The 57,443-nt window shown below is 52.5% G+C and carries 56 protein-coding genes (1 of these 56 running past the window's edge); 33 read left to right on the top strand and 23 right to left on the bottom strand.

Features of this window, described 5'->3' with window-relative positions; genetic code table 11:
• Nucleotides 1-50, bottom strand: the 5' portion of a protein-coding gene (gene ddlA, locus NNO03_RS17650) for a D-alanine--D-alanine ligase (RefSeq protein ID WP_271450123.1). 1,045 nt of this gene lie to the left of the window's left edge; the window shows 50 of its 1,095 coding nt (coding positions 1-50); it begins with the start codon at nucleotides 48-50; its stop codon lies off the left edge, out of view.
• Between the two features lie 301 nt (nucleotides 51-351).
• Here ddlA and NNO03_RS17645 point away from each other — a divergent pair, with 301 nt between their 5' ends.
• The 5 genes from NNO03_RS17645 (at nucleotide 352) to adrA (ending at nucleotide 5,234) form a co-directional block, all read left to right on the top strand.
• The gene (locus NNO03_RS17645; protein WP_202039330.1) at nucleotides 352-1,548 is read left to right on the top strand and encodes a multidrug efflux MFS transporter; all 1,197 of its coding nucleotides are present in this window, start codon (nucleotides 352-354) and stop codon (nucleotides 1,546-1,548) included.
• Nucleotides 1,549-1,796: 248 nt separating this feature from the next.
• Nucleotides 1,797-2,039: a sigma-S stabilization anti-adapter protein IraP gene (locus tag NNO03_RS17640; RefSeq protein WP_271441109.1), complete on the top strand. Its 243-nt coding sequence runs from the start codon at nucleotides 1,797-1,799 to the stop codon at nucleotides 2,037-2,039.
• A gap of 104 nt (nucleotides 2,040-2,143) precedes the next feature.
• A complete protein-coding gene (gene phoA, locus NNO03_RS17635) occupies nucleotides 2,144-3,559 on the top strand; it encodes an alkaline phosphatase (RefSeq protein ID WP_271450122.1) in 1,416 nt (471 codons plus the stop codon).
• 147 nt (nucleotides 3,560-3,706) lie between these two features.
• Complete coding sequence (gene psiF / locus NNO03_RS17630; RefSeq protein ID WP_048212462.1) at nucleotides 3,707-4,027, top strand: phosphate starvation-inducible protein PsiF; 321 nt, start codon at nucleotides 3,707-3,709, stop codon at nucleotides 4,025-4,027.
• Nucleotides 4,028-4,118: 91 nt separating this feature from the next.
• On the top strand, nucleotides 4,119-5,234 hold the full coding sequence (gene adrA / locus NNO03_RS17625) for a diguanylate cyclase AdrA (protein ID WP_271450126.1): 1,116 nt from the start codon (nucleotides 4,119-4,121) through the stop codon (nucleotides 5,232-5,234).
• 14 nt (nucleotides 5,235-5,248) lie between these two features.
• Here adrA and proC read toward each other — a convergent pair whose 3' ends face one another.
• Nucleotides 5,249-6,058, bottom strand: a complete 810-nt coding sequence (gene proC / locus NNO03_RS17620) for a pyrroline-5-carboxylate reductase (protein ID WP_048212460.1) — start codon at nucleotides 6,056-6,058, stop codon at nucleotides 5,249-5,251.
• 189 nt (nucleotides 6,059-6,247) lie between these two features.
• Here proC and NNO03_RS17615 point away from each other — a divergent pair, with 189 nt between their 5' ends.
• The 4 genes from NNO03_RS17615 (at nucleotide 6,248) to ppnP (ending at nucleotide 8,745) form a co-directional block, all read left to right on the top strand.
• Nucleotides 6,248-6,703: a YaiI/YqxD family protein gene (locus NNO03_RS17615; RefSeq protein WP_101741820.1), complete on the top strand. Its 456-nt coding sequence runs from the start codon at nucleotides 6,248-6,250 to the stop codon at nucleotides 6,701-6,703.
• A gap of 184 nt (nucleotides 6,704-6,887) precedes the next feature.
• A complete protein-coding gene (gene aroL, locus NNO03_RS17610; RefSeq protein WP_202039326.1) occupies nucleotides 6,888-7,433 on the top strand; it encodes a shikimate kinase AroL in 546 nt (181 codons plus the stop codon).
• Nucleotides 7,434-7,711: 278 nt separating this feature from the next.
• Nucleotides 7,712-8,389 carry an AroM family protein gene (locus NNO03_RS17605; RefSeq protein WP_137384659.1) on the top strand — a complete coding sequence of 226 codons (678 nt, stop codon included), beginning with the start codon at nucleotides 7,712-7,714 and terminating at the stop codon, nucleotides 8,387-8,389.
• Between the two features lie 71 nt (nucleotides 8,390-8,460).
• Entirely contained in the window at nucleotides 8,461-8,745 is a 285-nt protein-coding gene (gene ppnP, locus NNO03_RS17600) for a pyrimidine/purine nucleoside phosphorylase (protein WP_003021477.1), read from the top strand.
• Between the two features lie 93 nt (nucleotides 8,746-8,838).
• On the opposite strand, the gene rdgC is transcribed toward ppnP, so the two are convergent.
• Nucleotides 8,839-9,750, bottom strand: a complete 912-nt coding sequence (rdgC, locus tag NNO03_RS17595; RefSeq protein WP_137384658.1) for a recombination-associated protein RdgC — start codon at nucleotides 9,748-9,750, stop codon at nucleotides 8,839-8,841.
• A gap of 91 nt (nucleotides 9,751-9,841) precedes the next feature.
• Here rdgC and mak point away from each other — a divergent pair, with 91 nt between their 5' ends.
• Nucleotides 9,842-10,750 (top strand): fructokinase, encoded by a 909-nt coding sequence (gene mak, locus NNO03_RS17590; RefSeq protein ID WP_271450121.1) that lies wholly within the window; start codon nucleotides 9,842-9,844, stop codon nucleotides 10,748-10,750.
• A gap of 4 nt (nucleotides 10,751-10,754) precedes the next feature.
• On the opposite strand, the gene araJ is transcribed toward mak, so the two are convergent.
• The 3 genes from araJ to sbcD form a co-directional block, all read right to left on the bottom strand.
• The gene (araJ, locus tag NNO03_RS17585; RefSeq protein WP_137384707.1) at nucleotides 10,755-11,924 is read right to left on the bottom strand and encodes an MFS transporter AraJ; all 1,170 of its coding nucleotides are present in this window, start codon (nucleotides 11,922-11,924) and stop codon (nucleotides 10,755-10,757) included.
• 194 nt (nucleotides 11,925-12,118) lie between these two features.
• Nucleotides 12,119-15,262, bottom strand: a complete 3,144-nt coding sequence (gene sbcC, locus NNO03_RS17580) for an exonuclease subunit SbcC (protein WP_271450120.1) — start codon at nucleotides 15,260-15,262, stop codon at nucleotides 12,119-12,121.
• Entirely contained in the window at nucleotides 15,259-16,461 is a 1,203-nt protein-coding gene (sbcD, locus tag NNO03_RS17575; RefSeq protein ID WP_271450119.1) for an exonuclease subunit SbcD, read from the bottom strand. The genes sbcC and sbcD overlap by 4 nt, the downstream gene beginning before the upstream one ends.
• Nucleotides 16,462-16,651: 190 nt before the next feature.
• Here sbcD and phoB point away from each other — a divergent pair, with 190 nt between their 5' ends.
• From phoB to malZ, 5 genes are all read left to right on the top strand, one after another.
• A complete protein-coding gene (gene phoB / locus NNO03_RS17570) occupies nucleotides 16,652-17,341 on the top strand; it encodes a phosphate response regulator transcription factor PhoB (RefSeq protein WP_003021496.1) in 690 nt (229 codons plus the stop codon).
• A gap of 50 nt (nucleotides 17,342-17,391) precedes the next feature.
• Nucleotides 17,392-18,687, top strand: coding sequence for a phosphate regulon sensor histidine kinase PhoR (gene phoR / locus NNO03_RS17565; RefSeq protein ID WP_137384654.1), 1,296 nt, complete (start codon nucleotides 17,392-17,394; stop codon nucleotides 18,685-18,687).
• Nucleotides 18,688-19,094: 407 nt separating this feature from the next.
• On the top strand, nucleotides 19,095-20,414 hold the full coding sequence (brnQ, locus tag NNO03_RS17560; RefSeq protein ID WP_040232748.1) for a branched-chain amino acid transporter carrier protein BrnQ: 1,320 nt from the start codon (nucleotides 19,095-19,097) through the stop codon (nucleotides 20,412-20,414).
• A gap of 81 nt (nucleotides 20,415-20,495) precedes the next feature.
• Entirely contained in the window at nucleotides 20,496-21,869 is a 1,374-nt protein-coding gene (gene proY, locus NNO03_RS17555) for a proline-specific permease ProY (RefSeq protein WP_271441101.1), read from the top strand.
• Nucleotides 21,870-22,009: 140 nt separating this feature from the next.
• On the top strand, nucleotides 22,010-23,827 hold the full coding sequence (gene malZ, locus NNO03_RS17550; RefSeq protein ID WP_271450118.1) for a maltodextrin glucosidase: 1,818 nt from the start codon (nucleotides 22,010-22,012) through the stop codon (nucleotides 23,825-23,827).
• Here malZ and NNO03_RS17545 read toward each other — a convergent pair.
• Nucleotides 23,821-24,723, bottom strand: a complete 903-nt coding sequence (locus tag NNO03_RS17545; RefSeq protein WP_271441099.1) for a LysR family transcriptional regulator — start codon at nucleotides 24,721-24,723, stop codon at nucleotides 23,821-23,823. The two genes, malZ and NNO03_RS17545, sit on opposite strands and share 7 nt — an antisense overlap.
• 273 nt (nucleotides 24,724-24,996) lie before the next feature.
• Here NNO03_RS17545 and NNO03_RS17540 point away from each other — a divergent pair, with 273 nt between their 5' ends.
• The 3 genes from NNO03_RS17540 (at nucleotide 24,997) to NNO03_RS17530 (ending at nucleotide 28,246) form a co-directional block, all read left to right on the top strand.
• Nucleotides 24,997-25,638, top strand: coding sequence for a hydrolase (locus NNO03_RS17540; protein WP_101700611.1), 642 nt, complete (start codon nucleotides 24,997-24,999; stop codon nucleotides 25,636-25,638).
• A gap of 172 nt (nucleotides 25,639-25,810) precedes the next feature.
• Nucleotides 25,811-26,356: an antibiotic biosynthesis monooxygenase gene (locus NNO03_RS17535; RefSeq protein ID WP_271450117.1), complete on the top strand. Its 546-nt coding sequence runs from the start codon at nucleotides 25,811-25,813 to the stop codon at nucleotides 26,354-26,356.
• A gap of 21 nt (nucleotides 26,357-26,377) precedes the next feature.
• On the top strand, nucleotides 26,378-28,246 hold the full coding sequence (locus tag NNO03_RS17530) for an amidohydrolase (protein WP_271450116.1): 1,869 nt from the start codon (nucleotides 26,378-26,380) through the stop codon (nucleotides 28,244-28,246).
• A gap of 60 nt (nucleotides 28,247-28,306) precedes the next feature.
• Here NNO03_RS17530 and NNO03_RS17525 read toward each other — a convergent pair whose 3' ends face one another.
• On the bottom strand, nucleotides 28,307-28,909 hold the full coding sequence (locus tag NNO03_RS17525) for a peroxiredoxin (protein ID WP_003021524.1): 603 nt from the start codon (nucleotides 28,907-28,909) through the stop codon (nucleotides 28,307-28,309).
• A gap of 169 nt (nucleotides 28,910-29,078) precedes the next feature.
• On the bottom strand, nucleotides 29,079-29,660 hold the full coding sequence (gene acpH / locus NNO03_RS17520; protein ID WP_271450115.1) for an ACP phosphodiesterase: 582 nt from the start codon (nucleotides 29,658-29,660) through the stop codon (nucleotides 29,079-29,081).
• Between the two features lie 217 nt (nucleotides 29,661-29,877).
• On the opposite strand from acpH, the gene queA reads away from it, so the two are divergent.
• From queA to NNO03_RS17485, 7 genes are all read left to right on the top strand, one after another.
• Complete coding sequence (queA, locus tag NNO03_RS17515) at nucleotides 29,878-30,942, top strand: tRNA preQ1(34) S-adenosylmethionine ribosyltransferase-isomerase QueA (RefSeq protein ID WP_271441096.1); 1,065 nt, start codon at nucleotides 29,878-29,880, stop codon at nucleotides 30,940-30,942.
• A 208-nt stretch (nucleotides 30,943-31,150) separates the two neighbouring features.
• Entirely contained in the window at nucleotides 31,151-32,278 is a 1,128-nt protein-coding gene (tgt, locus tag NNO03_RS17510; RefSeq protein ID WP_045440480.1) for a tRNA guanosine(34) transglycosylase Tgt, read from the top strand.
• A 22-nt stretch (nucleotides 32,279-32,300) separates the two neighbouring features.
• The gene (gene yajC / locus NNO03_RS17505; RefSeq protein WP_061155582.1) at nucleotides 32,301-32,633 is read left to right on the top strand and encodes a preprotein translocase subunit YajC; all 333 of its coding nucleotides are present in this window, start codon (nucleotides 32,301-32,303) and stop codon (nucleotides 32,631-32,633) included.
• Nucleotides 32,634-32,660: 27 nt separating this feature from the next.
• Nucleotides 32,661-34,508, top strand: a complete 1,848-nt coding sequence (secD, locus tag NNO03_RS17500; RefSeq protein ID WP_271441095.1) for a protein translocase subunit SecD — start codon at nucleotides 32,661-32,663, stop codon at nucleotides 34,506-34,508.
• Nucleotides 34,509-34,518: 10 nt separating this feature from the next.
• A complete protein-coding gene (gene secF, locus NNO03_RS17495) occupies nucleotides 34,519-35,490 on the top strand; it encodes a protein translocase subunit SecF (RefSeq protein ID WP_202039313.1) in 972 nt (323 codons plus the stop codon).
• A gap of 167 nt (nucleotides 35,491-35,657) precedes the next feature.
• The gene (locus tag NNO03_RS17490; protein WP_271450114.1) at nucleotides 35,658-36,023 is read left to right on the top strand and encodes a VOC family protein; all 366 of its coding nucleotides are present in this window, start codon (nucleotides 35,658-35,660) and stop codon (nucleotides 36,021-36,023) included.
• A gap of 23 nt (nucleotides 36,024-36,046) precedes the next feature.
• Complete coding sequence (locus NNO03_RS17485; RefSeq protein ID WP_271441093.1) at nucleotides 36,047-36,739, top strand: YafY family protein; 693 nt, start codon at nucleotides 36,047-36,049, stop codon at nucleotides 36,737-36,739.
• Nucleotides 36,740-36,784: 45 nt separating this feature from the next.
• Here NNO03_RS17485 and NNO03_RS17480 read toward each other — a convergent pair whose 3' ends face one another.
• Complete coding sequence (locus NNO03_RS17480) at nucleotides 36,785-37,666, bottom strand: nucleoside-specific channel-forming protein Tsx (protein ID WP_271450113.1); 882 nt, start codon at nucleotides 37,664-37,666, stop codon at nucleotides 36,785-36,787.
• A gap of 298 nt (nucleotides 37,667-37,964) precedes the next feature.
• A complete protein-coding gene (locus NNO03_RS17475; RefSeq protein WP_137384643.1) occupies nucleotides 37,965-38,504 on the bottom strand; it encodes a DUF3251 domain-containing protein in 540 nt (179 codons plus the stop codon).
• 154 nt (nucleotides 38,505-38,658) lie between these two features.
• Here NNO03_RS17475 and nrdR point away from each other — a divergent pair, with 154 nt between their 5' ends.
• The 6 genes from nrdR (at nucleotide 38,659) to pgpA (ending at nucleotide 42,761) form a co-directional block, all read left to right on the top strand.
• Nucleotides 38,659-39,108 carry a transcriptional regulator NrdR gene (gene nrdR, locus NNO03_RS17470; RefSeq protein ID WP_003021571.1) on the top strand — a complete coding sequence of 150 codons (450 nt, stop codon included), beginning with the start codon at nucleotides 38,659-38,661 and terminating at the stop codon, nucleotides 39,106-39,108.
• A gap of 3 nt (nucleotides 39,109-39,111) precedes the next feature.
• Nucleotides 39,112-40,215: a bifunctional diaminohydroxyphosphoribosylaminopyrimidine deaminase/5-amino-6-(5-phosphoribosylamino)uracil reductase RibD gene (gene ribD, locus NNO03_RS17465; RefSeq protein ID WP_271450112.1), complete on the top strand. Its 1,104-nt coding sequence runs from the start codon at nucleotides 39,112-39,114 to the stop codon at nucleotides 40,213-40,215.
• Nucleotides 40,216-40,301: 86 nt separating this feature from the next.
• A complete protein-coding gene (gene ribE / locus NNO03_RS17460) occupies nucleotides 40,302-40,772 on the top strand; it encodes a 6,7-dimethyl-8-ribityllumazine synthase (protein WP_003021575.1) in 471 nt (156 codons plus the stop codon).
• A gap of 19 nt (nucleotides 40,773-40,791) precedes the next feature.
• The gene (gene nusB / locus NNO03_RS17455) at nucleotides 40,792-41,211 is read left to right on the top strand and encodes a transcription antitermination factor NusB (RefSeq protein ID WP_000801129.1); all 420 of its coding nucleotides are present in this window, start codon (nucleotides 40,792-40,794) and stop codon (nucleotides 41,209-41,211) included.
• 76 nt (nucleotides 41,212-41,287) lie between these two features.
• Nucleotides 41,288-42,265, top strand: coding sequence for a thiamine-phosphate kinase (gene thiL / locus NNO03_RS17450; RefSeq protein WP_271450111.1), 978 nt, complete (start codon nucleotides 41,288-41,290; stop codon nucleotides 42,263-42,265).
• Nucleotides 42,243-42,761: a phosphatidylglycerophosphatase A gene (gene pgpA / locus NNO03_RS17445; protein ID WP_003021578.1), complete on the top strand. Its 519-nt coding sequence runs from the start codon at nucleotides 42,243-42,245 to the stop codon at nucleotides 42,759-42,761. Before thiL ends, pgpA begins: the two co-directional genes overlap by 23 nt.
• A gap of 99 nt (nucleotides 42,762-42,860) precedes the next feature.
• On the opposite strand, the gene yajO is transcribed toward pgpA, so the two are convergent.
• The 4 genes from yajO to xseB are packed head-to-tail and all read right to left on the bottom strand — an operon-like array spanning nucleotide 42,861 to nucleotide 46,921.
• A complete protein-coding gene (gene yajO, locus NNO03_RS17440) occupies nucleotides 42,861-43,835 on the bottom strand; it encodes a 1-deoxyxylulose-5-phosphate synthase YajO (RefSeq protein ID WP_271450110.1) in 975 nt (324 codons plus the stop codon).
• A gap of 56 nt (nucleotides 43,836-43,891) precedes the next feature.
• Nucleotides 43,892-45,754, bottom strand: coding sequence for a 1-deoxy-D-xylulose-5-phosphate synthase (dxs, locus tag NNO03_RS17435; RefSeq protein ID WP_271450109.1), 1,863 nt, complete (start codon nucleotides 45,752-45,754; stop codon nucleotides 43,892-43,894).
• A 24-nt stretch (nucleotides 45,755-45,778) separates the two neighbouring features.
• On the bottom strand, nucleotides 45,779-46,678 hold the full coding sequence (gene ispA, locus NNO03_RS17430) for a (2E,6E)-farnesyl diphosphate synthase (RefSeq protein ID WP_271441087.1): 900 nt from the start codon (nucleotides 46,676-46,678) through the stop codon (nucleotides 45,779-45,781).
• On the bottom strand, nucleotides 46,679-46,921 hold the full coding sequence (xseB, locus tag NNO03_RS17425; RefSeq protein WP_096759458.1) for an exodeoxyribonuclease VII small subunit: 243 nt from the start codon (nucleotides 46,919-46,921) through the stop codon (nucleotides 46,679-46,681).
• A gap of 196 nt (nucleotides 46,922-47,117) precedes the next feature.
• Between xseB and thiI the strand changes: the two genes are divergently transcribed.
• Entirely contained in the window at nucleotides 47,118-48,566 is a 1,449-nt protein-coding gene (thiI, locus tag NNO03_RS17420; protein WP_137384637.1) for a tRNA uracil 4-sulfurtransferase ThiI, read from the top strand.
• A 61-nt stretch (nucleotides 48,567-48,627) separates the two neighbouring features.
• On the opposite strand, the gene yajL is transcribed toward thiI, so the two are convergent.
• Both yajL and panE read right to left on the bottom strand, forming a co-directional pair.
• Nucleotides 48,628-49,218: a protein deglycase YajL gene (yajL, locus tag NNO03_RS17415; RefSeq protein WP_271450108.1), complete on the bottom strand. Its 591-nt coding sequence runs from the start codon at nucleotides 49,216-49,218 to the stop codon at nucleotides 48,628-48,630.
• Complete coding sequence (panE, locus tag NNO03_RS17410) at nucleotides 49,181-50,092, bottom strand: 2-dehydropantoate 2-reductase (RefSeq protein WP_271450107.1); 912 nt, start codon at nucleotides 50,090-50,092, stop codon at nucleotides 49,181-49,183. The genes yajL and panE overlap by 38 nt, the downstream gene beginning before the upstream one ends.
• Nucleotides 50,093-50,266: 174 nt before the next feature.
• On the opposite strand from panE, the gene NNO03_RS17405 reads away from it, so the two are divergent.
• A complete protein-coding gene (locus NNO03_RS17405; RefSeq protein WP_003831002.1) occupies nucleotides 50,267-50,758 on the top strand; it encodes a YajQ family cyclic di-GMP-binding protein in 492 nt (163 codons plus the stop codon).
• A 46-nt stretch (nucleotides 50,759-50,804) separates the two neighbouring features.
• Here the strand turns inward: NNO03_RS17405 and NNO03_RS17400 are convergent, their stop codons facing one another.
• From NNO03_RS17400 to cyoA, 6 genes are all read right to left on the bottom strand, one after another.
• Complete coding sequence (locus NNO03_RS17400) at nucleotides 50,805-52,169, bottom strand: MFS transporter (RefSeq protein WP_271450106.1); 1,365 nt, start codon at nucleotides 52,167-52,169, stop codon at nucleotides 50,805-50,807.
• Nucleotides 52,170-52,390: 221 nt separating this feature from the next.
• Nucleotides 52,391-53,281 carry a heme o synthase gene (cyoE, locus tag NNO03_RS17395; protein ID WP_100194043.1) on the bottom strand — a complete coding sequence of 297 codons (891 nt, stop codon included), beginning with the start codon at nucleotides 53,279-53,281 and terminating at the stop codon, nucleotides 52,391-52,393.
• Nucleotides 53,282-53,292: 11 nt separating this feature from the next.
• A complete protein-coding gene (locus tag NNO03_RS17390; RefSeq protein WP_003831006.1) occupies nucleotides 53,293-53,622 on the bottom strand; it encodes a cytochrome o ubiquinol oxidase subunit IV in 330 nt (109 codons plus the stop codon).
• Complete coding sequence (locus NNO03_RS17385; protein WP_271441080.1) at nucleotides 53,622-54,236, bottom strand: cytochrome o ubiquinol oxidase subunit III; 615 nt, start codon at nucleotides 54,234-54,236, stop codon at nucleotides 53,622-53,624. The genes NNO03_RS17390 and NNO03_RS17385 overlap by 1 nt, the downstream gene beginning before the upstream one ends.
• Nucleotides 54,226-56,217: a cytochrome o ubiquinol oxidase subunit I gene (gene cyoB / locus NNO03_RS17380; protein ID WP_271450105.1), complete on the bottom strand. Its 1,992-nt coding sequence runs from the start codon at nucleotides 56,215-56,217 to the stop codon at nucleotides 54,226-54,228. The genes NNO03_RS17385 and cyoB overlap by 11 nt, the downstream gene beginning before the upstream one ends.
• Before the next feature lie 19 nt (nucleotides 56,218-56,236).
• On the bottom strand, nucleotides 56,237-57,184 hold the full coding sequence (gene cyoA, locus NNO03_RS17375) for a cytochrome o ubiquinol oxidase subunit II (protein ID WP_271441079.1): 948 nt from the start codon (nucleotides 57,182-57,184) through the stop codon (nucleotides 56,237-56,239).
• Nucleotides 57,185-57,443 lie beyond the last annotated feature (259 nt).

The raw sequence follows: 57,443 nt of genomic DNA, 5'->3' as shown, positions 1-57,443 counted from the left end.
TGTTCCGCTGATTTACCACCAAATACGATTCCTACTCGCAACTTTGCCATCTTAAAAACCCATTCCTTGAATGCAAAGCACATACATTACCACGACAAAACGCAGGATTCCTCGGCTTCTGGCAGATTGTTTTGGTGGATTCCACGGGAATGAATACGCACAAACCCACAGGGCATGTTCGAAGCATAATCCCCTGCGTGTAATGTGGGTTTGATGTGATGAATATCACAAATATGATGAGCGGGGAGATAAAATACTAAACTGTGAAACATCGCACCTCTGGACCCTCGTTTGCAGGCGTAATTTGTTAAGCTGCTCGCAGTTTTCAGCTACTTACCGTTATGAGTCCTTATGGAATCCTGGAGAGTTAACCTTATTTCCGTGTGGTTCGGTTGCTTTTTCACCGGACTGGCGATCAGCCAAATCCTGCCTTTTCTACCGCTCTATATCTCCCAACTGGGAGTCACCTCGCACGAAGCGCTCTCAATGTGGTCCGGATTAACGTTTAGCGTCACGTTCCTTATTTCTGCCATTGTTTCACCGATGTGGGGCAGTTTGGCTGACCGTAAAGGGCGTAAGCTGATGCTGTTACGGGCCTCGCTGGGCATGGCCATTGCCATTTTGCTGCAGGCATTTGCAACGAACGTCTGGCAGCTTTTTCTGCTGCGAGGAGTGATGGGGTTAACGTCGGGATATATTCCTAATGCGATGGCGTTGGTGGCGTCGCAAGTCCCGCGCGAGCGTAGTGGCTGGGCGTTGAGCACGCTCTCCACGGCGCAAATTAGTGGGGTGATTGGCGGGCCGCTGATGGGCGGTTTTATTGCTGACCATGTTGGCTTACGTGCGGTATTTTGCATTACCGCCGCGCTGTTGGTGGTGAGTTTTTTGGTCACACTGTTCTTAATTAAAGAGGGTGTCCGTCCGGCGATTAAAAAAAGCGAGCGTTTAAGCGGAAAAGCTGTTTTTGCTTCGTTACCGTATCCCGCGCTGGTCATTAGCCTGTTTTTTACCACCATGGTGATTCAACTGTGTAACGGCTCTATTGGCCCCATTTTGGCGCTGTTTATCAAATCGATGGTGCCAGATAGCTCAAATATCGCTTTTCTCAGCGGGTTGATTGCCTCTGTTCCTGGCATATCCGCTTTGATTTCAGCACCACGTCTTGGAAAACTGGGGGACAGAATTGGTACTGAACGGATTCTAATGGCAACGCTTATCTTCGCCGTGGTGCTGTTTTTCGCCATGTCATGGGTTACCACTCCGTTGCAATTAGGGATATTACGTTTTCTGCTCGGCTTTGCCGATGGTGCAATGCTGCCTGCGGTGCAAACGCTCTTAGTGAAATACTCCAGCGAGCAGATTACCGGGCGCATCTTTGGGTATAACCAGTCGTTTATGTACCTTGGAAACGTCGCTGGACCCTTGATGGGTGCAACCGTATCGGCAATGGCGGGTTTCCGCTGGGTCTTTATCGCCACCGCGAGCATTGTGCTTATTAATATCTGGCAACTGGCTATCGCGTTGCGACGCCGGCGTCTCGCTCGCTGAATAGGGGATTAACAACGCGGGTTGCCCGCGTTGTTAATCCATAATTGAAGATTATATATCTGGGTGACTATTAATCTCCTTACCCTTTTATATTGAATTATTCTGCAGAAAGTGTCATTCCCCCTTATTTTGTGTTGTGATTGTTTTCGCAAAACGTTTTATTTCTGCAATAAATACAACTTTCATCCTCTAGGAAGTTGTGAGTCTTAGTGATAACGTGGCCTTTATTTGGTTAAGGGAATACGAAAATGAAAAATCTCATCACTGAGTTGTTACTTAAGCTCGCCCAAAAAGAAGAAGAGTCGCAAGACCTGGCCGCACAAGTCGCAACGTTAGAGCGGGTCATCATGGAAATGCTGCGCAACATGGCAGCAAATGAGCAGCAAACACTGATTCGTCAAATAGAAGGTGCGCTGGCAGGGGTAAGTCAAATGCCCGCATTTCTAACGACGATGCAAAGTGCTGGCGAGAACTTACCCAAAACGTGTTGAGATATCTGCAGATACTGATCCACGAATTATCATAAAAGTGTCACATCAAATACTTATAGTCGCTTTGTTTTAATTTTACCGTATTTGTACATGGAGAAAATAAAGTGAAACAAAGCGCACTCGCTATTGCCCTGTTACCCTTGCTGTTTACCCCGGTTATTTATGCAGAAACATCTACCGTAGTGGTTATGGATAATCGTGCCGCACAGGGAGATATCACCACTCCGGGTGGCGCACGTCGATTAACGACTGATCAAACGGCAGCACTACGAGATTCTCTGAGCGATAAACCAGCCAAAAATATTATTTTATTGATCGGCGATGGTATGGGGGACTCGGAAATTACCGCTGCGCGAAATTATGCTGAAGGCGCGGGTGGTTTTTTTAAAGGTATTGATGCGTTACCCCTGACCGGACAATACACGCACTACGCGTTGGATAAAAAAACGGGTAAACCTGACTATGTGACCGATTCTGCAGCTTCTGCGACGGCATGGACGACCGGGGTTAAAACATATAATGGTGCGCTGGGCGTTGATATTCACGAAAAAGATCACGCCACTATTCTGGAAATGGCTAAAGCTGCCGGTCTGGCGACAGGCAATGTATCCACTGCTGAATTACAGGATGCCACCCCCGCCGCGCTGGTTGCGCATGTGACGTCGCGTAAATGTTACGGTCCGAGCGTCACCGCTGAGAAATGCCCGACGAATGCGCTGGAAAAAGGCGGTAAAGGGTCAATCACCGAGCAATTATTGAATGCCCGTGCTGATGTTACGCTGGGCGGCGGGGCAAAAACCTTTGCTGAGACTGCTGCAGCGGGCGAGTGGCAGGGTAAAACGCTGCGTGAACAGGCTCAAACTCGTGGTTATCAGATGGTCAGTGATACCGCGACGCTTGCAGCCATTACCGAAGCGAATCAGGATAAACCGCTGTTAGGCTTGTTCTCTGACGGCAACATGCCGGTACGCTGGGAAGGGCCAAAAGCGTCTTACCACGGTAATCTTGATAAGCCAGTCGTGACCTGTACGCCAAATCCAAAACGTAACGATACGGTGCCGACGCTTGCCCAGATGACGGATAAAGCGATTGAGCTATTAAGCAAGAATGAAAAAGGCTTTTTCCTGCAGGTAGAAGGCGCGTCCATCGATAAGCAGGATCACGCCGCAAACCCGTGCGGTCAGATTGGTGAAACGGTCGATCTGGATGAAGCCGTACAGCGCGCGCTGGCCTTCGCGAAGAAAGACGGCAACACGCTGGTCGTCGTGACCGCTGACCACGCGCATGCCAGCCAGATTGTTGCGCCAGACACCAAAGCCCCAGGCCTGACTCAGGCGCTGAATACCAAAGATGGCGCGGTGATGGTTATCAGCTATGGTAACTCGGAAGAGGAATCACAGGAGCATACCGGCAGCCAACTGCGTATTGCTGCCTATGGCCCGCATGCGGCGAATGTGGTTGGCCTGACCGACCAGACCGACCTGTTTTACACCATGAAAGCGGCGTTAGGGCTGAAGTAACCTGCTATTTGGTCACTTAATTTTAAAAATGAGGTGGCTATTTCTGCGTCAGCAACCAGACTTACTACACGTCATCCTTCAAGCAGCCAACATCGAGGTCGCTTGAAAGGTGACGTGTAGAGTGAATACTCACAACAGGATGGTGCTATGAAAATAACATTGCTCGTTACCCTATTATTTGGCCTGGTTTTCTTAACTACCGTCGGCGCTGCCGAGAAGACGTTAACCCCGCAACAACAGCGTATGACCACCTGCAACCAGCAGGCGACGGCGCAGACCTTAAAAGGGGATGCCCGGAAGACATATATGAGTGATTGCCTGAAAAACAGTAAGTCTGCGCCTGATGAAAAGAGTCTGACGCCGCAGCAGCAGAAAATGCGTGAATGCAACGTTCAGGCAACAGAGCAGTCGCTGAAAGGCGACGATCGTAAAAAATTTATGAGCGCTTGCCTGAAAAAAGCTGCGTAATACATACGGGTGAGCGGATAAAATCGCTCACCCGAAATATCATACTTCCGCCGCCAGACCCCTTTCTATAATTTGGGAAATTTGTTTCAGAATATTCCCAAATACGATGAATGATGAAAACTTTTATCAAAAGAAGGCCGTACCGAATGAAGCATTTATATCGCTTCATCAAAACGACCACCAACGTTCCGGTCTGCGATTTGCCCGACGGATAAGACTGCCTCGCGCAGTCGGGCTGGGGGGAATGTTTTTCCCCATCGCGTCGGTATTAGTCTCGCAACCCATAACCGGAGGTTGGTGGCTATTACTGGTGGGATGGGCGTTTGTCTGGCCACACCTGGCGTGGCAGTTGGCGAGCAAAGCGGAAGATCCGCTGTATAGTGAATTTACGAATATTAAAGCCGATGCGATCCTCGCTGGCATGTGGATGGGGATCATGGGGGTAAACCTGCTGCCATCCACGGCGCTGCTGATGATTATCTGCATCAACCTGATGGGCGCAGGTGGGGTGCGATTATTCATCGCTGGCGTCGTGTTGATGGTGGTTTCATGCCTGGTGACGCTACAGTTAACGGATATTCCGGTCGTGTTTAGCAGTACGCAACTGAGCGTGCTGTTGTCGCTGCCGGTACTGGTGATTTATCCGCTGCTGTTTGCCTGGGTTAGCTACCAGACGGTGATCAAATTGGCGGAGCATAAACGCCGCTTGCAGGTAATGAGTACGCGGGATGGAATGACCGGAGTTTATAATCGGCGTCATTGGGAGCTACTGCTGCGCAATGAATTTGATAATTGCCGTCGTCAGCAACGTGATGCCACGCTGCTTATTATCGATATCGACCATTTTAAGAGCATCAATGATACCTGGGGTCATGACGTTGGGGATCAGGCGATTGTTGCGCTGACGCGTCAGTTGCAAATGACGCTGCGTGGCAGTGATGTGATTGGGCGTTTTGGTGGTGATGAGTTTGCGGTAATTATGTGCGGTACACCTGCAACCAGCGCAATCGCAGCGATGTCGCGCGTCCATGAACGACTTAGCCAGTTACGCTTGTCCTGTGCTCCGCAAGTAGCCCTGCGGATTAGCGTCGGTGTTGCTCCGCTGACTTCTGAAACAGAGCACTATCGGGAATGGTTGAAGTCAGCGGATATGGCGCTTTACAAAGCAAAGAATGCCGGACGTAACCGTACTGAAGCGGCGGCCTGACGTCCGACTTGCACTCAGGATTTGCTGAGTTTCTCTGATTGTTCCATGCACTTAACCATCGCTTCGATGACTGACGAACGGAAGCCGCGTTCTTCGAGGACGCGCACTGCCTCAATGGTGGTTCCGCCAGGCGAGCACACCATATCTTTCAGTTCTCCGGGATGTTTACCCGTTTCCAGTACCATCTTCGCCGATCCCATGACCGCCTGTGCCGCGAATTTATAGGCTTGTGCGCGTGGCATGCCACCCTGAACGGCGGCATCCGCCATGGCTTCGATAAACATAAACACATATGCCGGGGCAGAACCACTGACGCCAACGACCGGGTGAATCATCGATTCCGCGATGACTTCGGCTTCGCCAAAGCAGCGGAAAATATTCAACACATCAGCAGTATCTTCCGGTGTTACCAGCGCATTTGGGGTGACGGACGTCATACCTGCATTGACCAGTGACGGCGTGTTAGGCATTGCACGGATAATTTTACGGTCATGACCCAGTGCGCGGGCGAGTTGATCGAGGGTGACGCCCGCTGCAATGGATACCACCAGAGAATCTTTGTTCAGGCTGGAGGTGATTTCACTCAGCACCTTAATCATGATACCTGGCTTCACGGCACCAAAGACAATATCTGCGATCTGCGCGACTTCTTGTGCAGACTGCGCCGCATTTATGCCGTACTGATCGTGCAGTGCTGCGACTTTATCGGGAGAGGGGGTATAGACCCAGATTTGTCCGGGGAGTACCTGGCCGCTGGCGATCAGGCCGCCAAGAATCGCTTTACCCATATTACCGCAGCCGATAAAACCAATTTTCTTGTCCATCTTGTCACTCCCTATGCGTGATATTCATTGTTTTATACCCGTTATTCTTCAATTCACTTGAATTATTTAGGGTAAATCTGGGAAAGCTAAGCTTAGCGCGGAATGAAGGTGTTCAGAAGGAGAAACAGCGCTTTGCCTGAAAGTAAAAGCACGAGACAATGTGCAATTGCACATGTGTCTGGAGGTATTATGACGATTTGGGTGGATGCGGATGCGTGTCCGAATGTGATTAAAGACATTTTATATCGGGCTTCCGAGCGAATGCAGATGCCGCTCATTTTGGTCGCCAATCAGAGTTTGCGCGTTCCGCCTTCGCGTTTTATCCGCACCTTACGTGTTCCGGCCGGGTTTGATGTCGCCGATAACGAAATTGTGCGCCAGTGCAGCGCGGGAGACCTGGTTGTCACGGCGGATATTCCGCTGGCCTCTGAAGTCATTGAAAAAGGCGCTGCGGCACTCAACCCACGCGGTGAACGCTATACCGAGGCGACGATTCGTGAACGCCTGACGATGCGTGATTTTATGGATACGCTGCGCGCCAGCGGGATCCAGACCGGAGGGCCTGACAGCCTTTCGCCGCGTGACAGGCAACATTTTGCGGCAGAACTGGACAAGTGGTGGCTGGAAGTTCAACGTAGAAAATAACAACTGTAATTTATTTTTTACACTTTCTTCGTTATGAATTCTTGTTATAGTAGGGTTTAATCGATTTTATCGCCTTATTGGAATTTATTCTTTACACTTTGGCGATGTACTAGTTTGATGGTATGATTATAACTTTAACAGCATCAGATCCCGCTTATCTGCGGTTCTCTGGGGAACTTCTGTGATGACACAACCGCTTTATCTTGTTGGCCCCCGGGGGTGTGGTAAGACGACAACCGGTATGGCGCTGGCGAAAGCCATCGACTTTCAGTTCGTTGATACCGATCGCTGGTTGCAATCACACGTGCAGATGACCGTGGCTGAAATTGTTGAAAGAGAAGGATGGGAAGGTTTTCGTGCCCAGGAAACGACCGCCTTGCAGGCCGTTACGGCCCCCTCAACAGTTGTGGCGACCGGCGGCGGTATTATTCTTACTGAATATAATCGTCACTACATGCGTAGTCACGGCATGGTCATCTATTTAAATGCACCGGTATCGGTACTGGTAAACCGCCTGGAAGTGGCGCCTGAGGAAGGATTGCGCCCGACGTTAACCGGCAAGCCATTAACCGAAGAAGTGCAGGAAGTTCTTGAGCAGCGCGATGCGCTGTATCGTGAAGCGGCGCATTATATTGTTGATGCGACGAATGAACCTTCGCAGGTTGTGGCTGATATTCTTGCGATACTGTCGCAAGCCCGGTCACGGCGGCAGGGCGGAGCTTATCGTTAAGGGCTTCCCGATATAGACCAACCCTTCCACTCAATCCCGGGTGCGCAGACAAATTATCTGTCCTCTGCCGGAGCGTGCCTGTATCACAATTTTCGAACCTCCCGGTATCCCGCGGAAAGTGAAAATTAAACGATAACAATATAGTACTGGAATGATTTGGAATCTTTACACTATGCATCGCCGATCTGCTGCTACGCTTTTGAGCATTTGTAGCGCAGGTCAGTATCCGGCATTTGTCCGGGAATTCACAGCAAAGTAAGAAGACGGTGGAGCAACAAATGAGTACGTCGTTGGCTATCCTCACGATTGGTGTTGTGCCGATGTGTGAGGTGTTACCGCTCCTGACGGAATATATCGATGAACAACACATTACTCACCACAGCCTGCTGGGACAGATGCGGCGAGAAGATGTGATGGCTGAGTATGCAGTATCGCCCGGTGACGAGTCGTTATTGACGCTGCTGAGCGACCATCAACTGGCTCATGTCTCGCGCCAGAAAGTCGAGCGCGATTTGCAAAGTATTGTTGAAGTGCTGGATAACCAGGGGTTTGACGTTATTTTGCTGATGAGCACGGCCTCAATTTCCCGCCTGACGGCCCGCAATAGTATCCTGCTGGAGCCTTTACGAATTATTCCTCCCCTGGTGGCCTCAATTGTTGAAGGGCATCAGGTTGGGGTGATTGTGCCGGTCGCCGAATTGCTCCATGCCCAGGAACAAAAATGGCAGGTGCTACAGACGCCCCCTGTCTATGCCGTGGCAAACCCGATCCACGGTTCTGAGCAACAGCTGATTGATGCCGGAAAAGATCTGCTTGAGCAGGGGGCGGATGTGATCATGCTGGATTGTTTGGGGTTTAACCAACGCCATCGTGATTTACTGCAAAAGTCGCTGGATGTCCCGGTTCTTCTGTCTAACGTACTGATTGCCCGACTGGCATCCGAGTTGCTCGCTTAATTTTGCGTGACAGCTACAACGTCAGGCCCCTATATTGGTTATCAACTTAATCACGAGATAGGGCCAGTTGTATGCTTCAAAGTAATGAATACTTTTCCGGCAAAGTAAAATCGATTGGTTTTACCAGCAGCAGTACTGGCCGCGCCAGCGTTGGCGTTATGGCGGAAGGTGAATACACCTTTGGTACGGCGGCACCTGAAGAGATGACGGTGGTAAGCGGTGCGTTAAATGTGTTACTGCCGGGGGAAACAGAGTGGAAAGTGTATGCCGCAGGGGACGTGTTTAACGTACCGGGCAACAGCGAATTTCATCTGCAAGTGGCAGAGCCAACATCCTATCTTTGCCGCTATTTGTAATTGTTTAGTGCCTGATAGTACTCACTTATCTGGCCTACGCCTATTGTAGGCCAGATAAGTCGTAAGGGGTGGCATCGGGCAATACGACGTCACTCAGCGCTGTGCTTCGCCGCCTAAACCTTCCACCAGGCTTTTAATCAACGCGGCCAGTTCACCCGTCATCAGGATGAAATCGGCATCAAAACGTTGAGCATAGTCTTCACGGTCGATGTCTTCATTTTGATCGCGCAGTTCATCGCTGAACTTCAGACGCTTAATGGAACCGTCGTCGCACATGACAAACTGAATACGCTGCTGCCAGTCGAGCGCCAGCTTGGTGACCAGTTTGCCTGCTTCGATGTGTACGGCAATTTCATCGCAAACCAGATCCTGTTTCTTCGCGCGGATCACGCCACCATCTTCCAGCATCGCTTTCAGTTCGGCTTCATCCAGTAACTGGAAACCTTGCGCCGTCGTGCCGGAACGGACCCATTCGGTCAGCGTCAGTTCGATTGGGTTTTCCATCGTCAACGGGACAACCGGCAGTGAACCGAGGCTTTTACGCAGCAGTGCCAGCGTGTCCTCTGCTTTCTTTGCGCTGGCACAGTCGACAATGATCAGGTCATTGACGGTGTCGATCCACATCATTGTCTGGCTGAAGCGGCTAAAGGCGCGCGGCAGCAATGAGTGCAACACTTCATCTTTCAGCGAGTCTTTTTCGGTCTTTTTGAGCTTGCGACCCTGCTCAGCTTCCAGTTTGGCTATTTTTGCTTCCAGCGCCTGTTTGATAACCGGCGACGGCAGAATTTTTTCTTCTTTGCGGGCGCAGATAATAATTTGGCCATTGGCGGTATGCGTTAATGCATCGCTGTGCGATCCCATCGGCGGAACCCAACCCATTTTTGCCATATCCTGGCTACCGCAAGGGGTGAACGTCATTGATGCCAGCTGTTTTTCCATCTCTTCGGCACGCAAAGAAACATCGCGGCTAAGACGGTAAACCATTAAATTTTTGAACCACAGCATGATAATTTCCACGGCCTTGTCGTTAAATCCAGCGGGCATGATAGCGAATTGTCGCTATGCTTGCATTGTTAATCGGGAAGAGGAGTAAACCGTGCGTATAGGTATCGATTTAGGCGGTACGAAAACGGAAGTTATCGCGCTTGGCGATGCGGGTGAGCAGCTTTTTCGCCATCGCCTGCCGACGCCGCGTGATGATTATCGACAAACCATAGAAACCATCGCCGCACTGGTGGAGATGGCGGAAAAAGCCACCGGGCAGACGGGCACCGTGGGGATGGGCATTCCCGGTTCAATTTCGCCTTATACCGGGGTGGTGAAAAATGCCAACTCAACCTGGCTCAATGGACAACCCTTTGACAAAGACCTGAGTACGCGACTGAACCGTGAGGTCCGCCTGGCAAACGATGCTAACTGCCTGGCGGTGTCTGAAGCGGTCGATGGCGCAGCCGCGGGAGCGCAGACCGTGTTTGCGGTGATAATTGGTACCGGCTGTGGTTCCGGTGTGGCGCTCAATGGCCGGGTACATACCGGTGGTAATGGCACGGCGGGCGAGTGGGGGCATAATCCACTGCCGTGGATGGATGATGATGAGTTGCGCTATCGACAAGAGGTGCCTTGCTATTGCGGTAAACAAGGCTGCATTGAAACCTTTATCTCAGGGACGGGTTTTGCCACTGATTATCATCGCCTGAGCGGAAATCCGCTAACAGGCAGTGAAATTATCCGTCGGGTAAACGAACAGGATGCGCTGGCGGAACAGGCGCTGAGTCGGTACGAATTACGCCTGGCGAAATCGCTAGCGCATGTGGTGAATATTCTCGACCCGGATGTCATTGTGCTGGGCGGGGGAATGAGCAATGTCGACAGGCTGTACCAAAACGTTCCGTCACTGATTAAGCAGTTTGTTTTTGGCGGTGAGTGTGAAACGCCTCTGCGCAAGGCGTTACACGGTGACTCCAGTGGTGTGCGCGGCGCGGCCTGGCTGTGGCCGCAGGCATAAACGTTTACGTCGCGGGTGCAACCTGTTGCACACCGCGCTTCAGACGACCATAGATCAGCAGTGATGACATCGCGGAAAAAGACAGTAGCGCCGCAGGGATCGTGACGTAGTTGTAGGCAAAGCCCAGCGTCAACATTAAGCCGCCGAAGTAAGCGCCAATTGCGCTACCCAGATTAAAGGCCATTTGCCCTCCGGCCGCGCCCAGCAGTTCACCACCCTTCGCGTTTTGCAGCAGTAAAATTTGCAGCGGTGCTGATAGCGCAAATAGTCCCGCACAGCAAATAAAGGCGAACGTCAGCGAGGCGGCTTTGATGCCGCCGAATGCAAACAGCAGCAGCAGGGCCACTACAATCACAAAATCGGTTACTACCGCAATGCGTAGCGGCGTGTAGCGACCAGACAGTCGTCCGCTCAGCAAGTTGCCCAACACCATCCCCAGCCCAACCAGCATCATGATGAAAGTCATCAGCGTTTCGGAGAAACCAGAGATGTACATCATGTAGGGTTTTACGTAGCTGAACCAGGCAAAAACACCGGCGTTCCCAAACATGGTGGCGGAGAAAATGAGCCACGGTGCGGGACTTTTCAGAAAGTGAAATTGCTCGCGTAGCCTGCCTTTTGCTTCGTCGCGGAGGTTGGGTACCCAAAACATAACCGACAGAATAACGGCGATGTTAAACACGGCAATCAGCAGGAACGTGTAGCGCCAGCTAAACGTCTGACTCAGCCAGGTGCCAACGGGAATGCCAATCAGATTGGCGACGGTCATGCCGGAAATCATACCCGCTACGGCAGCGGTGACTTTACCAGGACGCGCCAGCTTTGACAGGATAATCGCGCCGACGCCAAAAAATGCCCCGTGTGGAAACCCGGAGACCAGCCGACCTACCGCCAGCATAAAATAGCTGGAAGAGAGGGTGAAGATGGCGTTACCGACCACACACAGCGTGACCAGAAACAGCAGAATATGCTTGAGCGAAAAACGATTGGAAAACACGGCAATAATGGGGGCGCCGATGACAACGCCAAAGGCGTAAAACGAAATCATATGGCCAGCATCGGGAATGGAAATGCCCACGTCACGCGCCAGTTCGGTTAATACGCCCATAATGCCAAACTCGGCCATGCCCAGCCCAAACGTCCCGAGAGCTAAAGAGAAAATGACTTTTTTCATACTACCTGCCAACAATAAAGACGCAGGATGTGCGCCACAGCGTCGAATGCTCGCCGCCAATAAAGGGATAGCTTGCGGATAAGAAAAAGGGATTGCCATTTCATATCCGTCTTTGTGTATTCACGATCGTGCTATGTATTATGCCGGATGATGCTTACGCATATCCGGCCCGTGAAACCACATCCGTTGGTTGATTACTCCACCGCAAACATCTTATCGAGTTTGCTGTAACCTAATCCGTTGATTTTTTTAACCTTGATCTGCACCGGAATCCGTTCTTTCATCGCTTCGACGTGACTGATGACGCCAATGGTCTTGCCGGTGGCGTTCAGGGCATCCAGCGCGTCGAGGGCGGTATCCAGCGTTTCGCTGTCCAGCGTGCCGAAACCTTCATCGAGGAACAGAGAGTCAATGCGTGTTTTGTGACTGACCAGGTCGGACAGCGCCAGCGCCAGCGCCAGGCTCACGAGGAAGCTTTCGCCGCCGGAGAGCGTGCGGGTATCACGCACGGCATCGGCCTGCCAGGTATCCACCACTTCGAGTTCCAGCGCCTCACTGGCCTTGCGTTGCAACAGATAGCGACCGTGCAGGCGGGTCAGCTGATTGTTGGCCAACCAGACCAGGTTATCCAGCGTCAGTCCCTGGGCAAATTTGCGGAATTTATCACCTTCTTTCGAGCCGATCAGCGCATTCAGGTAGCCCCAGTCTTCGACCTGCAGTGAGGCCTTTTCAATCTCTTGCATCAGGGTCTGCTGCTGCTGGCGGTTTTCGGCATCCTGCCTGAGCTGCTGGCGAATTTCGCCCTGGCGCGTAGTGTTGTCCCGCAGTTGTTGCGTGAGCTGTGCCAGTGCATCGCGAAGATAGTCCACGGTGAGTGTGAGATCCGCGCCGACAGGCGGTTGCTGCTGATGCGTTGCCAGCGCCTGCTGAGCCTGGTTAAGCAGCGTTTGCGCTTGTTGTAGCTGGCCTTCCAGCGACTGCTTAAGCTGCTCAAGATGGTTAAATGCTTCTTCATCCAGCAGGGCGGCAAGGAAGGCGTCGCGATCGTCAAAAACACTGGCCTGCAATGCGCTATCAAACTGTGCCTGAATTTCTGCTGCGCGTTGAGCTTCCTGTGCTTCCTGTTGTTGCAGCGACTGCCACTGGCCCTGTAATGAGAGGCAGTCATCGTGCACCTGCCGCCAGTTTTCCAGTGCCAGGCTTTCTGTTGTTTCTTCATTTGTGCCGGTTTCGGGCAATGTTTCCAGCAATGGTACAAGCTGTGCCATTTTCGCCTGGAGCTCGGTCAGCTCATTTTGGCGACGTTGCCACACCTGCGCTTCGCCCGCACGTGCGTTAAGCCAGGCGGTGATCTCGTCATCGGCAGGAAGTGACAGACCGTAGCGGGCTAATTCAGCCAGAAGCGTCGTCTGCCGCTGTTCAATATGCTGCTGAAGCTGGATTATCTGTTCGGAATGCGCAGTAATTTGTGCCTGCAGGGCATGACGCAGGCTCAACTGGTGAAGCTGTTGTTCGTGTTCCTCCTGGGCTGCAAGCCAGGGGGCGATATCATCCTGCGGTTGTAACGTTATGTTCAGACGGGTAGTCAGCGCCTGCCACTCTTGAGTAAGTGCTTGCTCCTCCTGAGAAAGCGTCTGTACCTCGCGTTCATCGCGCTGTAGCTGTTGGGTTATCGCGTCGAGCTGTCCGCGTAGCGTTGACCCCTCATCGGCCAGCGTTTTGACCTCTTTTTCCAGGGTTTCACGCCGGGTCTGATTCACGCTCAGTTCGAGCGTTTGATAGCGCTCAATCGCCGGATGCGCGGTGGAGCCGCAAAGCGGACAAGGCTGTCCGGATTGCAGTAAAGCACGCTGGCTTTCCAGATCTTTAATCCGTGCTTCCTGCTCGCAGAGCGTTTTTACATCAGTCAGATGCTGATTTTTATCTTTATAACGCTGACGTTTTTCGGCCAGGGCCGCGTTGCGTTGCGCTTGCTCCTGCTGGCGCTGCTGAATTGTGGTGCGTAGCTGTGCCAGCTGTTTTTGTTTCGGCGCAATTTGTCCATGCAGATTGCTCAGTTGCTGGCGTAATGGACGCAACTGTGCGTGCTGCGCCAGCGCTACCGTGACCTCTTGCGTGCTAAGGGTCAGCGAGGGAAGCGGCAGTGCATCCAGCTTGCGTACGTCGCTGTCGCGGAGTTTTTGCCACTGACGTAGCTGTTCGTTAGCGTCAGATTGCTGTGCCAATAGCGCTTTCCATCCCGCCAGTTCGCTGCTCCACAAGCGGAAACGGTCATGTTCGTTCAGCCAGTCGGTTAGCGTCTGCTGTTCGGTGAGCAGGGTCGTCGACTGTTTTTGTGCCTGCTGACGGATGCGCCCACGCAGCGCTAAGCTGCTTTGTAAGCGAGCATTCACTTCCTGAATATTCTGCCGTGTTCGGCTGAGCGTGGCGGATTGTTCCTGAATTCGCTCCCAGTACGGACGCAACGCTCTGGCGGGATGTGCCAGGCTAAGTGTCGCCAACTGCGGTTGTGCTTTTTCTTGCGCCTCTTTTGCGGTCTGTAAGGCTTGCTGGTGGCGGCTTACTTCTGCCTGTAGCTCATTTTGTCGGATGAGCCAATTGAGATGCTGTTGCTGGATTTGCTGACGGGTAAGATGCTGTTTCTCTTCGTCAGTAAGTACCTGCAAACTTTCTGTCAGGGACTGTACCTGCTCTGCGGCGAGCAGGGCAACACCGCTGGCCTGCGCCTGTAGCTTTTCCAGCTCTGTGCGCGCCGCTTTATGTTTTTCGAACACCATGGCGGAGATTTGTCCATAAATCTCGGTCCCCGTCAGTTCTTCCAATAGCTCGGCGCGTTCTTTCGGTTTGGCATTGAGAAAAGCCGCGAACTGCCCCTGAGACAGCAACATAGAACGGGTAAAGCGTCCGTAGTCCAGTCCGGTAAGTTCGGCAGTGATTTCCAGCTTGTCTTTAACTTTATCGGCGAGAATTTTGCCATCCGCGCAGCGAGCCAGTTCGACACGCGGAACCTGCAGGTTACCTTCTGGTTGATTGCGCGCGCGGTTCTGACTCCAGAATGCACGATAGGCTTCGCCTCTGACCTCGAATTCAACTTCGGCCAGACATTCCGCCGTGTCGCGGGTCATCAGGTCATTTTGCGACTGCGATACGGTATTGAGTCGTGGTGTTTCGTGGTACAGCGCGAGGCAAATCGCGTCCAGCAGGGTGGTCTTCCCGGCACCGGTTGGACCGGTGATGGCAAACAGCCCGTTGCTGGCAAAAGGCTCTGCCGTGAAATCAACTTTCCATTCCCCTTTCAGGGAGTTGAGGTTTTTCAGACGCAGGCTGAGAATTTTCATGCTTCGGTCTCCCCGGCGAGCGTGTGTAAGGTTCTGCTAAACAGGTGATTCAGACGCTCACGCTGTGGATCGTCGAGTTCTTCCAGTGCCAGACGGCGGTCAAACACCTCCGTCACGCTCAATTCACTCAACGTTTCGCGCCGTTCATTGGCCATGATGCGCTCGCGTTGTTCACGACTACGCCGCACCAATAAGACTTCTACCGGTAAATCCTCGGTCAGGGCCTGGATTTTGCGCTGCATATCGTGCAGATAGTCATCGGTCGTGATTTCTATATCTAGCCACACCGGCGGTTCCTGATGCGTGCCACGCCATTGTTCCAGCTGTGCGCTAATCGTCGCTATATCGCCTTTCAACACGGCAAGCTGTTGGGTTACTGGCACGATGAGGTTTTCAACGGCGCTCAGCTTACCGTTTTCAAAGCTCACCAGGTGGACACATTTGCTTTTGCCGCACTCGTCAAAACTGAGTGCAATTGGCGAGCCGCAATAGCGAATATGTTCTGTACCGCCGATGACCTGTGCCCGGTGAATATGTCCCAGCGCGATGTAATCCGCTGGTGGGAAGTTTTGTGCCGGAAAAGCATCCAGCGTCCCAATATAAATATCACGTACGGCGTCACTTTTACTGGCGCCGACGGTGGTCAGATGCCCTGTCGCAATAATCGGCAGATTCTGGTCGCCACGCAGCGCGCAGGCGTCCTGATATTGCTGTTGGTAATAGTCGGTGATTGCACCTAATAAATGCTGCTGTTTTTCGTGACCGGTTAGCCCCGCCTGGCTGGTAATGATGTCACGCGGACGTAAAAAAGGAACCGGACAGAGGATCGCGCCCGGCGTGCCGTCGCGTTGAGGGAGCACTTGCGGCGCGTGGCCCGCGCTGGCCACAACGGTGGTATTGAGGAACGCCAAAATATCGCGGGATTCATTGAGTGTGGCAACGGAGTCATGGTTTCCTGCCAGCACGACCAGATGACAGCCCGTTTGCTGTAGATTGACAACAAAACGGTTATACAGCTCGCGGGCGTAGCTTGGCGGTGAACCGGTATCAAAAATATCACCTGCCACAATAATGGCATCCACCTGATGGGATTGTGCCGTTTCCAGCAGCCAGTCGAGAAAGGCCTGGTGTTCAGCGGCGCGGCTCTTGCTGTAGAAATTTTGGCCCAGATGCCAGTCAGACGTGTGGAGGATGCGCATAAGAGTTCCATGACAAAAAAACGATGGCGGAGATTATAACCTTGCAAGGGCGGTAATATCTTGTTTCCGGGCTGTCATAATTCGCCTGGCTGCGTTAAACCTGGACTATCTTTTCATAAATCTGTCATAAAAGTGACGCATAATGCCACGGTATTGATGGCAAACGATTTAATTATAAACAGGGCAAATCATGGCGAGACGTATTCTGGTCGTAGAAGATGAAGCTCCAATTCGTGAAATGGTCTGCTTCGTGCTCGAGCAAAACGGTTTTCAACCCGTAGAAGCCGAAGACTATGACAGTGCTGTGAACCAACTTAATGAACCCTGGCCGGATCTCGTCCTGCTTGACTGGATGCTTCCCGGCGGCTCGGGTCTACAGTTTATTAAACACCTCAAGCGGGAAGCGATGACGAGGGATATCCCCGTGATGATGCTGACGGCGCGCGGCGAAGAAGAAGACCGTGTGCGGGGTCTGGAAACCGGCGCGGATGACTATATTACTAAGCCGTTCTCTCCGAAGGAGCTGGTGGCGCGTATTAAAGCCGTCTTACGACGTATTTCCCCCATGGCGGTGGAAGAGGTTATCGAGATGCAAGGGCTGAGTCTTGACCCTACCTCGCACCGTGTGATGACCGGTGAGGACCCGCTGGATATGGGGCCTACCGAATTCAAATTGCTCCATTTCTTTATGACCCATCCTGAGCGTGTCTACAGCCGCGAGCAATTACTCAATCATGTGTGGGGAACCAACGTATATGTCGAGGACCGGACGGTCGATGTGCATATTCGCCGGTTGCGTAAAGCGCTGGAGCATAGCGGACACGATCGTATGGTGCAGACGGTACGCGGGACGGGATATCGCTTTTCGACCCGCTTCTGACTGCAGGTAATAAGAGCCTGAGGGATTAGGCTGTAAATGGAGTAAGACGTTTGCTTGAACGATTGTCATGGAAAAGGCTGGTACTGGAGCTGATCCTCTGCTGCATACCGGCTTTTATCCTTAGCGCTTTTTTTGGTTATCTACCCTGGTTTTTACTGGCGTCGGTAACGGGCCTGCTTATTTGGCATTTCTGGAATTTATTGCGTTTGTCCTGGTGGCTGTGGGTAGACAGGAGTATGACGCCTCCACCGGGTCGTGGCAGTTGGGAGCCACTGCTCTACGGACTGCATCAAATGCAGTTGCGTAACAAAAAGCGACGTCGCGAATTGGGTAACCTCATTAAACGCTTTCGCAGCGGTGCCGAATCTCTGCCCGACGCAGTGGTACTGACCACTGAAGAAGGCGGGATTTTCTGGTGTAACGGACTGGCACAGCAGGTTTTAGGGTTACGCTGGCCGGATGATAGCGGGCAAAACATTCTTAACCTGCTGCGCTATCCGGAATTTACGCTGTATCTGAAAACACGCGACTTTAGTCGGCCAATTAATCTGGTACTCAACACCGGACGGCATCTGGAAATTCGTGTAATGCCCTACACCGATAAGCAATTGCTGATGGTGGCGCGTGATGTTACGCAGATGCACCAGTTGGAAGGTTCCCGACGTAACTTTTTCGCCAACGCCAGCCATGAGCTGCGCACGCCGCTGACGGTGTTGCAAGGTTATCTGGAGATGATGCAGGAGCACCCGCTGGAAGGGACGACGCGAGAAAAAGCGCTGCATACCATGCGTGAGCAAACCTACCGTATGGAAGGGCTGGTGAAGCAGTTGCTGACACTGTCGAAAATTGAAGCCGCACCGGCGATGATGCTCAATGAAAAGGTGGATGTGCCGATGATGCTGCGCGTGGTTGAACACGAAGCACAGACGCTGAGCCAGCATAAACACACGTTTACTTTTGACGTTGATAGCCAACTGAATGTGCGGGGCAACGAAGAACAACTGCGTAGCGCAATCTCAAACCTCGTGTATAACGCAGTGAATCACACGCCTGCGGGAACGCATATTACCGTACGCTGGCAGCATGTGGCGTCGGGAGCGGAGTTTAGCGTGGAAGATAACGGTCCGGGGATTGCTGCTGAGCATATTCCACGTCTGACTGAGCGTTTTTATCGTGTAGATAAAGCACGATCCCGACAAACGGGGGGGAGCGGATTAGGACTGGCGATTGTGAAGCATGCCCTGCATCATCACGACAGCCGTTTGAATATCGACAGCACTCCAGGCAAAGGGACACGATTTAGTTTTGTGCTCGCGGAACGTTTAATTGCCAAAAATAACGGTTGAAACGTATTCGTAAGCTTATCTTTCCAAAAGCCAGCGCAAGCTGGCTTTTTTTGTTGCAGTCAATAAATAGATCCTGAATTTTACGACGTTTGATTGTTTTTTGTTCGCATGATTACCCATGTCTTTTTCCCGGTAATGGTGTTTTGTGCTAGCTCAATTTTTCATATCGCTATATTGTTCTGGTTTTTAGATCCCACCTTGCTTTAAAACGTTATAAGCGTTTAAATTGCGCATCAAATGCTGTCATACCGACTGCATTTACGCGGTAAATCGAAAAACTATTCTTCGCCGCGCCAGGCAGGGAGAATTTCCCGCTGGAATTGCTTAAAAATGCCGCTGTATCATCCCGCAGGGAAAGGCAGAAAATTAAACGTTTTCAACACCACATCCACAGGCAGTAAGACTTTATGACCCATCAGTTAAAATCGCGCGATATTATCGCTCTGGGATTTATGACATTTGCACTGTTCGTTGGTGCAGGTAACATTATTTTCCCCCCAATGGTTGGTTTGCAGGCAGGCGAACACGTCTGGACCGCAGCCTTTGGCTTCCTGATTACCGCCGTAGGCCTTCCGGTACTTACCGTGGTCGCACTGGCGAAAGTGGGCGGCGGCGTGGACAGCCTGAGCACGCCTATTGGTAAAGTTGCCGGTCTGCTGCTGGCTACCGTCTGCTATCTGGCCGTGGGGCCATTATTCGCCACGCCGCGTACTGCAACGGTTTCGTTCGAAGTTGGGATTGCGCCGCTGACCGGTGATTCCGCGCTGCCGCTGTTTATCTACAGCGTGGTGTACTTCGCGATTGTGATTCTGGTGTCACTGTATCCCGGCAAACTGCTGGATACCGTGGGCAACTTCCTTGCTCCGTTGAAAATTCTGGCACTGGTTGTGCTTTCCGTGGCGGCGATTGTCTGGCCTGCGGGTCCGATCAGCAATGCAATGGAAGCCTATCAAAACGCAGCATTCTCGAATGGTTTTGTGAACGGCTATCTGACGATGGATACGCTGGGTGCGATGGTATTTGGTATTGTTATTGTGAACGCAGCTCGTTCGCGTGGCGTTACCGAAGCGCGTCTGTTGACCCGTTACACCGTCTGGGCGGGTCTGATGGCGGGCGTGGGGTTAACGCTGCTGTACCTCGCGTTGTTCCGCCTGGGTTCAGACAGTGCGACGCTGGTCGATCAATCTGCTAACGGTGCGGCAATTCTGCATGCGTATGTTCAGCATACCTTCGGTGGTGCAGGCAGTTTCCTGCTGGCGGCGTTGATTTTCATCGCTTGTCTGGTCACTGCGGTTGGCCTGACCTGTGCGTGCGCTGAGTTCTTCGCACAGTATGTACCACTGTCTTATCGTACGCTGGTGTTTATCCTTGGCGGCTTCTCGATGGTGGTCTCTAACCTGGGCCTGAGCCATCTGATTCAGATCTCTATTCCGGTGCTGACGGCTATCTATCCGCCATGTATCGCACTGGTTGTATTAAGCTTTACCCGCTCATGGTGGCATAATTCTTCCCGCGTCATTGCACCTGCGATGTTTATCAGCCTGATTTTTGGTATCCTTGATGGCATTAAAGCTTCTGCAATTGGCGATGTCTTACCAGCCTGGACCCAGCGTTTACCGCTGGCAGAACAAGGGCTGGCGTGGTTGATGCCAACAGTCGTGATGGTGGTCCTGGCCGTTATCTGGGATCGCGCAGCGGGTCGACAAGTGACCTCCAGCGCACACTAATATCACTGACAATAAGTTTTAACCACGGGGCTATTAATATGGCCCCGTGGTTTTTTTATTGTGTTAACAGGTTAGGAATCGATGGAAAGTAATAACAAGCTAAAGCGTGGGCTGAGCACCCGGCACATTCGCTTTATGGCATTAGGTTCAGCAATTGGTACCGGGCTGTTCTACGGTTCAGCCGATGCCATCAAAATGGCGGGGCCGAGCGTATTGTTGGCCTATATTATCGGTGGCGTCGCGGCGTACATTATTATGCGTGCGCTGGGCGAAATGTCAGTCCATAACCCCGCAGCCAGCTCTTTCTCGCGCTATGCGCAGGAAAACCTTGGACCGTTGGCTGGTTACATTACCGGCTGGACCTACTGTTTTGAAATCCTGATTGTCGCCATTGCCGATGTGACAGCCTTCGGTATTTATATGGGCGTCTGGTTCCCGGCCGTACCGCACTGGATTTGGGTACTCAGCGTCGTGCTGATTATCTGCGCTATCAACCTGATGAGCGTGAAGGTGTTTGGTGAGCTGGAATTCTGGTTCTCGTTCTTCAAAGTCGCCACCATCATCATCATGATTGTTGCTGGTTTCGGCATTATCATTTGGGGGATTGGCAACGGTGGGCAACCGACCGGCATCCATAACCTGTGGAGCAACGGCGGGTTCTTCAGCAACGGCTGGCTCGGGATGGTGATGTCGCTGCAAATGGTGATGTTCGCCTACGGCGGGATTGAGATTATTGGTATTACCGCGGGTGAAGCAAAAGACCCGGAAAAATCTATTCCGCGCGCCATCAATTCTGTCCCCATGCGCATTCTGGTGTTTTATGTGGGGACGCTGTTCGTCATTATGTCTATCTACCCGTGGAACCAGGTCGGCACAGACGGCAGCCCGTTCGTTATGACATTCCAGCACATGGGCATTACCTTTGCGGCGGGCATTCTCAACTTTGTGGTTCTGACTGCGTCGCTATCAGCCATTAACTCTGATGTATTCGGTGTAGGCCGTATGCTGCACGGCATGGCGGAGCAGGGCAGTGCCCCGAAAATGTTCGCCAAAACCTCGCGTCGTGGCGTGCCGTGGGTCACGGTGATGGTGATGACCATCGCGCTGCTGTTTGCGGTGTATCTTAACTACATCATGCCAGAAAACGTCTTCCTGGTGATCGCCTCTTTGGCAACGTTCGCCACGGTTTGGGTGTGGATCATGATCCTGCTGTCGCAGATTGCTTTCCGTCGTCGACTGCCGCCGGAAGAAGTCAACGCGCTGAAGTTTAAAGTACCGGGTGGGGTAACGACGACCATTGTTGGACTGATTTTCCTGGTCTTTATCATTGCGCTTATCGGCTATCATCCGGATACCCGCATTTCGCTGTACGTCGGCTTTGCGTGGATTCTCCTGCTGCTTGCTGGCTGGGTATTCAAACGCCGCCGCGAGCGTCAACTGGCAGAAGTACAGTAATTTGTTTGCCGGGTAAGACAGTGTCGTCACCCGGCAACATCTCCTCCCCCGCGCTCCTCCCCCAATAAACGTTAAGATGATGAGTGATCCTGCACTTCGCTATGGCAAGGTGTCGTCATTATCATCAAAGGGGATACGTGATGTTGAACGCCTGGCACCTTCCGGTTGCCCCATTTGTGAAGCAAAACAAAGATCAACTGACGATTACGTTATGGCTGGCAGGGGAAAATCCTCCTCAGCGGGTGACGCTACGCGCGGAAAACGATAACGAAGAGATTTCGCTAGCTATGCACAAGCAGCGTAGCCAACCGCACCCAGGTGTCACCGCGTGGCGTGCGGCGATCGATCTTACCTGCGGGCAGCCCCGCCGACGCTATAGCTTTAAATTACTGTGGCTCGATCGCCAGTTGTGGTTCACCCCGCAGGGATTCAACCGCTTTCCGCCTGCGCGTCTGGAGCAGTTTGCCGTCGATGTACCGGATAATGGTCCACAGTGGGTGGCCGATCAGATTTTTTATCAGATTTTCCCGGATCGCTTTGCCCGCAGCCAGTCGCGTGAAGCGGCTCAGGATAACGTCTATTACCATCACGCCGCTGGACAGGATATTGTGCGACGTGACTGGGATGAACCGCTCACTGCTCAGGCCGGTGGTTCGACGTTTTATGGCGGAGATTTGGACGGCATCAGCGAGAAACTACCGTATCTGAAGGCGTTAGGAGTCACGGCGCTGTACCTGAATCCGGTATTTACTGCACCAAGTGTACATAAATACGATACTGAAGATTATCGCCATGTTGATCCGCAGTTTGGCGGCGATCGGGCGTTGCTGCGCTTGCGGCAGAACACGCAACGGCAGGGGATGCGCCTGATTCTGGACGGTGTCTTTAATCATAGCGGCGACTCACATGCCTGGTTTGACCGGCATAATCGCGGGACGGATGGAGCGTGTCATAATCCGGATTCCCCCTGGCGCGACTGGTACCATTTCTCTGATGATGGGGTTGCGCTGGACTGGTTGGGGTACTCAAGCCTACCCAAACTGGACTTTTCCTCTGAAAGCCTGGTGAATGAAATTTATCGTGGCGAAGACAGTATTGTTCGCCACTGGCTAAAAGCACCGTGGAGTATGGACGGTTGGCGACTGGATGTCGTGCATATGCTGGGCGAGGCGGGGGGCGCACGTAACAACTTGCAGCATGTCGCCGGAATTACGCTGGCGGCGAAGGAAACCCGGCCAGAAGCGTATGTGGTGGGTGAGCATTTCGGCGATGCCCGTCAGTGGCTACAGGCTGATGCTGAAGATGCTGCTATGAACTATCGCGGCTTTACCTTTCCTGTCTGGGGCTTTCTTGCGAATACTGATATCTCTTACGATCCGCAGTCGATTGACGCCCAGACCTGTATGGCGTGGATGGATAACTACCGCGCGGGCCTGTCGCACCAGCAGCAGCTGCGGATGTTCAATCAGCTCGATAGTCACGATACCGCCCGCTTTAAATCGTTGCTCGGAAAAGATGTCGCCCGCCTGCCATTGGCGGTAGTGTGGCTGTTCACCTGGCCTGGCGTGCCCTGTATTTACTACGGTGATGAAGTGGGGCTGGACGGGAATAACGATCCGTTTTGCCGCAAGACGTTCCCGTGGCAGCCTGAACATCAGGACGCTAACCTGCTGGCGTTGTACCAGCGACTGGCAAAATTACGCCACCAGAGCCAGGCGTTACGCCATGGCGGTTGTCAGGTGATTTATGCCGAGGACAACGTGGTGGTGTTTGTGCGGGTACTGAACCGCCAGCGCGTGTTGGTGGCGATCAATCGCGGTCACGCTTGTGAAGTCGTGCTGCCAGCCTCACCGTTGCTCTATGTCGGTCAATGGCAACACAAAGAGGGCAAAGGCCAACTCGTCGATGATATCCTGACGCTGCCCGCAATATCGGCTTCAGTCTGGATGAGTCATTGATACAAGCGCGCGATTTCCTCACTGGCCAGCAGCGTTTCTCGCCACCAGCGCTGCGCCAGTCCTTCGCTACTATTGCGCCATGCCATATAGGCGACGTCTTTTTGACGAAATGAGATAACCGTTTTTTCTACCAGTTCACCGCTGGCAATCCATGGGCTGGCAATGTGGCGGGGGAGAAATCCGCAACCCATTCCCGCCCGCAACAGCATCACCTTGCTGTGGAAATCATCGACGCGAATCTGCGCCTGTTCATCCATCAGGTTGGTCTGTAACGGATGGCAAAAGCGAGCGCTGTCGCTGATAACAATCGCCCGGTGCAGGCACAATTGCTCGTTCGTCAGGTCATCAGGCACGCTCGCCAGCGGGTGTCCTGGGGCGACGACAAAGACATTGTCCAGCGTGCCGAGCATTTTGTAGGACCAGGCGGCGGATGTGGGCGGTTCATTAATTGCGCCGAGGATAATATCCGCTCCGTTATGGGTCAGTTCTTCCCATGAACCCGCCAGCGTATGGTGGGTGAAGTTGAGACGAGTTTGTTTATTAAGTGCATGAAATTCATCAATAATGGGTAGTAATGTGGCAAAGGGGAAGGAGTCATCGAGCGCGATTGCCAGCTCCTTTTCCCAGCCGGAACTTAGCTGTATTGCTTGCTTTTCGAGATCTTTTGCCGCACTCAGCAGCAGACGCCCCTTTTCCAGCATCATCCGTCCGGTGTCGGTGAATTTTGCCCGGTGTCCGGAACGGTCAAGCAACTCGATGTTCAGATCGCTTTCCAGCTTCTGAATCATATAGCTGAGTGCTGCAGGTGTTTTAAATAGCGATTCGGCCGCTGCGGCAAAAGAACCGTGCTTGTCGAGTGCATCGAGGATCAGCAGAACATCCAGATTGAGGCGCATAAGCAGAAAATATCCTGATAATTAAACCCCTCTGTTGTACCGAACGACGAAAAACAATGCCAGTGAATAAATTAGATGAGTCATGTGTATTTTTTTGATGATGACCGGGATATATCGCAACGTGAAATAATTAATTTCACGGGATGGTAAGTTTTCTTTAATAACTCGTTAGAAATTTCCCGCTATACTCAACAAGCTTTCTGATTCAGGATCCTGCTGCTGACGGCAGATACAGACCGTTGCCTTTTAACTTATTGATTAAGAAGGTATGATATGTCTATTCGGGAACTGATTGACCCTCAAAACTCCACGCTGATTTTTATTGACCATCAACCGCAAATGTCATTTGGTGTGGCGAATATTGATCGCCAGACATTGAAGAATAATACCGTTGCATTAGCCAAAACCGGGAAAATATTCAATGTTCCAGTAATTTATACTTCAGTGGAAACGAAAAGTTTTAGCGGATATATCTGGCCGGAATTGTTAGCCGTTCATCCTGATGTGAAACCGATTGAACGTACGTCTATGAACTCCTGGGAAGATGCAGCCTTTGTTAAGGCGGTAGCAGCGACCGGGCGTAAAAAACTGATTATTTCCGCGTTGTGGACCGAAGTCTGCCTGACTTTCCCTGCGTTAATGGCGCTGGAAGCGGGCTATGAAGTGTATGTCGTGACTGATACCTCCGGTGGTACGTCTGTGGATGCTCATGAACGTTCGATTGATCGCATGGTGCAGGCAGGGGCCGTTCCGGTCACCTGGCAGCAAGTGTTGTTGGAGTATCAGCGTGACTGGTCACGTAAAGAAACCTACGACGCCGTCATGGATTTGGTGCGTGAACACAGCGGTGCTTACGGTATGGGTGTGGATTACGCATATACCATGGTGCATGGCGCGCCGGAACGTAAAGCCTGAATACACGCCATTTTTCATGTTGCCTCTTTGTTGGCTTAGTTTGCGTACCCTGGTCACTGACTTCTGCAAGTGACCGGGGCTACACAATCTTGCCACCTCGATGTTTCACGAATGATTGTGTATTGCTTTCATGGCTTAAGCAGGTCAATTTCCCTTTAGCAAGGAACCTTTCATGGCGCAGAACAAACATGTGACGTTGGTAATTACTCACACCCTGCGGCCTGACCAGGCGCAGCGTTATGAGCAGTGGCTGGGGAAAATCATGCCGCTGGCCGCCGAGTTTCCCGGGCATCTTGGGGCGAATGTCATTCGACCCACTGATGGACAAAACCTGTGGAACATCATTATCCGTTTCGACACCCTTGAGCATCTGTATAACTGGACTCAATCTGATACACGCCGGGAGCTGGTCGAGGAAATTGCGCCGCTGCTGACCGAAGGCGATAAAACAGAAGTGCGCACCGAAGCGGCCTTCTGGTTTACTCCGCCAGCCCCCCATGTACGCCAGCCCAAACGCTGGAAGCAGTTTTTGATAACGCTGCTGGTGATTTTCCCCAGTACCAATCTGGTGCCGTGGCTGACCGGTATTCTGCTGCCTTCAATGAAAGGCTCGTTACTCCTGCATCTGATTAATGATGCCTGTGTGGTTGCGCTGGTGGTCTGGTTGTGGATGCCCATCGTAACCCGTCTGTTTGCCGGATGGCTGAAAAAAGCCTGACCGGTTTCTCAGGAGATTGTTATGTCTCAAACTGCCACACTGATTCTGACTCACGGAAAAATTCATACTCTCGAAAAGCAAAGCCCGCAGGTAGAGGCGGTGGCGATCGCCAACGGGAAGATCCTCGCGACGGGTAGTCACGATCGGGTTATGAGCTTTGCAACCGACAGTACGCAGATTGTCGATCTGCAGGGACACACTGTGATCCCGGGTTTAAATGATTCACACCTGCACCTCATTCGCGGTGGGTTGAACTACAACCTGGAACTACGCTGGGAAGGGGTCCCATCGCTTGCAGATGCGCTGCGCATGCTCAAAGAGCAAGCCGATCGGACGCCGTCTCCGCAGTGGGTGCGGGTGGTTGGCGGCTGGAGCGAGTTTCAGTTTGCCGAACGCCGTATGCCGACGTTGGAAGAACTGAACGATGCTGCACCGGATACACCGGTATTTGTTTTGCACCTCTACGACCGGGCGTTGTTGAATCGCGCGGCGCTGAAAGCCGTTGGCTACACCAAAGCCACACCGGACCCGGCGGGGGGAGAGATTGTGCGTGACGGCAATGGTAATCCAACCGGGATGTTGATAGCCAAACCGAATGCCATGATCCTCTATTCGACGCTGGCGAAAGGGCCAAAACTGCCGTTGGAGATGCAGGTTAACTCGACCCGCCAGTTTATGCGTGAGCTGAACCGACTGGGGCTGACCAGCGCCATCGATGCCGGCGGCGGCTTCCAGAACTACCCTGAAGATTACGAGATCATCGAGCAACTGCACGCTAACCAGCAGATGACAGTGCGTATTGCCTACAACCTGTTTACCCAGCGTCCGAAGCAGGAAGTGGAAGATTTTGAGCGCTGGACGGATATGCTCAAGCCCGGGCAGGGAACCGACTTCTATCGTGCTAACGGGGCAGGGGAAATGTTGGTCTTCTCAGCGGCTGACTTCGAAGATTTTCTGCAGCCACGTCCGGATTTACCGGAAGGGATGGAAGAGGAACTGGAGCGCGTGGTGCGCCACCTGGTGGAACATCGTTGGCCGTTCCGCCTGCATGCGACCTATGATGAGTCCATCAGCCGTATGCTCGACGTGTTTGAGAAGGTGAACCGTGACATCCCGTTCAATGGCCTGCACTGGTTCTTCGATCACGCCGAAACGATTACTGAACGCAACATCGAGCGGGTAAAAGCGCTGGGCGGTGGCATTGCCGTTCAGCACCGTATGGCGTTCCAGGGCGAGTATTTTATCGATCGCTATGGCAAGGAGGCGGTGAAACATACGCCGCCGGTGGCGAAAATGCTGGCGGCTGATGTGCCGGTTGGCCTGGGTACCGATGCTACGCGCGTGGCAAGTTACAACCCGTGGACAGCGTTGTACTGGCTGGTATCAGGTCGCACCGTTGGCGGTATGGCGATGTACGATGATAACAATCGCCTGGCGAGAGATGTTGCCCTGGAACTGTGGACAGCAGGCAGCGCCTGGTTCTCCAGCGAGCAGGGGAAGAAAGGGCGTATTGAAAAGGATCAACTGGCAGATCTGGTGGTGCTGTCAAAAGACTATTTCAGCGTGCCGGAAGAAGAGATCAAAGGCATTGAGTCAGTGATGACCATTGTCGATGGCAAAGTAGTTTATGCGGCCGGACATTTCTCCCCGCTGGCCCCCCCAGCGATTCCGGTTGTCCCTGACTGGTCGCCCGTTGTGAAAGTACCGGGACATTATCGCTCAGCACCGCCAGCTGCCGCGAAGGTTGGGGCGATGGTGCAGATGCATCAGTGCTGCGGAAGTTGTGGTGTACATGGCCACCAGCATGATATTGCGCGTAAATCAGGGATACCGGTATCAGATGACCGGGCCTTCTGGGGTGCACTCGGCTGCTCCTGCTTCGCGTTTTAACGGACGGGTCAGTGCCAATAAAAAAGGCCGCTTTTGCGGCCTTTTTTCGATTCGTGTCAATTACAGGCTGGAAACGTTTTCGGTCAGGTATTTTGCTACGCCGTCCGGAGACGCGTTCATACCTTCTTTACCTTTTTCCCACTGCGCCGGGCAAACGTCACCGTGCTCTTCGTGGAACTGCAGCGCGTCAACCATGCGCAGCATTTCGTCGATGTTACGGCCCAGCGGCAGGTCGTTAACAACCTGATGGCGAACAACGCCGTTAGCGTCGATCAGGAAAGAACCACGCAGAGCAACGCCCGCTTCCGGGTGCTCGATGCCGTAGGCTTTCTGGATTTCGCGTTTGATGTCAGCAACCATTGCGTATTTCACTGCACCGATGCCGCCTTTGTCGACAGGGGTGTTACGCCATGCGTTGTGGACAAATTCAGAGTCAAAAGAAACGCCAACCACTTCAACGCCACGTTTCTGGAATTCTTCGTAACGCTTGTCGAATGCGATCAGTTCAGACGGGCAAACGAAGGTGAAGTCCATTGGCCAGAAGAACAGAACGGTGGTTTTACCGTTGGTATGCTGTTTGAAGTTGAAGTTTTCAACAATCTCACCGCTACCCAGTACCGCAGCTGCTGTGAAATCCGGAGCCTGACGAGTTACCAGTACCATATAAATTCTCCTGCAAAGTTAAGGGGTTTTTGGAACGCAACGCGGGCCAGTATAGAGAGTGTTTGGCAATAAGACAAAGAGGCGCTGGCAATCAATGAGACAGGTTTTGACTATCAATGTTCGCCAGATAGTGGCCTCGCCTTATCCGGCCCTACAACGCATGCTGCAATCAAAGCGTTTTACGGCGTGCCTGTTCCATCATCTGCGGGTAAAACTGCCAGAAGCGCTCTTCTAAGGCATTGTAATGGGTGTCCAGGTCGTACCATGAATCACGCAGAGCATCGAGACGTGGACGGCGACTGGCCATCCCGTTGAGTACGTTCTGGATAAAATCCATGTCGCGATAGCGCTCAAGCCATTTCTCTGACCACATATAATTGTTCAGATTAATAAAGCGCGGCGGTGATTCTGGCAGAATAGTGGCAACCTGAGTGTGCGCGTAGCGAACAAAATCCGTCAGCGGGAAATCGGGAGAGATTTCTGACCAGTGTAGAGACAGAAAGTGATCCCACATGACGTCCAGCGTAATCGGTGCGACGCGACGCGTTTCGCTACGAAACCACTCTCTGGCTTCACGCACCTGCGGCAGGTTATCGGTCATTACGTCGATTCGGCGGTGCATGAAAATGCCTTCCACCACGTCAGGCGAGTAGAGCGTTTCCGGATTACCCCGGACAAAATCGGCCAGCAGATTGCCGGAGAGTGAGCTGTCGGCTAGGTGAGCCAGATGCAAATGTGCAAGAAAATTCATATCCACTTCATCCTTCAAACTGCCTCTTTGTTGGCTGCCTTCACTCACCCCAGTCACTTACTTGAGTAAGCTCCCGGGGACTCATTCAGTTGCCGCCTCGATGCATCTTGAATGATTTTGTGTATAGATTATGTCTCTTAACTTGAGGGGTAAAGGTTGCAGGGAGAACGCCCCGGCACTAGACTACCCGCCTCTTATTTTAGTCTGAGTCAGTGTCATGCGCGTTACCGATTTCACCTTTGAATTACCCGAATCCCTGATTGCCCACTATCCGCAAGCTGAGCGCAGCAGTTGCCGCTTGCTGTCACTGGATGGGCCGACGGGCGCGCTGACGCACGGTACTTTCACCGATTTGCTCGATAAGCTCAACCCTGGAGATCTGCTGGTCTTTAACAACACCCGCGTGATCCCGGCTCGTCTGTTTGGCCGTAAAGCCAGCGGCGGCAAGATTGAAGTGCTGGTCGAGCGTATGCTGGATGACAAACGTATTCTGGCGCATATTCGCGCCTCGAAAGCGCCGAAGCCGGGCGCTGAACTGTTGCTGGGTGACGACGAAAGTATTAATGCGACGATGGTCGCCCGCCATGACGCGCTGTTTGAAGTTGAGTTTAACGACGAGCGCAACGTGCTGGATATCCTCAACGCCATCGGCCATATGCCGCTGCCGCCGTATATCGATCGCCCGGATGAAGATGCTGACCGCGAACTGTACCAGACCGTGTATAGCGAAAAACCGGGCGCGGTCGCCGCGCCGACCGCGGGTCTGCACTTTGACGATCCGCTGCTGGCCAAACTGCGCGATAAAGGCATTGAGATGGCGTTCGTTACGCTACACGTGGGGGCAGGGACATTCCAGCCGGTGCGTGTAGACACTATCGAAGATCACATCATGCACTCGGAATACGCGGAAGTACCGCAGGATGTGGTTGATGCTGTGCTGGCGGCAAAAGCGCGCGGTAACCGCGTTATTGCCGTGGGCACTACCTCCGTGCGTTCACTGGAAAGCGCAGCGCAGGCAGCCAAAAACGATCTTATTGAACCGTTCTTCGGCGATACGCAGATCTTCATCTATCCAGGTTATCAATACAAAGTGATAGACGCGTTGGTAACCAACTTCCATCTGCCGGAATCGACGCTGATCATGCTGGTTTCCGCCTTTGCTGGCTACAAAAACACCATGCACGCCTATCATGAAGCGGTAAAAGCGGAATATCGCTTTTTTAGTTACGGTGATGCCATGTTTATCACGTACAATCCGCAGGCTATTTCTGAGCGACCGTGAGAAGGCTATCTCACTTGCCATTTTGATGTCGGGCAGTGCTCGCCATCCTCACGTACTGCGTGTACGCTCCGGTGGCTGCGCGCTGGTCGCCCCCAAACTGGCTGCGCCGATTGCGCCTTCGCCAGTGGGTTAAAATATTTTTACTCCGTGGAGTGAATCCATGGGGAAAGTTTAATCATCAGACTGTCTCTCTGATGCAGGAGAAAAAATGAAATTTGAACTGGATACCACAGACGGTCGCGCTCGCCGCGGTCGCCTGGTTTTTGATCGTGGCGTAGTGGAAACACCTGCTTTTATGCCGGTCGGTACTTACGGCACAGTAAAAGGCATGACGCCGGAAGAAGTTGAAGCGACCGGCGCGCAGATCATCCTCGGCAACACCTTCCACCTGTGGCTGCGCCCGGGTCAGGAAATTATGAAACTGCACGGCGATCTGCACGATTTCATGCAGTGGAAAGGGCCGATCCTCACCGACTCCGGCGGCTTCCAGGTGTTCAGCCTGGGCGATATCCGTAAGATAACCGAACAGGGCGTGCATTTCCGTAACCCGATCAACGGCGATCCGATTTTCCTCGATCCCGAGAAGTCGATGGAGATTCAATACGATCTCGGTTCCGATATCGTGATGATTTTCGATGAATGTACACCGTATCCGGCTGACTGGGACTATGCTAAACGCTCAATGGAGATGTCTTTGCGTTGGGCGAAGCGCAGCCGTGACCGTTTTGATGGCCTTGGCAACAAAAATGCGCTTTTTGGCATCATTCAGGGCAGTGTTTACGAAGATTTACGTGATATCTCTGTCAAAGGTCTGGTAGATATTGGCTTTGATGGCTACGCTGTCGGCGGTTTGGCTGTCGGTGAGCCGAAAGCGGATATGCACCGCATTCTGGAACATGTTTGCCCGCAAATTCCGGCAGATAAACCTCGCTATCTGATGGGCGTTGGCAAACCAGAAGATCTGGTTGAAGGCGTGCGTCGTGGTATCGATATGTTTGACTGCGTGATGCCAACGCGAAATGCCCGTAATGGTCATTTGTTTGTGACTGACGGCGTGGTAAAAATTCGTAATGCGAAACATAAAAGCGACACCAGTCCGCTCGATGCCGAGTGTGATTGCTACACCTGTCGCAATTATTCGCGTGCTTACTTGCATCATCTCGACCGTTGCAACGAAATATTGGGCGCGCGACTCAACACGATTCATAACCTTCGCTACTACCAGCGTTTGATGGCGGGTTTACGCAAGGCTATTGAAGAGGGTAAATTAGAGAGCTTCGTGACCGATTTTTACCAACGTCAGGGTCGACCTGTTCCACCTTTGAACGTTGATTAATTTTAATAATGAGGGAATTTGAATGAGCTTTTTTATTTCTGATGCGGTAGCGGCAACAGGTGCTCCGGCGCAGGGCAGCCCGATGTCTCTGATTCTGATGCTGGTGGTGTTTGGTCTGATTTTCTACTTCATGATCCTGCGCCCACAGCAAAAGCGTACCAAAGAACATAAAAACCTGATGAGCTCCATTGCCAAGGGTGATGAAGTGCTGACTAACGGTGGCCTGGTAGGTCGCGTGACCAAAGTAGCAGAAACTGGCTACATCGCTATCGCGCTGAACGACACCACTGAAGTGGTTATCAAACGTGATTTCGTAGCTGCCGTTCTGCCGAAAGGCACGATGAAGGCGCTGTAATTTATTGTTTTCCCAAAGGGAACTGCCGTGTTAAACCGTTATCCTTTGTGGAAGTACATTATGCTGGTCGTCGTTATTGTCGTCGGCCTGCTTTACGCACTTCCCAACCTGTATGGTGAGGATCCGGCTGTTCAAATCACTGGCGTGCGCGGTGCCGCCGCCAGTGAGCAAACGCTGATCCAGGTCCAGAAAACGTTACAAGAAGATAAAATCACACCTAAGTCTGTGGCTCTGGAAGAGGGCGCTATTCTTGCGCGCTTTGACTCCACCGATACCCAACTGCGCGCACGTGAAGTGTTGATGGGCGTGCTGGGTGATCAATACGTCGTGGCGCTTAACCTTGCTCCGGCAACACCCCGTTGGCTGGCAGCCATTCACGCAGAACCGATGAAACTCGGTCTTGATCTGCGTGGCGGCGTTCACTTCCTGATGGAAGTGGATATGGACACCGCACTGGGTAAATTGCAGGAACAAAATATCGATAGCCTGCGCAGCGATCTGCGAGAAAAAGGCATTCCTTATACTACCGTTCGTAAAGAAGATAACTACGGTCTGAGCATCACCTTCCGTGATGGAAATGCCCGTGATGAAGCGATCTCTTACCTGAGCAAGCGTCACCAGGATCTGGTGATTTCCAGCCAGGGCAGCAATGCGCTGCGTGCGGTGATGACCGATGCGCGCCTGAGTGAAGCACGTGAATACGCGGTCCAGCAGAACATCAACATCCTGCGTAACCGTGTTAACCAGCTGGGTGTTGCTGAACCTGTTGTTCAGCGTCAGGGTGCTGACCGTATCGTCGTCGAACTGCCTGGTATCCAGGATACTGCGCGTGCGAAAGAAATTTTGGGCGCCACCGCGACGCTGGAATTCCGTCTGGTAAATACCAACGTTGACCAGTCTGCTGCGGCATCCGGACGCGTTCCGGGTGATTCGGAAGTGAAACAATCCCGTGAAGGTCAGCCAGTAGTGCTGTACAAGCGCGTGATCCTGACCGGTGACCATATCACCGATTCCACTTCCAGCCAGGATGAATACAATCAGCCGCAGGTTAACATCTCGCTGGATAGCGCAGGTGGTAACATCATGTCTAACTTCACCAAGGACAACATCGGTAAGCCGATGGCGACCCTGTTCGTGGAGTACAAAGACAGCGGTAAGAAAGATGCCAACGGTCGTGCCGTTCTGGTGAAACAGGAAGAGGTGATTAACATTGCCAACATCCAGTCTCGCCTGGGCAACAGCTTCCGTATTACCGGTATCAACAACCCGAACGAAGCGCGTCAGCTTTCCCTGCTGTTACGTGCTGGTGCATTGATTGCGCCGATTCAGATTGTTGAAGAAAGGACAATCGGCCCAACCCTGGGTATGCAGAACATTAAACAGGGTCTGGAAGCGTGTCTGGCCGGTCTGGTGGTTTCAATTCTGTTCATGATCTTCTTCTATAAGAAGTTCGGTCTGATTGCGACAAGCGCGCTGATTGCCAACCTGGTATTGATTGTCGGCATTATGTCACTGTTGCCGGGGGCGACGTTGAGTATGCCGGGTATTGCGGGGATCGTCTTAACCCTTGCCGTCGCGGTCGATGCTAACGTACTGATCAACGAACGTATCAAAGAAGAGTTGAGCAACGGACGTTCGGTGCAGCAAGCAATCAATGAAGGTTATGCGGGTGCATTTAGCTCCATCTTCGATGCGAACATTACGACGTTGATCAAGGTCATCATCCTGTACGCAGTCGGCACCGGGGCAATTAAAGGGTTCGCGATTACTACTGGTATTGGTGTGGCGACGTCGATGTTTACCGCGATTGTCGGTACACGTGCCATCGTAAACCTGTTGTATGGCGGCAAGCGCGTCAAAAAGCTGTCAATCTGAGGAGTGCGATGTGGCACAGGAATATACTGTTGAACAATTGAACCACGGCCGTAAAGTCTGGGACTTTATGCGCTGGGACTACTGGGCTTTCGGCATTTCTGGTTTCCTGCTGATTGCGGCCATCATTGTGATGGGCGTGCGTGGGTTTAACTGGGGGCTCGATTTCACCGGTGGTACGGTGATTGAAATTACGCTGGAAAAACCAGCGGATATGGACGTGATGCGCGATGCGCTGGAGAAAGCGGGCTTCGTTGATCCGCTGCTGCAGAACTTCGGCAGCAGCCACGACATTATGGTACGTATGCCGCCAACTGAAGGCGCAGACGGCGGCCAGGTGTTGGGCAGCAAAGTGTTGAGTGTGATTAACGAGTCCACCAACCAAAACGCGGCGGTGAAGCGAATTGAATTCGTGGGTCCGAGCGTGGGGGCCGATCTTGCACAAACCGGTGCGATGGCGCTGATGGCGGCACTGATCTCCATCCTGGTCTATGTTGGTTTCCGCTTCGAGTGGCGACTGGCGGCAGGTGTGGTTATCGCATTGGCGCACGACGTTATCATTACGCTCGGGATCCTGTCGTTGTTCCATATCGAGATTGACCTGACTATCGTGGCATCACTGATGTCGGTAATCGGTTACTCGTTGAACGACAGTATCGTGGTATCTGACCGTATTCGTGAAAACTTCCGCAAGATTCGTCGCGGTACGCCTTACGAAATTTTTAACGTGTCATTGACCCAGACGCTGCACCGTACGTTGATTACATCCGGTACCACGTTGATGGTTATCCTGATGCTGTTCCTGTTCGGTGGCCCGGTACTGGAAGGCTTCTCGCTGACCATGCTTATCGGTGTGTCCATAGGTACAGCATCGTCTATCTATGTGGCTTCGGCTCTGGCGTTGAAGCTGGGTATGAAGCGCGAGCACATGCTGCAGCAGAAGGTCGAGAAAGAAGGGGCGGATCAACCGTCAATTCTGCCTTAACCAACGCAGGCAAAGAACTGGAATCCCGATCGCAAGGTCGGGATTTTTTTTGCCTGCGATTTAGCAGCAGACCATGATCTTTTTCTGTCGTCACATTACTGACAGTATGCTGTCAGTAGCCCTGTCTTATAGTCCTTCTGAGACTACTCACACAGGCAGGAGGATGTATGAAAAACGTTATTAACTGGTTTGAAATCCCCGTGGTACAAATGGATCGCGCCATCGCTTTTTATGAGCCAGTGATGCAGATTTCTTTGCGCCGGGAGAACATGGACTGCGCTGAGCTGGCCGTATTCCCGTATCAGGAGCCTGCTCCTGGTGGGGCGCTGGCTAAATTTGACGGTATTACGCCTTCAGCGCAGGGCGCTATTATTTATCTGCATACGGATGATTTAGTGGCAACGCTTGAACGCGTCGCTACCGCGGGCGGCCAGTGCGTGTTTGGCCCGCTCGAACTGGGGCAGGATATTGGCACGATTGCGCTGTTTACTGACAGCGAAGGCAATCGTGTTGGTTTACATCAACCCGCGTAATATTTTCAGGACAGAGGACTAAAATGACCCGACGCGCCGACCGCTTGTTTCAGATTGTACAAATCCTGCGTGGCAGGCGAGTGACAACGGCGGCGCTGCTGGCAGAGCGTCTTGAGGTTTCTGAACGGACGATTTATCGCGATATCCGCGATCTCTCTTTATCCGGCGTGCCCATTGAGGGTGAAGTGGGCAGTGGCTATCGCTTAATGGCCGGGTTTGATCTGCCGCCGTTGATGTTAACGCATCACGAATCAGAAGCGTTGATGGTAGCGATTCGGCTGTTGAAAACATGGGGCGGGGATTCACTCTCACAGGCGCTGGAATCCGCGCAGGAAAAAGTGCTGGCGATATTGCCGCCAGAGAGTCGGCGCAGGGCCGAACAAACGCGGATTTTCGCACCAGATTTTGGTAATCAGCCGCATTCACGTAGTGCGTTCGATCTTATTCATCGCGCGGTTTCGGCGCAGCAGATTCTGGCGCTGCATTATCGCGATGAGTCCGGGAATCTCTCCTGGCGAGACGTTCAGCCGTTGGGGTTATTTTTCGGGGGCGAGCACTGGCTGCTGGTTGCATGGTGTGAGAATCGTGACGATTATCGCTGTTTTCGCGTTGATCGTTGTCTGAAGATCACGCCACTCGACAGGCATTTTCGCGAATCGGCGGATCGTTCGCTAAGTGACTTTTTACGTAAGGTACGCTGTGAAGATCAGCCATAAAAAAGCCAGCGGTTAAGCTGGCTTGTCTTTGATAAATTTACTGGATTAGAAGTTGTAACCTACAACCAGGTAACCACCCCAACCGGTAGAACGAACGTTTTCATTCATCCAGTTCAGATCCGCGTTATCGTTCCACTGACCACCGTTGTGCCAGTAACGGGCAACGACAGAATAATGCCAGTGGTCATAGTTTAGCGCCAGAATGTGGCTGGAGGCGATAGAGTTGTTAGTACGCTGTTTAATGCCATTCTCAGCGTAGGCGCTCTTATCACCCAGATCGGAACCCCAGTCAAAGTTGGTAAAACCGATGTAGCTCAGGTTACCGCCCCACAGTTCGGTAATCGGTACAAAGTACTTCACTTTGAAACGGTAGCCGTCCCAATCATTTTCGTTCTCAGCACCGTAGTTCTGCCACTGGTACTTAGCGTACACGTTCATGGACAGGTTCATCGGCAAGCCGGTGTCGATGTCGGTACCCAGACCCATGTACCAGGTACTCTGGCGGCCATCTTTGTTACGACCCATGTCGTAGATGTAGTTGTTCGCGAAATACCACTCTTTGAACGGACCGAAGCTCAGGTCGGTACCGGTCAGTTTGTCGATGGAGAAACGGGGTTCGATTTCCATGAACAGCGGAGAGCCGTGGTTCCAGATACCTTTCGCATCGGTGTTACCACCGAAGAATACCGGTGCATCCATGTAACCATAGAAGTCGAACCAATCTTTCTTGGCAAACGCTTCGTATTCCAGGTAGGTATCGTTACGGAGCTGCGGTCCGAAGCGAGTGTGGTAGCTACCCACAACGTTAACGCTCTGATGCCACCAGTCGGAAAGATATTGCGGTTTGTCATTTTCTGCCGCGTTTGCAACAGTAAATGACGAGGAGAGCGCCAGCACTGCACCGGCTGCAAGTAATGTTTTTTTCATATGTATGCCACTGTTTGAAATCCCTTTCGGGAGTGAAAAAGGCGCAAATTGCGTTTCTAAATATTTCGTATTTCTTCGGAGCTTATTATAAAAATCATTGTTCACAAAAATATGTCTTGTTTCACAGTTCTATCATTTACGTAATCGATTGCGTTCACGTTTGCGTACTTTAGGCGGCGAATTGTACTGGCTCCGATGAATGTTGCCAAGTTTTACTGGAAATATCGCTTATGTCATAGGAGTAACAAAATGGGGCGAGTTGGTGTTGCGGAACGCACAAAAACGTTCCGCAAAAAGTTTATTGACTAACAGGCTGGATGTCGTGGATGCGAACAAAACCTAACTGGTCAGGAGACAGTCCGTTTAGCTGCAACGGAATATCTACGTCGCTGGGGGCAAGGATACTTGCCGGGGCGTTTATCAACTGATTCTGTACATTCACTTCCTGGTAGTTGTCTGTGGTGCCCTGAATCTGTCCGTACTCTACAGTACCGCTAAAGGCAGGGAGCGGGGTATTCGATTCCCCCTGAATACGCAGTGTCAGGCGCGTTCCTGCCGCATTTGGCGCAATATTCACCAGCGACATACGCAACGTGCCGATCTGACTATCCAGCCGGGCAGGTGTTTTGGAACCGGGTAGCAGGTAAGCTCCACTGGTCGATTTGGCATTCAACATATTTTGTTGCGTAATTTTTACCGTTTCCTGATTGAGCTGCGTCATCTCTTTATTCAACGTGCTAACGCTTTGATGCATCTGGCGTACTTCGCTTTGTTGTGCACAGGCGCTGAGGCTAAAGAGGCTTCCCACCAGGAGAATTCTTAGGTAACGTCTTGTCATTGTTATTACTTCCTTCATTGTCGCGATAGCATAATGGTAGTGTGCGCAGAGCACGAAGGCATCGATCCTTTGTCTCAAAAGCGCTGCGCCTTTGTTGTCACGCCAGTTCAGGGTAAAATAGATTTCTGCGAACCACTAAGGTACAGGACGCCGTATGCATTGCCCATTCTGTTTCGCCGTAGACACTAAGGTAATTGACTCTCGTCTTGTGGGCGAGGGCTCTTCGGTACGCCGCCGCCGACAGTGTCTGGTCTGTAACGAACGTTTCACCACCTTTGAGGTGGCTGAACTTGTTATGCCGCGCGTTGTAAAAAGCAACGATGTGCGTGAACCCTTTAATGAAGAGAAGCTGCGTAGCGGCATGCTCAGAGCGCTTGAAAAACGTCCGGTCAGCGCTGATGACGTCGAAATGGCGTTAAACCATATAAAATCACAGCTGCGTGCGACAGGCGAGCGTGAAGTGCCGAGTAAGATGATTGGCAATCTGGTGATGGAGCAGTTGAAAAAGCTCGATAAAGTCGCTTACATCCGCTTTGCCTCGGTTTACCGGAGCTTCGAAGATATCAAAGAATTTGGCGAAGAGATTGCTCGCCTACAGGACTAAGCCATGCAGGATGAATTGTACATGGCGCGAGCGCTGAAGCTTGCTGCGCGCGGACGTTTTACCACTCACCCCAACCCCAACGTGGGCTGCGTGATTGTGAAAGATGGGGAGATCGTCGGTGAGGGGTACCACCATCGCGCGGGCGAGCCTCATGCCGAAGTCCATGCTCTGCGTATGGCGGGAGAAAAAGCGCAGGGGGCAACGGCCTACGTTACGCTTGAACCCTGTAGCCATCATGGTCGCACGCCGCCGTGCTGCGATGCGCTGATCGCCGCCGGTGTGACGCGTGTGGTTGCCGCTATGCAGGATCCCAATCCACAGGTCGCTGGCCGCGGGCTTTATCGCTTGCAGCAGGCGGGCGTTGACGTCAGCCATGGCCTGATGATGAGCGAAGTTGAGCAGCTTAATAAGGGCTTTCTCAAACGGATGCGTACCGGATTCCCTTACGTACAGCTCAAGCTGGGTGCCTCGCTTGATGGGCGTACGGCGATGGCCAGTGGTGAAAGCCAGTGGATCACCTCGCCGCAGGCACGTCGCGATGTGCAACGCCTGCGCGCGCAAAGTCATGCCATTTTAACCAGCAGTGCCACGGTACTGGCGGATGACCCTCAGCTTACCGTTCGTTGGGAAGAACTGGGGGAGTCAACCCAGGCGAGTTATCCGCAGGAAAATGTGCGTCAGCCAATCCGAATTGTACTTGATAGCCAGAACCAGGTGACACCGGCGCATCGCATTGTGCAACAGCCCGGAGAAACCTGGATTGTCCGTACCCAGGACGATCCTCGCAGCTGGCCGGAAACGGTTCGTAGCCTGAAGGTGCCGGAACATAACGGGCATCTGGATCTGGTGGTGTTGATGATGCAGTTGGGCAAGCAGCAAATTAACAGCATTTGGGTTGAGGCCGGGCCAACACTCGCAGGTGCGTTATTACAGGCCGGCGTGGTGGATGAGCTAATCGTCTATGTTGCGCCTAAACTGTTAGGGAGCGATGCCCGAGGATTATGTGTGCTTCCAGGCCTTGAGAAACTGGCTGACGCCCCCCATTTCAAATTCAACGAAATACGCCATGTAGGTCCGGACCTTTGCCTGCATTTAGTGGGCGCATGATCTCCCGGTTCGAAAGGGAAGCAGCGCACAGATTATTATGATAAAATCCGCCCCCCTGCGGGGTCTAGTGAATCCGAAGGAAGAATATGAACATTATTGAAGCTAACGTTGCTACCCCGGACGCTCGCGTCGCCATCACCATTGCGCGTTTCAACAACTTTATCAATGACAGCCTGCTGGAAGGTGCGATCGACGCCCTGAAACGTATTGGTCAGGTTAAAGATGAAAATATTACCGTCGTTTGGGTTCCAGGCGCGTATGAGCTGCCGCTGGCGGCTGACGCACTGGCAAAAACCGGTAAATATGACGCGGTGATTGCGCTGGGTACGGTTATCCGTGGCGGTACCGCACACTTCGAATATGTGGCTGGCGGTGCAAGCAATGGCCTGGCGCATGTCGCTCAGGACAGCGGTATCCCGGTAGCCTTCGGTGTTCTGACCACCGAAAGTATTGAACAAGCCATCGAACGTGCTGGCACCAAAGCCGGCAACAAAGGCGCAGAAGCTGCACTGACTGCGCTTGAAATGATTAATGTATTGAAAGCCATTAAGGCCTGATTTTTGTAAGGGGAAATCCGTGAAACCTGCTGCTCGTCGCCGCGCCCGTGAGTGTGCCGTCCAGGCGCTCTACTCCTGGCAGTTGTCCCAGAACGACATCGCTGATGTTGAATACCAGTTCCTGGCGGAACAGGACGTAAAAGATGTCGACGTTCTGTATTTCCGTGAACTGCTGTCCGGGGTGGCGACTAACAGCGCGTACCTGGATGGACTGATGAAGCCTTACCTGTCTCGCCTGTTGGAAGAGCTGGGTCAGGTAGAAAAAGCCGTGCTGCGTATTGCGCTGTTTGAACTGTCTAAGCGTAGTGATGTGCCGTATAAAGTGGCCATTAACGAAGCGATTGAACTGGCGAAAACCTTCGGCGCTGAAGATAGCCACAAATTCGTCAACGGCGTACTGGATAAAGCAGCACCTGTGATTCGCCCCAACAAAAAGTGATCCCGAGGCCGGCTGGAGGGTGGAACCTGTTTCCACTGTCCCCGGCTTTTTCTTTTTTCCTGCTGAGGCATAACGTATGGCATGTGGCGAGTTTTCCCTGATTGCCCGTTATTTTGACCGCGTAAGAAGCTCTCGTCTTGATGTCGAAACCGGTATTGGCGACGATTGCGCACTTCTGAACATCCCTGAAAAACAGACGCTGGCGATCAGCACCGATACGCTGGTGGCAGGCAACCACTTCCTCCCCGATATCGATCCCACAGACCTTGCCTGGAAAGCGCTGGCGGTGAACTTGAGCGATCTGGCGGCGATGGGGGCTGATCCTGCATGGCTGACGCTGGCAATCACATTGCCTGACGTCGATGAAGCCTGGCTTGAAGCTTTCAGTGATGGCCTGTTTGAGCTCCTGAATTACTATGATATGCAGTTGATTGGCGGTGACACCACACGTGGGCCACTGTCGATGACGCTGGGTATTCATGGCTACGTCCCGGTTGGACGGGCCTTAAAACGCTCCGGTGCGAAGCCGGGCGACTGGATTTACGTTACCGGTACGCCGGGCGACAGCGCTGCCGGGTTGGCTATTCTGCAAAACCGATTGCAGGTAACTGATGCCAAAGATGCTGACTATCTGCTCAAGCGGCACCTGCGTCCCACGCCGCGAATTTTACAAGGGCAAGCCCTGCGCGACCTGGCGAGTGCCGCTATCGATCTCTCGGACGGTCTGATTTCAGATCTGGGGCATATCGTTAATGCCAGTGGCTGCGGCGCACGGATTAACGTTGATGCACTGCCATATTCCACTGCGTTTACCCAATACGTCGAGCCTGAACAGGCGTTGCGTTGGGCGCTCTCGGGCGGTGAAGATTATGAGTTATGCTTTACCGTACCGGAAATGAATCGTGGGGCGCTGGACGTCGCGCTGGGGCATCTCGGCACACCGTTTACCTGCATTGGGCAGATGAGTGCGGATGTGGAAGGCATTCATTTTACGCGTGATGGAAAGCCCGTCACGTTTGACTGGAAAGGATATGACCATTTTGCCGCGCCTTAAAAAAGATGTCGCAAAAAGCCGTTTGAGCATGCGTAATCCGTGGCACCTGCTGGCTACCGGATTTGGCAGTGGATTGAGCCCGATTGTACCGGGCACCATGGGATCGCTGGCGGCGATCCCATTTTGGTATTTAATGACATTTCTGCCGTGGCAACTCTATTCACTGGTAGTCATGCTGTCGATCTGTATTGGCGTCTATCTGTGCCATCAAACGGCAAAAGATATGGGTGTGCACGATCACGGCAGCATTGTCTGGGACGAGTTTGTCGGAATGTGGATAACCCTGATGGCGCTGCCGACCAACGACTGGCAGTGGGTTGCCGCTGGATTTGTGATTTTCCGTATTCTGGATATGTGGAAACCCTGGCCGATTCGCTGGTTCGATCGTAACGTACATGGTGGCACGGGGATCATGATCGATGATATCGTGGCCGGGATACTGTCCGCCGGGATACTGTACTTTATTGGCCATCACTGGCCGGTAGGCATCATTTAACCCCTTTTTGAGGCCGTTGTAGGCCGGATAAGCATAGCGTATCCGGCACTGATTGCCCGATGGCGCGGCGCTTATCGGGCCTACGATCTACAACCGCGCTTATTTAAATCCCACCACCGGATGCTGTTTGTACGGCATTTCCAGTTCGGCAATGTGCTCTGGTTTCAGCGTTAAATCTACCGCATTAAGTAATTCATCCAACTGTTCTTCACGCGATGTGCCGATAATCGGTGCGGCGACGCCAGGTTTGCTTAACAGCCATGCCAGAGCGACCTGCGCTCGTGTAGCGCCCAGTTCTTCACTGACGCCAGTCAATCGTGCAGCAATTTGCGCGTCGTTTTCATCACTTTCTTCGTACAGGTTTTTGCCGACTTCATCGGAAACCAGGCGTGCGGTGGTTTCTCCCCACGGGCGCGTCAGGCGACCACGTGCCAGCGGACTCCATGGGATCACCGCCACACCTTCCTGAGAGCAAAGTGGTAGCATTTCGCGTTCTTCTTCGCGGTAGATCAGGTTGTAGTGATCCTGCATGCTAACAAATTGTGCCCAACCGTGTTGTTTCTGCAGGGCCAGTGCCTGAGCAAACTGCGAAGCGTGCATGGATGATGCGCCGATGTAGCGCGCTTTTCCGGCTTTCACGACGTCATTAAGCGCTTCCAGCGTTTCTTCAATGGGCGTGTTGTAGTCCCAACGGTGAATTTGTAGGATATCGACATAGTCCATACCAAGACGCTTCAGACTGTCATCAATAGAACGCAGAATTTGCGCACGGGATAATCCTTCCGGCAGGTCGTCAACACGGTGAAAAACTTTGGTGGCTACTACGACGTCATCCCGACGAGCGAAATCGCGCAGCGCACGGCCGACAATTTCCTCACTGCTGCCTGCGGAGTAACTGTTTGCGGTATCGAAAAAGTTAATACCACCCTCAAGGGCATGTTTGATAATCGGGCGACTACTCTCTTCTGGTAGCGTCCAGGCGTGATTGCCGCGATTGGGTTCGCCAAACGTCATGCAGCCCAGACAAAGGCGGGAGACCCGAAGGTCTGTTTTTCCTAAGGTGTTGTATTGCATAAATTCGCTCCTGCTTAGCGTGTTATTCATTAAGCATAGCAGGAGCGAGGGGGGGATTATGCCAGCCAGGCCTTGATTTTGGCCTCAATTCCGGCTGCATCCAGGCCCAGTTCGGCGCGAGCCTCGTCCTGAGTACCCTGGGGAATGAAGAAGTCAGGCAGGCCGATATTCAGTACCGGAACCGGCTTACGGTGCGCCATCAGCACTTCGTTTACACCGCTGCCTGCGCCGCCCATAATGGCGTTTTCTTCAATCGTCACCAGCACGTCGTGCTGTGCTGCCATTTCCAGAATCAGTGCTTCATCCAGCGGTTTCACGAAGCGCATATCGACCAGCGTTGCGTTCAGCGATTCCGCGACCTGAGCCGCTTCCGGCATCAGCGTACCGAAGTTCAGAATCGCCAGTTTCTCACCGTGACGCTTGACGATACCTTTACCGATAGGCAATTGCTCCAGCGGCGTCAGCTCAACACCTACGGCAGTACCGCGGGGATAACGCACGACCGTTGGGCCATTGTTGTAGTGATAGCCGGTAAATAACATTTGGCGACATTCGTTCTCATCGCTCGGGGTCATAATGACCATTTCTGGGATGCAGCGCAGGAAGGAAAGATCGAACGCCCCCTGGTGAGTTTGCCCATCGGCACCCACGATTCCTGCCCGGTCAACGGCGAACAGGACCGGCAGCTTCTGAATGGCAACATCGTGCAGCACCTGATCGTAGGCGCGTTGCAGGAACGTGGAATAGATAGCGACGATGGGTTTATAACCACCAATCGCCAGGCCAGCCGCAAAGGTCACTGCATGCTGCTCGGCAATGGCCACGTCGAAGTAGCGATCCGGGAATTTACGGGAAAACTCCACCATACCGGAGCCTTCACGCATTGCCGGGGTAATCGCCATCAGCTTGTTGTCTTTTGCTGCAGTTTCACACAGCCAGTCACCGAAGATTTTTGAATAGCTCGGCAGACCGCCGCTGCTTTTCGGCAGACATCCGCTGGACGGATCGAATTTGGGCACCGCGTGGAAGGTGATCGGATCTTTTTCCGCCGGTTCGTAGCCACGACCTTTTTTAGTCATGATGTGCAAGAACTGCGGGCCTTTCAGATCCCGCATGTTTTTCAGCGTGGTGATAAGGCCCAGCACGTCGTGACCGTCTACCGGACCGATATAGTTAAAGCCCAGTTCTTCAAACAGCGTACCCGGCACAACCATGCCTTTAATGTGTTCTTCGGTACGTTTGAGCAGCTCTTTAATCGGCGGAACGCCGGAGAACACTTTCTTCCCGCCTTCGCGCAACGACGAATAGAGTTTTCCAGAGAGCAGTTGCGCCAGATGGTTATTCAGCGCACCGACGTTTTCCGAAATCGACATTTCGTTGTCGTTGAGGATAACCAGCATGTCAGGCTTAATATCGCCCGCATGGTTCATCGCTTCAAACGCCATCCCGGCGGTGATGGCACCGTCGCCAATGACGCATACGGTGCGGCGCTCTTTGCCTTCTTTCTCGGCGGCAACTGCAATGCCGATGCCTGCGCTGATAGAGGTTGAGGAGTGGCCAACGCTCAGTACGTCATACTCACTCTCGCCGCGCCACGGGAACGGATGCAGGCCGCCTTTCTGGCGAATAGTGCCAATCTTATCGCGGCGGCCGGTAAGAATTTTGTGCGGATAAGCCTGATGTCCCACATCCCAGATTAACTGGTCGAACGGGGTGTTGTAGACATAGTGCAGCGCGACGGTGAGTTCCACCGTGCCCAGACCAGAGGCGAAGTGCCCGCTGGAACGGCTCACGCTGTCGAGCAAATAGCGGCGCAGTTCGTCGCAAAGCTTAGGCAGGCTCTCTTTTGGCAGCAGTCTTAACTCCTGGGTGGAGTCGACCAACGCCAGGGTCGGGTATTTGGCTATATCAAAACTCATCGCAAGCTCATTGGATATGTTGGTTTATTTATCACGCTGGATTATGTAGTCCGCTAGCGCTTCCAGTGCCGAGGTATCGAGAGATTGTGCGGCCAGCAAACTTAACGACTGGCGGGCATCCTCAATTAAATCCCGGGCTTTATTCCGGGCTTGCTCAAGACCCAGAAGTGCAGGATAGGTACTTTTGCCAAGCTGCTGGTCGGCACCCTGACGTTTACCCAATGTTGCAGTATCGCCTACCACATCCAGTATGTCATCCTGAACCTGGAAGGCCAGGCCGATACTTTCGGCGTATTTGTCGAGTATCGGCAGAAGTTCTCTCCCTTTATCTCCAGCACTTAACGCACCCAAACGAACGGCGGCGCGAATCAATGCGCCGGTTTTATGGCGATGAATGCGCTCCAGCGCCGCCAGTTCTACCTGCTGACCTTCTGCTGCCAGATCCAGCGCCTGACCGCCACACATACCGGCGATACCGCTGGCTTGAGCCAGTTCAGAGATCATGGCGATGCGGTCACGGTCGGTGACTTCTGGCATCGGGGCGTCGCTGATAATAGAGAACGCCAGCGTTTGCAGCGCATCACCGGCCAGAATCGCATTCGCTTCGCCAAACTTGACGTGGCAGGTTGGCAGACCGCGACGCAGATCATCGTCGTCCATCGCGGGTAAATCGTCGTGCATCAGCGAATAGGCATGGATGCACTCAACCGCGGCGGCGGGGGCGTCAAGCGTACTCAGGCTCACGCCAAACATCTGACCGGTAGCATAAACCAAAAATGGGCGCAGACGTTTGCCGCCTAATAATGCGCCATATTGCATGGTTTCGACCACGGGAGTGTTCTGAAAGGGCAGTGGCGCGATAAAACGGCTCAGTGCCTGGTTAGCCTGCTCAACGCAAGTCTGTAGCTGCTGCGTAAAATCCATTTACTCATTATCCGGTGTAAAAGGCGTGAGGGCGGCGTCTTCAGTTTCTGACAGCAGGATTTGCACGCGCTGTTCAGCCTGTTGCAATTTGACTTGTCCCTGACGTGCCAGCTGTACGCCACGTTCGAATTCGTTCAGCGCCTCTTCCAGCGGCAAATCGCCGCTTTCCAGACGGGTGACAATCTGTTCCAGCTCGCTCAGCGCAGTTTCAAAACTGGCGGGCGCTTCATTTTTCTTCGGCATAATGAATGTCTGACTCTCTGTATTGACAGCACAAGACTATGGTAACGGACTCGCACTGATAAGCAAATAACGCGCAATGTGCACAGTAGCCGCGCGATGGTGGTATACTTGCGCGCCTGGATGCAGTCGCGGGTATGGGCTGCTGTATTATTTTCCATCACAAGTCGTTCAGACTTGCCAAAGAACCATTGCCGCCATGAAGTTTATCATTAAATTGTTCCCAGAAATCACCATCAAAAGCCAATCTGTGCGTTTGCGCTTTATAAAAATTCTGACAGGGAACATCCGTAACGTTTTAAAGCACTACGATGAAGACCTTGCCGTTGTCCGTCACTGGGATCACGTTGAGGTTCGCGCCAAAGATGAAAGCCAGCGTCTGGATATTCGTGACGCGTTAACCCGAATCCCGGGTATTCACCATATTCTCGAAGTAGAAGACGTGCCGTTTACCGATATGCACGATATTTTCGAGAAAGCACTGGTGCAATACCGCGATCAACTGGAAGGAAAAACCTTCTGTGTGCGCGTCAAGCGCCGCGGCAAGCATGAGTTTAGCTCCATCGAGGTGGAACGTTATGTTGGCGGCGGACTGAATCAGCATATTGAATCTGCGCGCGTGAAGCTGACGAAGCCGGATGTGACGGTTAATCTTGAAATCGAAAACGACCGTCTGCTGCTGGTTAAAGGCCGCTATGAAGGTATCGGCGGTTTCCCGATTGGTACACAAGAAGACGTTCTGTCGCTGATCTCCGGTGGTTTTGACTCCGGTGTGTCCAGCTACATGCTGATGCGTCGCGGCTGCCGCGTACACTATTGCTTCTTCAACCTCGGCGGCGCAGCGCATGAAATCGGCGTTCGCCAGGTGGCGCATTATCTGTGGAACCGTTTTGGTAGCTCACATCGCGTACGCTTTGTTGCTATCAACTTTGAGCCGGTAGTCGGTGAGATCCTGGAAAAAGTCGACGACGGCCAGATGGGCGTGGTCCTTAAGCGCATGATGGTCCGTGCGGCGTCTAAAGTGGCTGAACGCTATGGCGTACAGGCGCTGGTGACCGGTGAAGCGCTGGGCCAGGTGTCCAGCCAGACGCTAACCAACCTGCGCTTGATCGATAACGTTTCGGATACGCTGATCCTGCGCCCGCTAATCTCTCATGATAAAGAGCACATCATTAATCTGGCGCGTGAAATCGGTACTGAAGACTTCGCCCGTACCATGCCGGAATACTGCGGTGTGATTTCAAAAAGCCCGACGGTGAAAGCGGTTAAAGCGAAGATTGAGGCCGAAGAAGAAAACTTTGATTTCTCGATCCTCGATAAAGTGGTTGAAGAAGCGAACAATATTGACATTCGCGACATCGCCCAGCAGACGCAGCAGACCGTGGTGGAAGTTGAAACCGTGAGCGGATTCGGTCCGAACGATGTGATTCTGGATATTCGCTCCGTGGATGAACAGGATGACAAACCGCTGAAGGTGGAAGGTGTGGACGTGGTTTCTCTGCCGTTCTACAAGTTGAGCACTAAATTCGGCGATCTGGACCAGAATAAAACCTGGCTGCTGTGGTGTGAACGCGGGGTGATGAGCCGCCTGCAGGCGCTGTATCTGCGCGAGCAGGGCTTTGAAAACGTGAAGGTGTATCGCCCGTAATTGAGTAAACACCGTGTTGTAGGCCGGATAAGGCGGTTACGCCGCCATCCGGCAAGCATGCTTACTCGTAGTAGTTATAAATGCCTGCAGCCATCACCAGTTGTGACGCCACTTCATGAGCTTTTTCTCGCCCGACCAGTAGATCGATAATTTTTAAACCGAAATCGATGGAAGTCCCCGGTCCCTGGCTGGTTAACAGGTTGACGCGTGGATCCCATACGACGCGCTTGTCCTGCCATTGTTCAGATGGGATTTTGTCTTTCAGCGCCGGGAAACCAGTCATATTACCGACGGGGAAAATATCGTGCGGGACGAGCACGGTGGCGGCAGCGGCACAAATTGCGGCGACAATACGTCCGGAACGATGGAATTGCTTCACCGTTTCGATAAGCAACGGGCTGTCACGAAAACATTCAGCGCCTTTAATGCCACCCGGCAACACGATAATGTCGAAATCGCCGTCCGCAACTTCGACCAGGGGCGCATCAGCCAGTAACTTCACGCCACGCGAACAGACAATCGTCAGGTTGCCATCGCTGGCGACGCTTGCGGTCGTGACCTTAATGCCGCCACGAACCAGTAGATCGATAGTGGTGACCGCTTCGGTCTCTTCACTACCAGGGGCGAGGCAAACCAGTGCCTGAGCGCTCATACTCACTCTCCTTTCGCTTTACCATTTCAAACAGGCGGGCATTTTCCGGGACGGCGATGCCGTGCGCACGTGCGCGTTTTAACAAATAACCGGTAATGTAGTCGATCTCCGTATGACGCAAGGCACGAATGTCCTGCAGCATCGATGAGATATTTTCTGCCGTGCTGTCAATTACTTGCTCGACATAATAACGTAAATCATCCGCTGATGTGTGATGACCTTCGCGCTCAATGACCGCCGCCACTTCCTCGCATATCAATGCTATTTTTTCTGGATGCTGACGCAGTTCGCCGTTGGGACAGTTCCAGAGTGCGGTGAGTGGGTTAATGACACAGTTCACAGCCAGCTTACGCCACAGCTCAGCGCGAATAGTGTTGTGCCAGGCGACATCGGGCAGGACATCTTGCAGGATTTCAGCCAGATAGCTGAAATCGCCATCTTGTTCACGTGCCGGGCCAATACGCGTTGTGCCCTGGGCGACATGAATAATAACGTTCCCATCACGGCGTGCCGCGTGAGTGGTCGTACCCATCAACAGGGGTTGCCGAATGCTATGCAGTTCTTCAATTGTCCCCATACCGTTGTGAATTAACAGAATGGGCGTGGTTTCAGGCAGAATAGCGGCCAGGCTTTTGACTGCGTCAGAAACCTGCCAGGCTTTTAGTGTCACCAGCAGCAGATCGCTTTTCGCCAAAAAATCGGGGTCGTTTGCCGTCAGGGATTCATTAAAAACGGATCCATCCGTGTCAATCAGGTTCACGCTGCAATAAGGTTGTGGCACGCGTAGCCACCCTTGCACCTCATGTCCATGTTTGCACAGCGCTGTAAGCCACAGCTGTCCTAACGCTCCGCATCCCAGTACGGTAATTTTCATTCTTCCTCCTCACCTGCAACAGCACCAGGTGTTAATCCATATCCGCTACATCCCATTATTGTTCGCAGCTATCAGTACCACGTACAATTAAAGGATACAGCCTAGTATAGCGCTGTCTGTTGAGTAACTTTGCAGGTATTATGCTTCGCATCAAAAATGAAGGGAGAGGAAAAGATGCCATCTTTCGATATTGTTTCTGAAGTTGATCTTCAGGAAGCCCGTAACGCGGTCGATAATGCCAGCCGCGAAGTGGAGTCACGCTTCGATTTTCGTGGCGTTGAGGCCACCTTTGAGCTGAACGAGTCAAATAAGACGATTAAGGTGCTGAGCGAGTCTGATTTCCAGGTTAATCAGTTGCTGGATATTTTGCGTGCCAAACTGCTGAAACGTGGTATTGAAGGCACGTCGCTGGATGTACCAGAAACTTTCGTGCACAGCGGTAAAACCTGGTTTGTCGAAGCTAAGCTGAAACAAGGCATTGAAAGCGCAGTGCAGAAGAAAATCGTCAAGCTGATCAAAGACAGCAAACTGAAGGTGCAGGCACAGATTCAGGGTGAAGAAATTCGTGTAACCGGTAAGGCGCGTGACGATCTGCAATCCGTTATGGCGCTGGTTCGCGGTGGCGATCTCGGCCAGCCGTTCCAGTTCAAGAACTTCCGCGATTAAGTCGTTATGTCAGATGGCGTGAGCCGCCATCTGACAAATCTCATCTTCAAGCCTGGCTAATCGTCTGTTCAACTTCAAATCGATTCGTCACTTTACTGTCGATCTTCACGTAGGCCGAATGCTCTTTTGCCACCAGTAATACTTCACTGACGCCTTCTTTTGCCAGCAGGCGCTGTTTAAGCGTGTCATCTGCTGCAATCTCTGACGGGATCTCAATACGCAGACTGCTGACATACGGCGGCTCTTTCATTGTACTGGCCACCGCCAACCAAACTGCCGCCAGAAGCGCACCGGCCAGGAATACGGCCTGACCATCAAACATTTCGACCACCCAACCGCCGAGCGAACCGCCAATCGCCACGCCAAGAAACTGGCTGGTGGAGTAAACGCCCATCGCCGTGCCTTTATAGCCTGCGGGGGACTCTTTGCTGATAAGCGAGGGGAGGAGGGCTTCCATCAGGTTGAAGGCGAGGAAGAATATTTGCACGCCGGCAATCAGACCCCAGAATCGAATGTTAGCGCTCCACAATACAATCTCTGCGATAAGGATCAGTAACACGCAGGCGAGGAACACGCGTTTCATCTTGCGCTTCACTTCGGCGTAAATGATGAACGGCACCACGGAGATAAAGGACAGCAGCATCGTCACCAGATAAATTTTCCAGTGCTCTGCGGCGGGGAAGCCCGCTTTCGCCAGTTGGCCTGGTAAGGCGACGAAGGTGGACATCAGTAAAATATGTAGGCACATGATGCCGAAATTGAGCTTCAGCAGTTTAGGCTCCGCCAGGACTTTACTGAAGCTGTCTTTGACCATGCCTGATTCGCGGTTAAGCACATGGGTGGTGCTATTGGGAACGACCCAAATGGTTAGCACAATACCCGTGGTAGCAAGAGCTGCGATCATCCAGAACAGCGCGTGTAGTCCCAGCGCATGGGTAACGATTGGTCCTAGCACCATCGCAATGGCGAAGGTGATACCAAAGCTGACGCCGATAAACGCCATTGCTTTTGTGCGGTTTTGTTCACGGGTTAAATCGGAAAGCAGCGCCATCACAGCGGCGGCAATCGCCCCGGAACCCTGCAGCGCACGACCGAGAATAATGCCCCAGATGGAGTCCGACAGTGCGGCAATCACGCTACCGAAGACGAATATTGCCAGTCCGCCAACAATAAGGGGCTTTCGACCGATGCGGTCAGAGACCAGTCCAAAAGGGATCTGGAAGACGGCTTGCGCCAGGCCATAAATGCCGATGGCAAGGCCTATAAGCGCTTCGCTGGCACCTTGTAACGCCATACCGTACGTGGTCAGAACTGGCAGGACCATAAACATGCCAAGCATGCGCAGAGAGAATACGGTCCCTAAACCCCAGGTGGCGCGCAACTCACCGGGCGTCATTTTGTAATCGTTCATTCCCACCTCTGTATTAATTTCGCGCCTAGTGTAAAGCGCTAAGCTGGCTGGGTAAATATGCGCTTTATTAACAAATGTTGGGGTTGTGAGGGGCGTTGGCTGGAGACGGAAATGCCGGATGACGATACTCACGTATCTTATCCGGCCTACAAGCAATGTGCTTTTTTGTAGGCCGGATAAGGCGTCAGCCGCCATCCGGCATAGAAGAGGTGACGATTAACTTACCAGACGTAAGTCAGCAGGTTCTGCGAGTTTGGCACCATAAAATCGACGGACATCATCACGGAAAGCGCGGTAATGGCGATGATGGAGAAACCGAACAGCTTGCGCGCCCAGACTCTGTCATCTTCCACTTTATAACCGCGCAGCGCCATGCCCAACCACCAGACGCTCACCGCCGCAGCAACAATCAGGTATTTATAACCGGCATAGCCGCCCAGGGTTAGCATCAGCGTGGCAATAGCAAACGCCACGATGTAAAGCGTGATATGGTTTTTCGCGACCGAAATACCTTTCACCACCGGCAGCACCGGGATGTTGGCAGCCTGATAATCCTTGAAGCGGAAAATCGCAATCGCGTAAGAGTGCGGCATCTGCCACAGGCTGAAAATAGCCAGCAGAATCAACGCACCGCTATCGAACACACCGGTTACGGCGCAGTAGCCAATCACCGGCGGCGCAGCGCCGGAGAGTGAGCCAATCAGCGTACCGTAAACGGAATGACGCTTCATATACAGGCTATAAACGCCTACATAAACCACGAAGCCCATTACCCCCAGCCAGCAGGCCAGAGGGTTCGCGCCAAACCACAGCAGCATAAAGCCAGCAATACCCAGCAAGGTGGCGTATACCAGCGAGACCGCAGGGGATATCAGACCTTTAACCAGCACGCGGTTTTTGGTCCTCTCCATCTTCCTGTCGATATCCCTGTCGATGTAGTTGTTAAATACACAACCCGACGCCACAACCAGTGACACCCCAACCAACGTGTAGATAAACAGGGGATAATCAATGCTGCCCTTCGAGGCCAGCAGGAACCCCCCAATCACCGAGATCAGGTTGCCAAAGATGATGCCTGGTTTCGTTACTTGCAGGTATTGCTTAAACATCATAATCGCCGCTCTTAGTGCATCATCATGTTGTAGTTAAGGTTCCACATAATCCAGATGGAGCCCACAACCAGGATGGCGATGATTAGCACAGTAAAGACAAAGGCCGTCATGTTCCAACCTTCATCAGATTTGCTATTCATGTGCAGGAAGCACACCAGGTGCACCAGAATCTGTACCACTGCCATTGCCAGAATAGTTCCCAGAATGACGGCCGGAGAAGCAGAACCTGTCATGACCATCCAGAACGGAATGACCGTCAGGATGATCGACAGGATAAAACCTGTCATGTAGGTTTTTACGCTGCCATGGGATGCGCCGCCGCTCTCGTTAGAATGACTCATTACATCGCCCCCATCAGATAAACAACAGTGAACACACAGATCCACACCACGTCCAGGAAGTGCCAGAACAGGCTCAGGCACATGATACGGGTACGGTTAGTGCTGGTCAGGCCGCGACGAGCAACTTGCACCATCAGCACCGCCATCCAGATAAGACCGGAGGTGACGTGCAGACCGTGCGTGCCGACCAGCGCGAAGAACGCAGAAAGGAAGCCGCTGCGATCCGGGCCCATACCGTTAACAATCAGGTGATGGAATTCATAGAGTTCCATCCCGATGAAGCCGGCACCGAACAAGAAGGTCAACGCCAGCCAGGAGATAACCTGGCTCTTGTTGTTCTTGTACATGGCGATAGCTGCCATGCCGTAAGTAATGGAGCTGAATAACAGCAGGAATGTTTCAACCAGAACGAACGGCAGTTCAAAAATGTCCTTACCTGTTGGGCCACCTGCGGTGCCGTTCACCAGAACGGCGTAGGTTGCAAACAGAATAGAGAACAGAATGCAGTCGCTCATCAGGTAGACCCAAAATCCGAAGATTTTGGTCTGGCCTGCATCGTGGTGCCCGTGTTCGTGCGCGTGGGCATTCGCGTGCGTTAAAGTATCAGTTGCCATTTTTCAGCCCTGCCTTTGTAATCTCATCGAAATGCTGGTTTTCCAGTTTTTCGACTTCCGGTACCGGCACGTAGTAATCCACGTCTTCATCAAAGCTTTTCACGATCCAGCTGATGATCATGCCTGCGAAGCTTGCAATCGCCAGCCACCAGATATGCCAGATCATGGCGAAACCAAACAGTGTTGCGAAGGCCGTAATGACGACACCTGCACCGCTGTTTTTCGGCATATGAATCTCTTCATAATGCGCAGGCTGCTTGTACGCTTCACCTTTCTCTTTCATTTCCCAGAAGGCATCACGCTCGTGGACGTGTGGCACAACGGCAAAGTTATAGAACGGAGGCGGGGAAGAGGTTGCCCACTCCAGCGTACGACCACCCCATGGGTCACCGGTCAGGTCACGGTTCTGCTCGCGGTCACGAATAGACACGTAGATCTGAATCAGCTGGCACAGGATACCCAGTGCAATCAGCGCGGCACCGCAAGCGGCAACGACCAGCATTGGGTGGAACTGAGGGTCAATCTGCTGGCTGAGGCGACGGGTCATACCCATAAAGCCCAGTACGTACAGCGGCATAAATGCGACGAAGAAGCCGATGATCCAGAACCAGAATGCGCGTTTACCCCATGTTTCGTTCAGCGTGAAGCCAAACGCTTTTGGCCACCAGTAGGTCATACCTGCGAAGCAGCCAAATACCACGCCGCCGATGATAACGTTATGGAAGTGCGCAATCAGGAACAGACTGTTGTGCAGCACGAAGTCTGCACCCGGAACCGCCAGCAGCACGCCGGTCATACCGCCGACTGAGAAGGTGACGATAAAGCCAATCGTCCACAGCATTGCTGAGTGGAATACGATGCGGCCCTGATACATGGTGAACAGCCAGTTGAAGATCTTCACCCCGGTTGGGATGGCGATAATCATGGTGGTAATACCGAAGAAGGCGTTTACGTTAGCGCCTGCACCCATGGTGAAGAAGTGGTGCAGCCAAACAACGAACGACAGAACGGTGATACACACGGTTGCCCACACCAGTGAGGTGTAACCAAACAGGCGTTTACGCGAGAAGGTTGCAGCGATTTCGGAGAACACACCGAAGACCGGCAGAACCAGAATGTACACTTCCGGATGGCCCCAGGCCCAAATCAGGTTGATGTACATCATCATGTTGCCGCCCATATCGTTGGTAAAGAAATGGGTGCCCAGATAGCGATCCAGGGTCAGCAACGCGACGGTAACCGTCAGGATTGGGAAAGAAGCGATAATCAGGATGTTCGCACACAGAGATGCCCAGCTAAACACCGGCATCTTGAACATGGTCATTCCTGGTGCACGCATCTTAATGATGGTCACAAAGAAGTTGATACCGGTCAGGGTTGTACCAATACCGGACAACTGGACTGCCCATATCCAATAGTCGACCCCGACGCTTGGACTGTACTCTATTCCCGAAAGTGGCGGATACGCCAGCCAACCGGTCTGTGCGAATTCACCTACGCCCAGAGACAGGTTAACCAGGATTACGCCGACAACGGTGAACCAGAAGCTCAGGTTGTTCAGGAACGGGAATGCAACGTCACGTGCGCCGATCTGCAGCGGAACCACCAGGTTCATCAGACCGATAACAAATGGCATTGCCACGAAGAAGATCATAATCACGCCGTGAGCCGTGAAGATCTGGTCGTAGTGGTGAGGAGGCAGGAAGCCCGCTTCACCTGCAGAAGCCAGCGCTTGCTGACTACGCATCATGATGGCGTCGGCAAAGCCACGAATCAACATGACGATTGCGACGATGACATACATGATGCCAAGGCGTTTGTGGTCAACCGAAGTCAGCCACTCTTTCCACAGGTAGGTCCACTTACCGAAGTAAGTGATAAGGCCCAGTAAGGCCGCACCACCGATGATAATGGCAGCGATCGTAACCATGACAATGGGTTCATGGAACGGCACTGCATCCAGCGTCAATTTTCCGAACATCGTATTCTTCCTCGGCCCCTTAGTGAGCGGATTCCGCGTGGCTCATGTCCATGCCTTCCATTCCTTCATGTGCGTTGTGCTCACCTTCGGGTTGGGTCATGTCCATGCTCTTACCGTGAGCCATAAATTTGTTAATAACGTCTTTAAACAAATCCGGTTTCACGTTGGAGAAATATTCCACCTGGTTGTATTCGCTTGGCGCAGCCACTTTCTCGAACGCAGCCATGTCGCTCATGGTATTCGTGGACTGTTTAGCTTTAGCAACCCATTGGTCGAATTCGGCGCGGTCCTTTGTTGCGATAGCCTTGAACTTCATACCGGAGAAGCCTGGTCCGCTATAGCTTGCGGAGATACCATCATAAGTACCGACTTCGTTGGCGATCAGATGCAGTCGAGTCTGCATGCCGGCCATGGCATAAATCTGGCTACCCAGACGCGGGATAAAGAAGGAGTTCATCACGGAGTTGGATGTCACTTTGAATTCAACCGGAGTATTCGCCGGGAAGGCGATTTCATTCACGGTAGCGATACCTTGTTCCGGATAGATGAAGAACCATTTCCAGTCCATGGAAACCACTTCGATGGTAATGGGCTTCTCGTCATGCGCCAGCGGTTTGCTTGGCTCAAGAGCGTGAGTGGTTTTCCAGGTCAGAACGGCAAGGAAAATGATGATTAAGATAGGCACCGTCCAGACCACAGCTTCCACTTTATTGGAGTGTGACCAGTTCGGGCTGTACTTCGCATCTTTATTGCTTGCACGGTACTTCCAGGCAAAACCAACAGCCATCAAGATGGCAGGAATAACGACAATCAACATCAGGCCAAATGCCGTCAGTATCAATGACCGTTGTTCCAGTCCAATCTGTCCTTTAGGGTCAAGCAGCGCAGAATTACAGCCACTGAGTAATGCAGTGCCTGCAATTAATGACAACCATCCCAAACTTTTATTGTATTTCCTGAGTCTCATTTAACGACCTCAATTCCACGGGACCGGGTGGCGTTTAAAGTGTGAGGGCATTTTACGGGAAGGTTACATTACTGTAAACATCATTGGATCTGTGTTACCGGGTTCTGCCGTGCATGTCACATATGTTGCAATATATGTCGCCTCAGCTTTAAGAACCTGTTGCAACATCACGTTATAACGAAAGCGGGCGAGCTGGGGAGGTGTTGAGGGCAATTGGTATAACCAATACGAAAATAAAACAATTGTTTAACAATTGATT

The sequence above is a fragment of the Citrobacter sp. Igbk 16 genome (genome assembly GCF_028069755.1).
In the GTDB taxonomy this organism is placed as follows: Bacteria; Pseudomonadota; Gammaproteobacteria; order Enterobacterales; family Enterobacteriaceae; genus Citrobacter.
Note: the sequence above shows the minus strand (reverse complement) of the source record. Positions and strands in the feature narration are given on the sequence as shown.

Coding starts and splice junctions, on each gene's coding strand:
- xseB (WP_096759458.1), bottom strand. CDS start 46,921: ATGCCGAAGAAAAATGAAGCGCCCGCCAGTTTTGAAACTGCGCTGAGC.
- nrdR (WP_003021571.1), top strand. CDS start 38,659: ATGCATTGCCCATTCTGTTTCGCCGTAGACACTAAGGTAATTGACTCT.
- NNO03_RS17475 (WP_137384643.1), bottom strand. CDS start 38,504: ATGACAAGACGTTACCTAAGAATTCTCCTGGTGGGAAGCCTCTTTAGC.
- NNO03_RS17480 (WP_271450113.1), bottom strand. CDS start 37,666: ATGAAAAAAACATTACTTGCAGCCGGTGCAGTGCTGGCGCTCTCCTCG.
- NNO03_RS17640 (WP_271441109.1), top strand. CDS start 1,797: ATGAAAAATCTCATCACTGAGTTGTTACTTAAGCTCGCCCAAAAAGAA.
- aroL (WP_202039326.1), top strand. CDS start 6,888: ATGACACAACCGCTTTATCTTGTTGGCCCCCGGGGGTGTGGTAAGACG.
- NNO03_RS17645 (WP_202039330.1), top strand. CDS start 352: ATGGAATCCTGGAGAGTTAACCTTATTTCCGTGTGGTTCGGTTGCTTT.
- panE (WP_271450107.1), bottom strand. CDS start 50,092: ATGAAAATTACCGTACTGGGATGCGGAGCGTTAGGACAGCTGTGGCTT.
- sbcC (WP_271450120.1), bottom strand. CDS start 15,262: ATGAAAATTCTCAGCCTGCGTCTGAAAAACCTCAACTCCCTGAAAGGG.
- cyoE (WP_100194043.1), bottom strand. CDS start 53,281: ATGATGTTTAAGCAATACCTGCAAGTAACGAAACCAGGCATCATCTTT.
- NNO03_RS17390 (WP_003831006.1), bottom strand. CDS start 53,622: ATGAGTCATTCTAACGAGAGCGGCGGCGCATCCCATGGCAGCGTAAAA.
- ispA (WP_271441087.1), bottom strand. CDS start 46,678: ATGGATTTTACGCAGCAGCTACAGACTTGCGTTGAGCAGGCTAACCAG.
- acpH (WP_271450115.1), bottom strand. CDS start 29,660: ATGAATTTTCTTGCACATTTGCATCTGGCTCACCTAGCCGACAGCTCA.
- dxs (WP_271450109.1), bottom strand. CDS start 45,754: ATGAGTTTTGATATAGCCAAATACCCGACCCTGGCGTTGGTCGACTCC.
- NNO03_RS17385 (WP_271441080.1), bottom strand. CDS start 54,236: ATGGCAACTGATACTTTAACGCACGCGAATGCCCACGCGCACGAACAC.
- rdgC (WP_137384658.1), bottom strand. CDS start 9,750: ATGCTGTGGTTCAAAAATTTAATGGTTTACCGTCTTAGCCGCGATGTT.
- thiI (WP_137384637.1), top strand. CDS start 47,118: ATGAAGTTTATCATTAAATTGTTCCCAGAAATCACCATCAAAAGCCAA.
- NNO03_RS17545 (WP_271441099.1), bottom strand. CDS start 24,723: ATGCGCCTCAATCTGGATGTTCTGCTGATCCTCGATGCACTCGACAAG.
- cyoA (WP_271441079.1), bottom strand. CDS start 57,184: ATGAGACTCAGGAAATACAATAAAAGTTTGGGATGGTTGTCATTAATT.
- malZ (WP_271450118.1), top strand. CDS start 22,010: ATGTTGAACGCCTGGCACCTTCCGGTTGCCCCATTTGTGAAGCAAAAC.
- thiL (WP_271450111.1), top strand. CDS start 41,288: ATGGCATGTGGCGAGTTTTCCCTGATTGCCCGTTATTTTGACCGCGTA.
- brnQ (WP_040232748.1), top strand. CDS start 19,095: ATGACCCATCAGTTAAAATCGCGCGATATTATCGCTCTGGGATTTATG.
- NNO03_RS17530 (WP_271450116.1), top strand. CDS start 26,378: ATGTCTCAAACTGCCACACTGATTCTGACTCACGGAAAAATTCATACT.
- NNO03_RS17540 (WP_101700611.1), top strand. CDS start 24,997: ATGTCTATTCGGGAACTGATTGACCCTCAAAACTCCACGCTGATTTTT.
- pgpA (WP_003021578.1), top strand. CDS start 42,243: ATGACCATTTTGCCGCGCCTTAAAAAAGATGTCGCAAAAAGCCGTTTG.
- phoB (WP_003021496.1), top strand. CDS start 16,652: ATGGCGAGACGTATTCTGGTCGTAGAAGATGAAGCTCCAATTCGTGAA.
- cyoB (WP_271450105.1), bottom strand. CDS start 56,217: ATGTTCGGAAAATTGACGCTGGATGCAGTGCCGTTCCATGAACCCATT.
- proY (WP_271441101.1), top strand. CDS start 20,496: ATGGAAAGTAATAACAAGCTAAAGCGTGGGCTGAGCACCCGGCACATT.
- sbcD (WP_271450119.1), bottom strand. CDS start 16,461: ATGCGCATCCTCCACACGTCTGACTGGCATCTGGGCCAAAATTTCTAC.
- tgt (WP_045440480.1), top strand. CDS start 31,151: ATGAAATTTGAACTGGATACCACAGACGGTCGCGCTCGCCGCGGTCGC.
- proC (WP_048212460.1), bottom strand. CDS start 6,058: ATGGACAAGAAAATTGGTTTTATCGGCTGCGGTAATATGGGTAAAGCG.
- ribD (WP_271450112.1), top strand. CDS start 39,112: ATGCAGGATGAATTGTACATGGCGCGAGCGCTGAAGCTTGCTGCGCGC.
- NNO03_RS17615 (WP_101741820.1), top strand. CDS start 6,248: ATGACGATTTGGGTGGATGCGGATGCGTGTCCGAATGTGATTAAAGAC.
- NNO03_RS17605 (WP_137384659.1), top strand. CDS start 7,712: ATGAGTACGTCGTTGGCTATCCTCACGATTGGTGTTGTGCCGATGTGT.
- yajC (WP_061155582.1), top strand. CDS start 32,301: ATGAGCTTTTTTATTTCTGATGCGGTAGCGGCAACAGGTGCTCCGGCG.
- yajL (WP_271450108.1), bottom strand. CDS start 49,218: ATGAGCGCTCAGGCACTGGTTTGCCTCGCCCCTGGTAGTGAAGAGACC.
- NNO03_RS17535 (WP_271450117.1), top strand. CDS start 25,811: ATGGCGCAGAACAAACATGTGACGTTGGTAATTACTCACACCCTGCGG.
- NNO03_RS17525 (WP_003021524.1), bottom strand. CDS start 28,909: ATGGTACTGGTAACTCGTCAGGCTCCGGATTTCACAGCAGCTGCGGTA.
- ppnP (WP_003021477.1), top strand. CDS start 8,461: ATGCTTCAAAGTAATGAATACTTTTCCGGCAAAGTAAAATCGATTGGT.
- yajO (WP_271450110.1), bottom strand. CDS start 43,835: ATGCAATACAACACCTTAGGAAAAACAGACCTTCGGGTCTCCCGCCTT.
- NNO03_RS17485 (WP_271441093.1), top strand. CDS start 36,047: ATGACCCGACGCGCCGACCGCTTGTTTCAGATTGTACAAATCCTGCGT.
- NNO03_RS17405 (WP_003831002.1), top strand. CDS start 50,267: ATGCCATCTTTCGATATTGTTTCTGAAGTTGATCTTCAGGAAGCCCGT.
- ribE (WP_003021575.1), top strand. CDS start 40,302: ATGAACATTATTGAAGCTAACGTTGCTACCCCGGACGCTCGCGTCGCC.
- NNO03_RS17400 (WP_271450106.1), bottom strand. CDS start 52,169: ATGAACGATTACAAAATGACGCCCGGTGAGTTGCGCGCCACCTGGGGT.
- queA (WP_271441096.1), top strand. CDS start 29,878: ATGCGCGTTACCGATTTCACCTTTGAATTACCCGAATCCCTGATTGCC.
- NNO03_RS17490 (WP_271450114.1), top strand. CDS start 35,658: ATGAAAAACGTTATTAACTGGTTTGAAATCCCCGTGGTACAAATGGAT.
- psiF (WP_048212462.1), top strand. CDS start 3,707: ATGAAAATAACATTGCTCGTTACCCTATTATTTGGCCTGGTTTTCTTA.
- araJ (WP_137384707.1), bottom strand. CDS start 11,924: ATGAAAAAAGTCATTTTCTCTTTAGCTCTCGGGACGTTTGGGCTGGGC.